This window comes from Sphingobacterium sp. 40-24 (assembly GCF_001899705.1).
GTDB lineage: Bacteria > Bacteroidota > Bacteroidia > Sphingobacteriales > Sphingobacteriaceae > Sphingobacterium > Sphingobacterium multivorum.
This window is the reverse complement of record NZ_MKWH01000058.1, coordinates 1-57,671: the sequence shown is the minus strand read 5'-3', so window position 1 is coordinate 57,671 and position 57,671 is coordinate 1. Positions and strand designations below refer to the sequence as shown.

Below are 57,671 nucleotides of genomic sequence, written 5' to 3'. Positions count from 1 at the left end.
TATTTTTTTAGCATAGGTAATAGTCGAAAAGCAGTAGAGGCATCCCAAAAGTATTTTAATTATTTATCTTCAAGCAAGGTGCTCAATGCCTATGCGTATGCGAATTTGGCAAAAAATTTTTTGAATAATCATCAAGTGGACTCGGCGATCTATTATTTCAATGCTGGATTGCAGTTTATCAAAACACATAAAGGCAAGCAAAATAAATTATTCTATTACCAGAATCTACAAGTAGCACATGCATTAAAAGGAGATTATGAACGGGCTTATTTTACCTTGGATTCAGCCTATCAGGATTATAAAAATAGCACAAAAAGTATTGAAAATGATCGTATCAATGAGATCAATACACGATATGAAACTGAAAAAAAGGACCAGGCTATTCAGCTTTTAAAAACAACAAATGCCTTCAACCATCAGATTATGGTCCAACAGCGTTGGATTTTTGTTATTTTATTTGCGCTGATCTTTAGTATTGCATTCTTCATTTATTATCGGAATAAACAAAAGCTGTTGAAAAATATTAATCAGCGTATAGTTGCCGAAAACAGACAATTAATTTTAGAGCAAAAGACACGACAAAACCAGCTTAATCCCCATTTTATTTATAATGCTATAGCTAATTTGCAAGGTTTGATCAGTAGTGAACAAAAAGCAAAAGCAAATCAATACCTCATCCTGTTGTCCCGTCAAATTCGTGATATACTCGAATTAAATAGGGAGGAGTATATTTATTTGGATCAAGAAATTAAATCATTAAAGAATTATATACTTTTACAGCAGATGCGCTATCAAGATGTATTTGATTATGAAATTGAGAGCGGTAATTTGGATGTGGACGATGTCATGATTCCCCCCATGTTGATTCAGCCGTTTGTTGAAAACGCTATTGAACATGCTTTCAAAAATTTAAATTATCGCGGACAGTTACAAATTCTTTTTAATCAGCAAGCAGATCAATTGCATATTGTTATCAGTGATAATGGTTGGGGAATGCGCACAGATAAAAAAGAGAATGCGCACAAGACATCTCTTTCACAGGTGATTACCAAAGAGCGTCTTGAACTTTTATTTACTGATCCAAAGCAAAAAGCAAGGATTGAAATAAAACCCAATTATAAAGAGGATAAAAGTGGATATCGTGTAGAAATTTATATCCCACTTGTTTTATATTTTAATTAAATACGTGAAATTATGAAAGTTTATATTCTTGAAGACGAGCATAACATCTATCTGTATATTAAGTCTCTGTTAGATGCGATACCCTATGTTCAGATAGTAGGTTATAGTCCCTCTATTGCCCAGGCAGAACGTGAATTGCTTGAATCTAATCCAGATCTTATTTTAGCCGATATTCAATTGAAAGACGGATCCAGTTTATCCTTCCTTTCAGAACTGAAATTGGATATTAATACCATCTTTATAACAGCATTTAACCAGTATGCCATAGAAGCCCTAAATATAGGTGCCATTGCGTATTTATTAAAGCCACTAGTCCCAGAACAATTTATGGAAGCTATTGAAAAATGTTATAAAAAAAATACGGAATTTAAGTTCAATAGCATGCAATTAAGCATGGCCGAAAGCTATCTGAAATCTCCAAGTAGACCTCGTAAGATAGCGCTTCGTACATTTGAATATACCCAGATCGTGAATATTGATGATATTCTTTATTGTCATGGAGATAAAGGGTATACTACATTTTATATCAAAGACAATAAACCGATGATGGTTTCAAAAGTCCTTAAACATTTTGAAACGATGCTTCCTGAATCTGAATTTATTCGTTGTCATCAATCTTATTTAATCAATGCCAATTATATTAAAAAATATTTCAAGGATGGCCAAATAGAAATGTCTGATGGTAAAATGATTCCTGTTGCGACCAGAAAAAAAGATGTCATCCAACAATTCTTGAATGATATGTAAGAATTGAAATAGTAAAGATTCCGTTTTAGCACTGTGTTTATTTGCTAAAAAATATAGCTTTCGTCTTTAATACTAAAATATTTAGTATTACATTTGTATGTACTATTAAATAGGAGGGGCTATGATGTTAGATGATAAACAAGCTTTGATTAGCAAACTTAAAAAAGACTTACTGTCGTGGCAGGGAGTAGCTCAAAGTTTGAATGATGAATGCGCTATAGATTTGGGGCCTTTGGAAAAAGCTTTTCCAAATGGAATCTTTCCCAAAGGTGTTATACATGAATTTGTTAGCTTTAACCGCATGGATAGTGCTGCTTCCTGTGGATTTATTGGTGCTTTGCTTGGAAAACTGATGCAAAATGATGGGATTTGTATTTGGATAGGCTCTATTCAAACGGTATTTCCTGCTGCTATCAAATCATTTGGAGTTGATCCGGCCTCGATTGTTTTTGTCTCCATGAAACGGGAAAGAGATGTTTTATGGGCAATGGAAGAAGCGTTGAAATGCCATGGCATAACAGCCGTATTGGCTGAAATACATCAGCTGGATTTTATTCAGTCAAGGCGCCTTCAACTTGCCGTAGAAAAAAGCCGGGTGACAGGATTTATACTTCAACATACCCCCAAGATCTTGTTGGCGACGAGTTGTGCTGCACGTTGGAAGGTTACTTCTTTACCTAGTCAATCGGATGATGGATTACCTGGTATTGGTTACCCCTGTTGGGAAGTAGAGCTGCTTAAGGTAAGAAATGGTAATCCAGCCAAAGGACAAATTATCTGGTCTCCACAAGGATTTAGAACATTCCTCAAAAAAGATGTGCAGATCACAGATTGGACCTATAATTATCAAAATTTAGGCTAGCCATGAAAAAAAGATTTGCGTCCCTTTGGTTTCGTTACTTAAAAACAGATTGGCTTACTGTCTGTAAGCCACATTTGCAGGATGTTCCTGTTGTTTTGTCTGTCGCTGTGCAAGGAAAATTAATCGTTAGTGCGTGTAACGCATTTGCAGAGCAAGCGGGGATACACGCAGGTATGGCTATAGCAGATGCACGGGCATTTATTCCATCACTTAAAATCATCAAAGAGCAAGCTGGATTGGCTGAAAAATTACTCCATTCCATAGCAGATTGGTGCATAAGGTATACACCATGGGTTTCATTGGATGAGCCCGATGGAATTATGCTCGATATAAGTGGTTGTGCACATCTTTGGGGTGGAGAGGCAACTTACTTAACAAGTATTGTTTCTCAATTTAAACAACATGGTTATACTGTGCGCATGGGCATTGCTGATACCATTGGGGCCGCATGGGCTATCACACATTTTGGTTCTGAAAATACGATTATAAATGAACAGGCGCAGTCAGAGGCACTTTTTCCCTTGCACCCTGCAGCACTACGATTGGAAGAGGTTCAATTGAAAAGGTTGCAATCGCTTGGACTACAGTCAATAGGAAGTTTTGCAAAAATGCCGCGTTCAGTCTTGCGTAGAAGATTTGGTGACAGCCTATTACTTCGACTGGATCAGGCCATGGGGCTGGAAGATGAATTTGTTCTTCCTATAAAAGCTAATTTACCGTATGAAGAGCGATTACCTTGTCTCGAACCCATCTGTACAGCACATGGTATTGAACTGGCGCTGGAAGAGTTATTAAACAAGTTGTGTAAACGTTTGTCGGGAGAGGGGAAAGGATTACGTGCAGCTGAATTGAATTGCCACCGTGTGGATGGGAAATTAGAGACAATCAGCATTGAGACTAATCGTGCTACTGCCCAGGTCAAACATATCCTTCAATTATTTGCCATAAAGATTCCACAGATTGAACCGGCATTGGGGATTGAATTATTTACTTTGGAGGTTTCTAAAGTTGAAATCGCAGATCCTATTCAGGAAAATCTTTGGAACAATAGAATTGGCCTCAAAAACCCGACAGTTACCGAACTGTTAGATCGCTTGAAAAGTAGGGACGCCAATTGTGAGATTTCACGCTATGTTCCGTCTGCACATTACTGGCCCGAACGATCCATGAAAATAGCGACTACACTAGATGAGGTTGCAACTGTTGACTGGCAAATGGCAAGACCACGTCCGACACGATTATTGAAGGTTCCGGAACGTATTATAGTTACAGCTCCCATACCCGATTATCCCCCCATCTTGTTCCGTTATAAGGGAGACACCTATACGATCAGAAAAGCAGATGGCCCCGAACGTATTGAGCGTGAATGGTGGATTGATCCAGGCGAACATCGGGATTACTATGCGGTAGAAGATCTGCAAGGCCGGCGTTTTTGGCTGTATCGTTCGGGACATTATGACGGGCATATGGATCAATGGTTTATACACGGTTTTTTTGCTTAAGCATGGGCTATTGTGAATTACAGATAACAAGTAATTTTAGTTTTCTCGAAGGTGCTTCACACCCTGAGGAACTGATCGAAAGGGCTGCTCAATTGGGGTATCATGCTGTTGCAGTAACCGACCGTAATAGCCTTGCTGGGATCGTTCGTGCGCATATCGAGGCTAAAAAAGTAGGTATACGACTTATTCCTGCCTGTCGTTTAGATTTACAGGATGGCCCAAGTTTATTGGCCTACCCAACAGATAAAGAGGCTTATGGCCGACTCTCAACATTGTTAACTGTTGGAAATTTAAGGACCGAAAAAGGAAAATCCGAGTTATATAAAAACGATGTATTTCAATACGCTGAAGGGATTATATTCATTATTTGTCCACCTGAAAAATTGGTGTTGGGTTTTGAGCTTGAACATTCATTTATTGAGTTTGTTCAGGAATGTCAACAGCATCTCCAGGGCTATCTTAATCTAGGAATAAAAAAACTCTATCGTGGGGATGATGCTAAATTATTGTTTCGGATAAATCAGCTGGGCGAACAATTGGATATCCCGAGGGTGGTACTTGGTGATGTATATTATCATGTCCCTGAAAGGCGTGAATTGCAGGATATTTTAACCTGCATTCGTGAAAAATGTACGATACATACGGCTGGATTTCATTTACATCCTAATGCGGAGCGTTATCTCAAATCAATACCTGAAGTTGAACGTTTGTTTAGGCTGTATCCTGAGGCCGTAGCACAGAGTGTAAAAATAGCCAATGCTTGTCGTTTTGCCCTAGATGATTTGAAGTACATCTATCCAGATGAATTATCATCCCATGGTCGAACGACGCAGGAGGAATTAACTTATTTAACCTGGGAAGGGGCAAAAAAACGATTTGATGGTGATATTCCAGCAACAGTTCGTGAAACGATTCAAATGGAACTTGATTTTATCGAACGCAAAAATTATGCTTCTTATTTTTTAACTGTATACGATTATGTCCGGTTTGCAAAGGAAAAAGGAATTTTATGCCAGGGACGTGGATCGGCAGCAAATTCTACGGTCTGTTACTGTTTGGGCATTACTTCTGTTGACCCATCAAAATACAGGCTTTTATTTGCACGATTTATGTCCGATGCACGCGATGAACCGCCGGACATAGACGTCGACTTTGAACATGAGCGTCGAGAAGAAGTGATCCAGTATATTTATGAGAAATATGGTCGAAATCGTGCTGCTATCGTAGCAACTGTCACACAGGTCCGCTCCAAAGGCGCAATACGTGATGTTGGCAAGGCGATGGGGCTTTCCATGGATGCGGTAGGGCGTTTAGCAGGGGTAGTGAGTAGCCATTGGGACGATGATATCAATTTGGAACGTTTGGTTGAACAGGACTTTAATCCCGAAGATCAACATTTGCGAAAAATTCTCGAATTGACGCACCAATATATTGGCTTTCCACGTCAATTGGGGCAGCATACGGGCGGCTTTGTTATTACGCAAGGTAATTTGCATGAGCTTTGTCCCTTAATAAATGCCCGCATGGATAATCGGACAAATCTCGAATGGAATAAAGATGATCTTGAGGCACTGGGTTTTCTAAAGGTTGATGTACTTGCTTTGGGGATGTTGACCTGTATACGCAAAGCTTTTGACCTCGCTAAAAAGCATTATGGAAAAGAGTTTACCCTGGCTGATATTGGGGCAAAAGACGATCCAAAGGTTTACGATATGATCTGTCATGCGGATACCTTAGGTGTATTCCAGATCGAAAGCCGGGCCCAGATGTCGATGTTGCCGCGATTAAAACCGCGCGAATTTTATGATCTGGTTATTGAGGTGGCTATCGTACGGCCTGGACCAATACAAGGCGATATGGTGCATCCTTATTTGCGTCGGCGAAATAAAGAGGAAGATGTCGATTATCCAAGCACAGAGATCCAAACCATTCTTGAAAAAACCTTGGGCGTCCCCCTTTTTCAGGAGCAGGCCATGGAAATTGCCATTGTTGCTGCGGGATTTACACCTGCAGAGGCCGACGAATTGCGCCGAAGCATGGCTACATTCAAAGCCAAAGGGCAGGTGTCGACTTTTCACAAAAAGATGGTCGATGGTATGGTAAAGAAAAACTATACGGAAGAGTTTGCAAATCGAGTTTTTAAGCAATTGGAAGGTTTTGGCAGTTACGGTTTTCCAGAGAGTCACGCAGCGTCTTTTGCATTACTGGTGTATGTGTCCTCATGGCTTAAGTATTACTATCCGGATATTTTTGCAGCATCCTTACTCAATAGTCAGCCCATGGGGTTCTATCAGCCAGCACAAATTGTTATTGATGCACAGAAACACGGTGTAAAAGTACGTCCTATTGATATCAATCATTCTTTGTGGGACAATACCTTAGAAGGAGAAATTGGAAAACCACATGACCTTCGATTAGGCTTACGTCAGATCAAAGGATTTTCAATGGAAGAGGCTGCTGTGCTGACACAAGGTCGGCAGTCCGCTTATGCATCCATTACTGGTATGATGGATGTTGGACTATCTCTTACTGCGTTGGAGAAGTTAGCTGATGCAGATGCCTTTACATCATTAGGTATTGATCGTCGGCAAGCACTTTGGGAAATTACAGCATTGGCGGATCGTCCGATTGCATTATTTGAAGGTCAACCCTCTGAAAGTATAGTAGAAGGACAGATCGAACTGCCATTGCTCACGAAAAGCCAACATGTAGTGGCCGACTATGCAAGAACCTCGCTATCCATTAAAGCACATCCCGTGAGTTTCTTGCGCGGTAAGCTTGATCTACTCCATGTCGTGCCCACAGCAAAATTAGGTCTGATCAAAAATAATATACTCGTGAAAATATGCGGATTGATTACGGTTAGACAACGACCAGGAACCTCTAAAGGTGTTTTATTTATCACCATTGAAGATGATACCGGTTTTGCAAATATTGTCGTTTGGAGTACTGTATTTGAAAAATATCGAAAAGAAATTCTTCGCGCAAAACTCCTGATGGTCGCGGGTAAAATTCAAGTTGAAGGAGAGGTTATTCATGTAATAGCAGAACGATGCTTTGATATGTCAGGTTTGTTAAAAGATCTGACAACAGATGGCGACAATGCTGCAGGTATTTTTCATAAGGGAAGAAATTTTCATTGATCTTTCATTTATTAATCTGATTTTTGATATAAAATGGTTCAGTGCTAATCGATAGCGAAGCAATCCATAGAAATTAAACGGTATGACTAAAAATATTCTCGTAAATACAATCGAAATTGATAAAGCAACTATTCGTGAATTAATTAAACAGGGCGATGTCAATGCCGCAATTGATCTGGTTGCCACAGCGGCAAATGTAAAGTATAAAGCTGCCCGGGATATAGTGCAAATGTTTCAAGAAGATCAAATTGATCTTTTTGATGGTAAAGACTTATTTTTAGGCGATTATGACCGGATTGAACATCGTGACGATGCTGACAGAGCAGATCACAAAAGATCTACATTTTTGGAAGTGGAAACAAATGAGCATGACCGGACCAGTATTTGGAAGGCACTTTTTATTTTTTCTGTCCTTGCACTATTTGCTTTTGTTATCTTAAATTACGTTGTTGGTTTTAATCAAATAGGACATCATATTTCAGAACTTACGCAGTTATTCGATAAAAATGAAAGCTCAGCTGCTGCAGATGCTGACACATCCAAACAAAATATCGCCTTAAGTGTTGGAGCCACCCAGGTGGACGATGTTGAAGACCTCCATCCCGTAGATACAAATCTCTTACCAATGGATGTGAGGCAGGCCGAAATAGCACGAATATATCAGGCTCAGTTCGACCGATTGAACCCCGCAAAACATTCGCCAACGGATGAAGATGCACAGCTTGCTTTAATTCACCTTACCAAAGGACGGTTGACGGACCTTATTATTCAACAAAAATTAAGTGTAAAAATAGGGAAGTGTTATGAAAACCTGGCCATGAAAGATAAGGGAACTTGCGTGAGTTGCATGATACTACTTTATAATAGAGCGCAGAAAAAATGGCAAGAAGCACCCGATGGGGAAAATTTCCTGCGTAATGCTTATGACTTTTACTTGTTCCCTGATTCAGATTTGTGGGAAGCTGGTCCCTTGAGTATGCGCATACCCTATGATTATGCTTTAGTGAACAAATATAAGGCAGCAAATTAGCGGCCTTAACCCTTATATAAAATAAGATAAAACAGCTAAACCCTATACAAATTACCTGCTATTTTACCTTTTGTGAAGGTAAATAAGCTATAAAACCTAGGACAAATAAGAGCAATATGACCGATAGTGCGATCGAGTAGCCATAAGCTGATGAAATATGCTGCCAAATGAAAAATTTATTTTCTTTTTGATGTAGAAATACACCGACGATAAATGTGATTCCCAGGCATATTGATAGTTGTTGTATCGTAAGATAGATGGCAGATCCGACTGAAATTAATTTTTCATTGAGGTCTTTTAAGGCAAGAGTCATTAATGCAGGTAGTACACTACCGCAACCAATGCCGTAAAAAAAGAACAGGGTATGTATCTGGTAGTTATTTAAAAGCATCCTATTAAAAATGAAAAGATGTGCAACCAATCCCAAAATCATGATGCCTAATCCATAAAGCACCACAATTTTTCCATGACGCTGTATCAACTTGCTGACCATAACGCTTGCCAATACATAACCTATACCTTGATAAACAAAGGCAATTCCGGTCATTGTTGCTGTATAATTCTTTTGATTTTGAAGGTAATTGGAATTTATGATAAAATAAGCGTCCTGTACCATATAGTAGGCTAATGCGGCCAGCAGACCCAAATTGAAAACCCGATTATTGAATAAGGTGAAATTGAGTACGCTAGGATAGCCCATCTTTTCTAATTTACGCTGTTTTTTTAGAAATAGCTGGACAAAAACAAGCGTTGTTCCCAGGACCAGCAGTGACCATATTGGCCATTTCAAGTCAGGCCCCATGATTAATGGAAAAATTATTCCCATTAAAAGCGTAAATAATGTTACCATTGGTTTAAAAGAAACAGCGGATTTAACGTAGACTTGATCGTTAGCTGTATAACGATAGACAGCAAAGCAGGCGACCACCCCAATGGGAACATTAATTAAAAAGATAAGACGCCAGCTTTCATGTATCCAGGTCTGGTCGGGAAGTATTCCGCCCAATAATTGACCGATGACAGAAGCGATGCCTGCTATACTCCCATAAATACCCAATGCCATTGATCTCTTCTCGGGATTTTCAAAACGTAAGGTGATCAATGCGATACCCTGTGGAACCATCAATCCAGAACTAATCCCTTGGATCAATCTTCCGGCCAATAAAATGTAAAGATTATCGGCTAAGCCACATAAAAGAGAGGCTACTGTAAAACCAGCCATGCCAATTAAATATAATTTCTTCTTTCCATAATGATTTCCGGCATTCCCTGCATTGATTAGAAGACTTGTGTAACCAATGATATATAGTATTATGATCCATTGCGTATCACTATTGCGTAGATGTAGCGCATGTTGAACCGTGGGAAGAGAAACATTAATGATAAAAAGATCGATGACGAAAAGAAATATACCCGTTGAAAGGAGGAAAATATGAAGTAGATCCTTAATTTGAAAGCGCATATAGAAAGTTTTTAATAATTTTACGATTAAAAATAGTTTGGATATTTTTTGCAATCAAGTAGTTATAAATGATGTACTTGGTATGTTTTTATGAACTAATGGTAAGTATGAGGAGATTATGAAGGAAAAAAAAAGTGAAAATTTTGGAGCCTGTTGTGATGTCAACGGAATTTTTAAGATAATTGGCGGAAAATGGAAAGTTTTGCTCATTAAGGCTGTTGCCAAACAATGCCCCAAAAGATTTGGAGAACTACGGCGGGAAATGGAAGATCTGGCGCAAACGACCTTGACCGTTCAACTCCGTGAGCTCGAACGTGATGGTATTTTATGTAGACAGATTTATGCTGAATCTCCACCACGTGTGGAGTATAAACTTAGCGAATTAGGTAAAACTTTACTGCCGGTCATTGAAAGACTTGATGAGTGGTGGTGTGATTACAAACGCGAAAGGGGATAGGCATTTAGTTTATATTCCCTTTCGCTACTCATTTTTGCTGATGCCTAATGAGACAATTGTACCGATGATACAACAGTTTGCATCCATTCTGTTTCTTTAAAAGGTGCATTTAGCCACAACATTGCTAATAGCGCTACCTCAAAATAAATTTGATGGGAAGTCTTGTTAAAGCATGACCTCGGCGTCAGTGATTCCTTTGGTTGATAGGTCTGAGATGCTCCTTAGTGTTCTTTGCGAAATTTCGGTTAATGCTTCTGTGGTGAAAAAAGCTTGGTGTGCCGTCACTAAGACATTCGGATAACTCATCAATAATTGTATTGTTTCATCTTCAATAATTGTTGTCGATAAGTCTTTAAAAAACAACTTTTCCTCTTGTTCATAGACATCAATACCCAGTAAACCAATTTTTCGTTCTTTGAGTGCTTTAATGACATCTTGGGTGTTGATCAGATTGCCTCTGCTTGTATTAATAATAGTAACGCCGTCTTTCATTTTCCCCAATGACTCGCTATTGATGAGGTAGTGGTTCTCGGAGGTTAGGGGACAATGAAGTGAAATGATATCTGATTCTTTAAAGAGCTCATCCAATGATTTGTAATTGACACCCTGTGTTGTAAGCTGCTGATCGGGATATAAGTCATAGGCAATTATTTCTGCCCCAAATCCCAATGCAATTTTGATAAAGGCCTTTCCAATTTTCCCCGTTCCAATAATGCCAATTTTTTTCTGGTGAAGATTAAATCCTAAAAGGCCATTCAATGCAAAATTTTGCTCCCTTACGCGGTTATAGGCTTTATGGGTTTTACGATTCAATGTCAATAACATTGCCATTGTATGCTCTGCAACTGCTTCTGGGGAATAAGCCGGGACCCGACATACCTGAATGCCAAACTCCTTTGCCGCCTCCAGGTCAACATTGTTAAAACCAGCACAGCGTAATGCAATCAGTTCGACACCTTTTTGAGCAAGTACTTCAATCACTTGTCGGTTTAGTTTATCATTGACAAATGCGCAGACCACTTTCTCATCTTCAATAGCATTGACAATATGTGGACCTAAATGCGTTTCAAAAAAATTAAACTGAAATCCGTAAGCGCTGTTTTCCTGTTCAAAGAATAATTTGTCGTATGGTTTAGTCGAAAAGAAGGCGATTTTCATAAAATTGTTTGTTACGTAATAGAATACCATAAATATACAGTATAAATAGCTTATTTGGAACTTCCGTTGTAGGATGTTTCCCAATAGTTATCACATCATTTAACAAAAAATAAGCTAAATTAGACGCATTACATCGATCGTTATACAAATTTTAAGACTATTAAATTGTCCCGATATGCAGTGGTCAAATCAACTCACAAGATCAATAGGTATTGAATATCCGATTATCCAAGCTCCAATGTTTGGTGTTACGACACCAGAAATGGTCATTGCAGCCTCGCGTGCTGGAGCGCTCGGTTCGTTATCTTTGGGTGATCTGCCGCCAGAACGTTGCAGCGAACTTATTCGTTTGACTGCCGAAAATCTAAAGCGGCCTTTCGCGGTCAATATTTTTGTCAATAATATTCCCAAGGTTTCATTCGATTTAAGGAAACAGTATAGTGAAACAAAAACTTTCGTGGAGCAATTAGCCGCGCAGCACGACTTGAAAGTAACCTTACCCGAGCTTGATAGTATCCATTTGACCGATTACAGGGAACAGATTGACGTAATCATCACCCATCGGTGTAAAGTTGTGAGTTTTACGTTTGGAAATTTGGATACAGAAAGTATAAAACGATTGAAAGACAATGATGTTACTCTTATTGGTACATGCACCTCGGTGGCAGAAGCAATCGCTTTGGAAGAATCTGGCATTGACATCATCTGTGTACAGGGACTAGAAGCAGGGGGACATCGCGGAAGTTTTGACGAGACTCCAATACCGGCGATTGGCGGACTTTCACTACTACCGCAGGTAAAAGAGCATGTCCATGTTCCCCTTATTTATGCCGGTGGTTTATACAACGCTAGTACATTGCATGCTGCAAAGCTCTTAGGTGCCAGTGGCTTCCAGGTGGGTAGTTTATTACTCAAATCTAAGGAGAGCGCGCTCCTGGACTTTGAAAAAGCGCGTCTTTCAGGCGTTAATGAATCAGACATCGTATTAACGAGGAGCTTTTCAGGGCGCTACGCCAGAGGTATAAAAAATAAATTCATTGAAGCTTTAGAAGCCGCTCAAAAGATTTTGCCCTATCCTTATCAAAATAAACTCACAGGCGAATTAAGAAGAGTAGCAAGGATAAATAGAAATGCTGATTTTATCAACATTTGGACCGGACAATCGATACATTCTTACAGTGAACTTTCTACTGCAGATATCATTCGTTCCTTGATCGAAGAAGTTGAAATTTTACATACTAGTTTAGTTGTTTAACAATAAACACGAAATAAGCTATGTCAATATATTGTCATTTTAAGAGATAACAATCCTTAAAATCTGCGTTTAAATTATTTAAATCCACCTGTAGTTGTTAATCTACAAGACATTTTCTTTTTTTTTCGAAACTTTGTCTCACCGTGAAAAACTAAAAATCTACCGCTATGGAGAACGAAAAAAAGAGAATTCTTGTTATCGAAGATAATGAAATTCTATTGAGCACAATGCAATTTGTTCTTGTAAGAGAAGGGTATGACCTCTTACTGGCAAAGTCCGGTAAAGAAGCCCTTTCGCTGGTTTCGGACGAAACCATTGATTTGGTCATAACAGACCTGGCATTACCCTTTGCTAATGGTTACGAAATAATCGATCGCATTCGGAAAAGCAGTACGAATAACCAGGTGCCCGTTATTATTATTTCAGGCTATCGAGATGACAACAGCATTGTTGAAGGTTTCGAAGTAGGAGCCAACGATTATATCAAAAAACCTATTTCGCCGTCTGAACTGATATCCCGTGTACGATTAAGAATAGGTCATGCTTAGTAAAATAGAACATACGATTCATAGCATCCGATCCTTTTTTGAGGGTGAGGGTTGGCCTATTTTGGTTACGATAGCGCTTGTGTTGAGCTTTCTATTTTGGGTAAGCTGTCTTGTCGGTATTGCTATCTTTTATTATCGCGACTATCGGTATCGCCTATATCATGCTAAAATATATCCTGTATTGCGAGATTTTATCTATGAACACATTTTGATTGATAATAGGAATAGCCATTATCCGGTGGATAAACTAGCGTTGGATCTTCATAAGCCGATCATTCAGAAAGTGGTCCGTCAAATATTGCATGAATATATTTTTACTATCGGTGGAGAGAAAGGAAAAAATATGCGGAGTTTATTTAATGAATTGGGCTTCGATAGAGAAGCGCAATACGAAATAAGACACGAGAGCCACCATGTGGCAGCCACAGTAAGATCTTTGGCCGATTTAGCATTGATGAAGGTCGAAATCCAGGATGCGGTTTTGATGCAGCTGATGAGTAGCCCACGCATTGAAATTCGGGTAGCGGCCTTTAAATATCTTTTGCAGGTGCGGGGTGAAATATCCTTCGATCAGGTTTTTTCTGGTATTGCAGGAATTACTGACCTGGATGCACTTGATATCTATCAAACAATTGTCTCAACCGATTATGTGGGATCTTACGTGTTCTCTCAATGGCTGGACGGCGCTCAATCTTTTTCAATCAATAGCCTTATGATGGACCTCATGGTCTATTACCAGCAATTGGATGAAGAAAAATTATGGCAGCTCATCGTTTCAGCTCAGGATGCTAAAACGCTACACAAAGCGATCAACTCATTGGGCAAACTCCTGGCGAGAGATAGCGAAAGTCGGTTAGTGGATTTTTACACCATCGAGCAGCCCTTAAATGTCAAGATAGAGATTGTAAAAGCATTGGGGCGTCTTGGTCAAGGAAAATCGATCGATCTTTTAGAGAACATCTTCAACGATAAAAGTACAGTATTGGCACTACGAAAACACGCTTATCGTTCCCTGCTCGCGCAAAAGCCTTACAGTGCATCAAGTTTACGTAAAATTGAAACTGCTGAAAATTTGGACGATTATAAGCTTATACGTTATGTTAGTCACCCTATGGTTCACTATATATAGATTGCTAGGTATTGGTTCCATAACACAAAAGTATTGCATATGAAACATTTTATATTTTCAATAGAATTTGTTTTCGGATTTTATTGTCTCTTGCTGTTGATTGTATACGTCATGTTGTTTCGGATGTCATCCATATCGATCCGGAAGAATCTTCGGAAGAGAAATTCCCGACGTGTGCAGACATTAATGGAGTCTGAAATTGCTCCAGGGGTAAGTATTGTCGCACCAGCATATAATGAATCGGTTACAATCGTGAACAATGTACGTTCGCTGATGACACTGTTTTACTCCAGATACGAGGTCGTTATTGTGAATGATGGCAGTAAAGATGATACATTGGAGAAGCTCATTAAAGAGTTTGATCTGGTCCAGGTAGACTTTTTGGTTGACTATTTGGTGCCATGTAAGGAGATTAAAGCAATCTACAAATCCAGGGACATCTCTCATAAACGACTAACGATCGTTGATAAAATAAATGGGGGTAGTAAGGCCGATGCGGTAAATGCTGGAATTAATGTAGCTTCCTTTCCTTATATTTTAAATACCGATGTGGATTGTGTGCTCGCCAATGACACCCTGGTTCAATTAATCGAAGCTGTACTGGATTCGAAGGAACGTGTAATCGCTGTGGGCGCAACACTACGGATGTCAAACTCCAGTTATGTGGATTCCGGTATGTTGGTGGAAGCTGCATTACCCAAACCCATATTGACCCGTTTTCAGGAAATGGAATACATTCGATCATACCTGTTGGGTAAAATGGGCTGGAATTACCTCAACTGTATTCCCAATGTTTCTGGGGGATTGGGATTGTTTGATAAAGAGATTCTCATTGCTGCGGGCGGATATGATTCTAATTCCTTGGGCGAGGATATGGAGATGGTAACCAGAATGTGTATGACCATGTGTGACAATAACCAAAAATACGAGGTCAAGTATATTCCGCAGACGCTCTGTTGGACTGAGGGGCCTGACAGCCTCAAGATGTTAACGCGTCAACGTGTACGCTGGGCGCGGGGTTTGATGCAAATTATGCGCACACATCGTAAGGCCTTTTTTAATCCAAAGTACAAAAGGTTTGGACTCATCGTTTTTCCATACAATGCCATTTTCGAATTTTTTGCCCCTATTATGGAGATTTTAGGTATTTTCTTTTATATCTACCTCATCCTAACACATGGCATTAATTGGCCAATGGCTATTCTTTTATTGATCTTCGTCTATATGTTTTCGGTCTTTCTGACAAGTTTTTCCATTTTACTGGACAATTATGTCTATAAATATTACAAACGGCGAAAAGATATTATAAGGTTATGCCTCACCGCATTTATAGAACCATTTGTTTATCATCCCATTATCGTTTATAGTTCGATTAAGGGCTATGTCCAAGAACTTTTTGGGAAAAAGCATGCCTGGGGGGAAATGACGCGAAAAGGCACCATAACTCCTTTGCCCTCTGATCACATTAAAAAGTAGAAAAATGAAAAAATTAATCCTATCTGCGCTAATTTTTTGTTTGCTATTTTTGTCGCAAGTTGTACATGCGCAGGTTAACTGGCAAAATAAAACATACGACGTTGACAGCTTGGTTCCAAAAGCCGCTGGCTACCTGCGAGCAGGAAGAGTGGGGGAATCCATTGCATTGAGCCAAACCGTATTATCAAAATATCCTAAATACACGGATTTTAGGTACATCTTGGGATTGAGCTATCAGAAGATGGGGCGAGCCGACTGGGCGATTCCCTATTTTGAAGCAGTGGTTTCGAGCGAGCCGAGCTACAGAGATGCGTATCTTTCATTAGCTGCACTATATGAGTCTTCTAATCAGCCTGAAAAAGCAACGATTACCTGGCAATCCGCACGTAAACGGTTTCCGATGGACGCTGAAATCATCAGGTTGTATAGCGAATTTGAACATAGGAAGTTAACACGTGACCGTGATGCGTGCATCGATATCTGGTATAAAAGGGGACGGAATTTCGTCGAAAAGGGAGATGTATTTCAAGCATTGGCTTATTCGGACAGTATACAACATGCTGATCCTGCAGACAATCGTTTCTTATACCTGCGATCAAGTGCTTTTATGACGAATAGAGAATACGGGAAAGCGAAGACTGATTTCGAAACTTTATGGAGCAGAGGTGACAGTTCGATTTTTGTTACCGAACAATTAGCAAACATTGCCGCACTAAACAAAGATTATTCAACGGCATTGGGTTATATGAATCAGCTGGTAGCGAAGATACCAGAAAATGTACAATATCAGCATTTGACCAAAGTTTACCGCGAGAATATGCCTTATAAGTTTTATATTGGAGCAAATCATATGCAAAGTTCGCAAGATCGGCCAAATGGACATTTCTTTATTTCAGGTCTGGAATATGGCCAAAAATTAGGGGAGAAAAATACACTTATCGGACAGTTTAATTACGGGAATAGACGTGGTGAGAAAGGTTATCAGGTCGGTTTGGATGCTTGGCTTAACTACAGTAAAAATATATATGCCTATCACCAGATAGCTTGGGCTGATGGTAGTGTTTTTCCAACATGGCGCGCATCTTATAGCCTATATCGGGAAGCGGGATTGTGGCTCTTCGATTTCGGAGGAAGGTATGTTCGTGCAAATGACAATACAAATAATTACGGACTTGTCGCTTCGGCAGGCCGATATTTTGGGCCAACTTTTGTCTATTTAAGGGGATTTTTGTTACGTGATGAACAGCGATGGAACCAAGCCTACTCCCTCGCGATCCGACATTATTATAACAGTGAAAAACCGGATTCCTATGTCACACTAATCGGTAATGTGGGGACTTCGCCAGATGATCCATCGCGTTATCAATTCCTAAACAACCGTTTCAATTTTTTATCCCGATCAATTAATGCAGGCTGGCAACATCGCATAGATGCTTGGGGTTTTACACTCATGGGCGGTTGGAGCTATTACAAAGTTGCTGAAAATAGATTTATGAACCAGTATGATCTAAATCTATCATTAAGGAGATATTTTTAATATGATGTGGAAGTTTATGTTAGGTCTATTGTCTTTGGTAACGATAGTTCAGGGTAAGGAAAGAATGGTATTGGTGGACAATGGGAAAACGGATTATGTCATCCAGGCGGATGCAAATGATCCTGTTGTACAAAAAGCTGCTGCGGTGATAAACACCTTTACAAAAGAAAGCACAGGTGTAGATTTTGCAATACAAGCCAAAGTTGATGATACACATGCCATTATTTTGGAAAGAAGCCCAATAACAAATGCGTCCCCTGAAGACAGTTATTCGATTGAAGCTGTAGGAAAAAATATTTACATCAAAGGAAGTGGTAGAGGTGTAATATTTGCGGCGTACCGTTATGTCAGGGATGTTATTGGTGGGCGAAAGTGGTATACAGGTAAAGAAAGTACCGATGTTCCAAAGTGTACTGCGTTATATGTGGATGCCGATTTAAAAATCTTTTCAAAGCCTAATTTTCAATTTAGAGAAGTTTATTTCCCTGTGGAATTGGATCAGGAGTACATGGACTGGTATGGCCTACATAATTTGGAAGATAGATGGGGGGACTGGGGCCATACCTTCAGTAAAATATTGCCACCATCGATTTACTTTAAAGATCATCCGGAATATTACGCGCTGTATGATGGGAAGCGCCAACCGATTCAGCTCTGTCTTTCCAATGAAGAAGTTTTTACTCATACAGTCGCTTACTTTAAGAAAAGGATGCTTGAAAATCCAACGGCTATCTATTGGTCCATAGCAGCCAATGACGACATTGGAAGCTGTACTTGCGATCTTTGCCAAGCCATTGATAAGCGCGAAGGAGGAGCACAGGGCTCCTTGATCCACTTTGTGAATAGGGTGGCCGGAAAATTTCCAGACAAGAAATTTACGACGCTGGCGTATCTCGAATCGGCTAATGCTCCAGCGCATCTTCGCGTCGCAGATAATGTTTCGGTTATATTAAGTAATATCGATGCTTTTCGGAAAAATGATATCAGTAGTGAATATTCTGCAGCAACTTTCCGTAGACAATTGGGCGCTTGGAAATCGAAAGCGAAGCATGTGTTTGTATGGGATTATTTGACTCAGTTTACCAATTATCTTGCCCCATTCCCCATTCAAGGAACGATGCAGAAAAGCATGCAATATTTGAAAGGACAAGGGGTAGAAGGGGTATTCTTACAAGGTGGCGGAGCGACCTATAGTGATATGGCGGAGTTAAATGCTTATATTTTGGCTAACCTTGCCTGGGATACAGATGGTCGTTCAGAAGAGCAATTGACAGATGAATTTATTGAGGGCTATTATGGTAAGGCTGCGCCATTTATTAAGAAATATCTCGATCTGCGAAGAAATCACTTGCCTGGAGCTTCCTCCGCTTTGTCGATTTATGGAAATCCAATTGATAATAGAAAGGATTTTTTGAGTCCCGAAGCTATGGATCAATACAGTACATTGTTAGAAAAAGCTGAAATTGCAAGTGAAGGAAATCCTTTATTAGAATCGCGTATTAGACGTGTCGGTTTAGGCTTGGATTACACCTACTTGCAACAAGCACGGTTCTATGGTCCGCATCAGCATGGTATCTTTGAGCAAGACGGCGACCATTGGGTTGTAAGACCTAATGTAAGCCGTAAAGTCACTCAATTTATTAAAGACGCCAAAAGGCTGGGGGTAATAGAACTTGCCGAAGGGGGGGCGTCACCTGATGCTTATGCAAAAGAATGGAGCGAAATATTCAATGCTGGAGTCAGAACGAACAAAGCTTCCCAAGCAAGTATAAAACTGAAAAATCCATTCGATCCTTCCTTCCCTGCCAATGGTCTGGAAACCCTCTCCGATAGTGTCCCAGGATACATGGATTATAGCTACAACTGGTTGCTATGGAATGGGGAGCCGATGGATATTACGTTTGATTTTGAACAGGAAAAACACATCGATACAATTGAGCTTAATTTTCTAAAGGATGTCCGACATTGGATATTTTCACCAAAGGAAGTCCGCATTTCGGTATCCAAAAATGGCGAAGATTTTCAAGATGTGCTGCTGAGGAAACTTGAATCTCAGGAGGAAGATTATACAGTGGAGAAGGTTCGCTATCGAGCTTTGATAAACGACCGTGTTAAGGTCATTCGAGTCTATGCTGAGCCCTTAGCAAAATTACCTGAATGGAGGTATCATCCGAAACGGAACGCGCTTATAGCCTGTGATGAAATATGGATAAACTGATGTTGAAGATGTATCTATAGAACTGATTTTAATAGTGTGTGGATATTGTTCTACAATAAATTTTTTAGTGCTTTAATTTAATACGGAAAATGATTAAATTAGAGTTAACTAAGTTATAAACAGATTCATATGGAAATTAAAACATCTTCAAAATTTGTTGCCGAACTAATTGGAACATTTGGTTTGGTACTTTTTGGTTGTGGAGCTGCCGCAATTGCAGGGGCCAATACCACAGCTGGACTTTCTGGCCTTGGCCTTTTGGGTATTGCAGTTGCCTTCGGCCTTTCGGTCGTGGTTTTTGCTTATGCGATCGGAGGAATCTCAGGTTGTCATATCAATCCTGCCGTTACGGTTGGTGTATTATTGGCGGGTAAAATGTCTGCTAAGGATGCAATTGTGTATATCATTGCTCAATTTATTGGCGCACTTTTGGGAGCATTTGTTCTTCAACAGATTTTGAGTGGACAGCTGGCCGGCTTTACTGCAGGTGAATGGGCCTATGGCTCCAACGGATGGGGAAAGGGTTATCAAAACGAGTATGGTACTGCTTCTGCCTTTCTGATCGAAGCAGTGTTAACGTTTCTTTTTCTATTTGTGATATTAGCGACAACCTCTAAAGTAGGTAACAGTACAATGGCTGGACTTGCAATCGGTTTTACACTGCTATTAATCCACCTCGTTGCTATCCCTGTAACGGGTACATCCGTTAACCCAGCACGTTCATTTGGTCCTGCCATTTTAGCGGGGGGGCAAGCTTTGTCTCAGCTATGGTTATTTATCGTTGCGCCGCTCGTGGGTGCTGCAGTTGCAGCGGTTGTTTGGAAAGCGTTGGAACCTAAAGACTAATTTTTTTCATTTTATCGGATGCGTCCAATGGGTACAACATACCTATTGGACGCTTTCATTTAGGAGTGATTGATAAGCCTAGAGGCAGGATCACTAAGATTTCAATATGGCCTCCATAAAACTTGCAACCTGCTCCTCGTCGGTGGCCCAGGAGGTAATCAGGCGAATAGCAGCATAATCATTATCTATTTCCTTCCAAATATAAAACTGGTATTTCTGACTCAATGTCTCTATGACAGATTTGGGTAAAATCGGGAAAATTTGATTAGTGGTTGAGTCTGTCAAAAATGAATGGCCTTTTTCTTTGATCACCTGAGCGATCCGCATAGCGTAGGAATTTGCTTTTTGCGCTAGTTCAAAATATAAATCATCTTTAAAGAGCTCGAGAAACTGAATGGATAAAACCCGGCCCTTGGCAAGCAAAGCGCCCTTCTGCTTGATTGCATAGTCAAAATCCAGTGCCAATTCGGGTTTATTAAACACTACGGCTTCACCTAAAAGCGCACCGTTTTTCGTCCCGCCAATATAGAATACGTCAGCATAATTTCCAATGTCTTTCAGTGTTAGATCGTTGTTTTCAGCCATCAAAGCATGCCCCAACCGAGCTCCATCCAGATAAAGTAAAAGATGATGTTCTTGACAACATACATAAAGTGCTTCCAATTCTGTCAGCGTATAGATCGTGCCAATTTCAGTCGAATTGGAAATATACACTATTCTTGGCTTTACGACATGTGGTGCCAGTGCATGTTCCTTTAACGTTTTTGTAATATCCTTCGGCGTTAGTTTTCCATCAAGTGTTTCGACAGTAATGACTTTGTGTCCAGTTGCTTCGATAGCGCCAGTTTCATTGGCCGATATGTGCCCCGTTTTTGCGCTAATTACGGCTTCATGGATACGTAAGAGAAAGGATAGCACAAGTAGATTGGTCTGTGTTCCGCCAGATAAAAAGTAAACAACAGCTTGCTCGTTCGCTATCTTTTTCTTCAAAATGCTTTTTGCTGCTTTAGCATATTCATCTTCGCCATAGCCGGCTTGTTGTATCAGATTTGTTTCAATAAGTTTATCTAAAATGCGGGGGTGCGCCCCTTCGGAATAATCGTTTTTAAAATTATACATAACGCTGTTTTTTACTTCAGATGCTATTTACTAAGTACGTCAAACGCATTACCAGGATGATAAATGAATCTTGACCGAGTCAAATGTATAAATACAATATCGTTTTTTAACAATCTGAGCAGGAAAAAAATGGGATAAAAGCTATGAATATAACATTCTGAGCGTATAAGAAAAGAATATGTTGTTTTGCACTGTAAATGTTTTTTCAAAACTTATGATTAAATTTGGGAGAGGAGGTAGAAATAAATATTTATCCTTATCAAATTATGAAAAGAGTCGTATTTGTTGCGAGTATTTCGCTGGCGTTTGGAATGGGGTACGCCTTTAATACCATGAGCAATTTGAACCGACCTGTCGAGTTAAAAAGAGTAACTGGTATAGGCGGAATTTTCTTCAAGTGCAAAGATCCTAAAAAATTAAGGGCCTGGTATGCCGATCATCTGGGACTGGCAACAAATTCTTACGGCGCTGTATTTGAGTGGTATCAGGGTGCTGATAGTACGAAAAAAGGATTTACGCAATGGAGCCCTTTTAAAGAGAGTACAAGCTATTTTGGTCCCTCGGACAAAGACTTTATGATCAATTATCGGGTTGCCGATATTGAACTTCTAATCGATCAATTGAAGAAGGAGGGAGTTACGGTACTTGATAAGATCGAGTCCTTTGACTATGGCAAATTTGTTCATATCATGGATATTGAAGGAAATAAAATAGAGCTTTGGCAGCCGAATGATGTTGCTTATGAAAAGATGGGCATCGATATGGGGGCCAAAACGACAAAATAGGTCTATTCAGTTCACAACGCAGGGTCTGTTTTTAGCAAATGATCTTTAAGATAATCAAGAAATGCAGCTCCAAGCGCTCCCAGGCAATAAGCCCCTAAATCTGACCAGAGAAATCCTTGTCCAAATACGAGGCGCAAAAGTGAATTGCTCCTTATCCATAAAAATAGGGGCAATTGGACAAGTTGTAAAAATTCAATGGTAAAACAGAATAGAATGGTAATGATACAGTAGGAGAACAGTGATTTTTTAATAAATATTAAGCGTGATAACCAATACACCATCATGGCATAAAGCACATCGCCACATATAGGCGGTATGACAGATATTTTACGTGAGATTAAACCCAAGAGTAGAGTTGTCACCATTAGGACCAAATACTGAATTTTTGCCGCGCTTTTCATTTCGTATATCGATGCCAAATTTATTGCCTGGAATAGGAAATTGTTTCAACAGGATTTCCAAAGATCTTTTTGTTCCCCTTTGTCTTCACAAATCTACCCTGTTGTGCTATTACACTAGCGATGGAGAAAATGACATTTGTGTCGTTTTGGGGGTGTATTGTAGCGAGTAGCTGTCTATTTTGATCGAACAGCTGAAGCTGGTTAACCAAAGCATGGTTTATTTCCATGATGTAGATCTCTTTCAGTGGAATAATGCTATCCTCTTTTTTCGGCTGCCTGATAGATAAGTTCGCACTGTCAACTTGTACTTCAATCTTGGGATTGATCAATTGCAAGATGACGACGAGTGGACCAATGATAACAACCGCAACCAATATCCCTAAGCCCTTCGCCGAACCAAAGTTATTTGCCGCATCGGCCATCCCATTTATACCACCGAAGATCATATAACATAGTATAAATACAACAACTAAATAAATTAATCCAAAGATTAAGCCCTTTTTAACCTGATGTGATTTAAACTGAAAAGTCTTCATACGATACGCTTTGATTTTTTACATATATATTAATTAAAGATATTTATATTTATGCAATCAGAGAGATATTATGTTAAACATTTTTTCATTTTGTTCGAGCAGGTAGTGGAAAACAGCATTGAAATTAAGAGAACCAACTTCCAACGGAAATCAGATTATTTTCAACTGCTGATGTATATGCTATGCTCAGTGCTGGGTGTTGTCAGTATATTTTGGGATTGGAAAGCAAGTATCCCAGCTGTAATGTGTACAATTTTTGTGTTAATAATACGACGTAAGGTTGACATTTTGTCTAATATGAGCTGGTTTATTTTTGGATTTATTGCTGTTGCATTGCTTTTGTCCTGGATTTTTCATCTGTCTTTTGGTCTGTTTGTGCTTCAGTGTGCATTATTTGCAACTGTTAAACTTGCCATATCAAAATTTAGAGAGATTGGTCAAGATCACACTGATATTATCTTCTCTTTAAATGCCATTGAGTTCTCTTGTCTATGTCCCGAAAACAGCGATTATAAGGGCTATGCAATAAATCCCATGGGCTATAAAAAGCGATTTCAAATGGCAGATATTCGCTCTGTACAACGCGATCGCAAAAATCTACTTATCGTATTAAAAGAACAGATCGTCCGCCCCCGCGAACTTAGACAGGAAGAGATAGAGCTCATTCTTACGTATTTTAGAAAAAATAAGGCCGATCTTATTCATGCGGTAACCACCGAAAGGATCCTCCAGGAAGAGGATCGTGTCTATTGGATCAAGCTGATTGTTTTTGCTTTGCCCTGCCTGTTGGCGGTATGCGCAATCTATATTTTTGCTGATAACGGGCGAAATTCATTAATCAGCGTATGTATCATTATTGGGGCAATACTTGTAGCGGTAATTTTATTAAAAATCACGAATTTGATTTATCATCATGGTGAGAAAAAGTAATTTTTTTATTTTAAGAAGTCCGCATACCAATGCCCAGAGGATTTGATGATACGTTGTTGATTTTTGAAATCAACATACACCAGTCCAAATCTTGGCCGATATCCTTCAGCCCATTCGAAGTTGTCAAGAAAAGTCCATACAAAATAGCCCTTGACATTTATACCTTCCTGTTTCGCACGATAAACTTGTTGCAATGCTTCCTGTAAATAGGAAACTCTTTTAGGATCATGTACTATACCATTCTCGGCTTTATCCGGAAACGCGGCGCCGTTTTCGGTAACAATTAAAGGCGGCATGTTTTGGTAGGTACTGAATTTTTTGAGCATATGATAGATGGACGCTGGGTAAACCTCCCAGTTCATTTCAGTTAAATCAACTTTACGCTCTTTTGCGGATACTATTTTTGCTTGGAGATAAGGAACGAACATGGCGTATCGTATAACCTCCCGCGTATAATTCTGTATCCCAATGAAATCCATATCAAATTTCAGGTCTCTTTCATCATTAAATTTAATATACTTCTCAATTCTATTCAGTATTTTAATCTCCTGAGTAGGATAGCCCATTCCTAAGAGAGGTTCTATAAACAGACGATTGAGTAATACGTCTGCTTTTTTTGCTGCTTTAATGTCCTTGTCTCTCGATGTGAATGGTTCGACATGAGAACATGAAAATGTAGTTCCAACCTGACTGTCGGGCTGGATCGATTTGATGATTCGACCTCCCTGTGCTTGTGCCAATGCCGCATGATGCGCGGCGGCCAAAAAATTACCCAGACCTTTTCGTTCCGGTGCATGCACGCCAAAGAAATAACCTGCGGCAGTGAATACGGTAGGCTCATTGAGAACCATCCAGTTTTTAACACGATCACCGTAGGTATGCACACATTTGGAAACAAATTCGCCAAACCAATCTTTTACATCACGGTTCACCCAGCCACCTTTTTTTTCTAATGCATGGGGAAGATCCCAATGGTATAAGGTAACCCAAGGGGTGATCCCTAGTTCGAGCGATAGGTCGATCAATCGATCATAAAAATCCAAACCTGATTGATTTACTTCACCGATTCCACCCGGGAAAATACGGCTCCATGATAAGGAGAATCTATAATTAGGAATATGCATTCCTTTCATTAGATGGAGATCCTGGACGTAGCGATTATAAAAATCGCAAGCCTCATTACCATGTTGATTTTGAAATATACGGTTCCTTTTTTGTACAAAGATATCCCAAATAGAAGGACCTTTGCCATGTAAATCATGCGCACCCTCGATCTGATAGGCAGCTGTAGACACTCCCCAAATAAAATCTTTGCCAAAAGCATCTTTGGTTAAAAGCATTTATAAAATAAAATTATCGGACCTCAATGCCGTTTAAAAACAATTAGGTCTTGTGGAATCTCAAGGGTGAATAGAATGAACTGAATCGACCTAGAAAGATCCTAAATATAATTCGCTGGAAAAAATAGTTTATCGTTTTCATAATAGATACATTACTCCGTTGATTACATTGAACTATTGTATGATAAAGTAACGAAACGAAAATGAACTGTATATAAACTATGTGTTAAATATACGAAAAAAACACCGCGATGAATCATGGTATTTAACTTAGCCGTATGCTAATTCTAAGCAAGTTTTATCCGTAAGTACGATCTTACCAGAATGTCTAATTGGCGTAGATTCTTAATCCCAATTTTCGAGCTATCTAATTTCAAATTCCGTATATATTGTCCTTTTAAATTCTAAAACTTCGGGGGCTACTTTAAATCCTTCGCCGCCGTAACCCTTGTTGAATGTTTCTAACGCCATCCCTGTTCTAAACTGCGTCGATTGGTTGGATGCGCTTCCGTCGTTCGACAAAAACAGCAGTTTGCCAATTTCGACATCTGCCCGAGATGCAAGTTTTTTTGCAGATTTTAATGCATCATCATAAGCAATAAGATCCGCTTCTCTTAAAATACTGTCTGCTTTGGAATGATCGAATGAGATGGAGCCTATTCCGCTTATTTTGGTCTCTAACAACTTGCCTGTTAATTCTGTAAATTTCGATAAATCATGTAAAACAAAATCGATTGTTTGTTGTGCTTGATACCCAATAAATTTATTGGTATTTCCGATGTATTGATAATCCTTATTTGCTGATACGCTGCTTGTTTTAATGTCTTCCTTTTTATTGCCGTATTTTTGGAGCAATGCAATGACCGTATCGACAGTTGCTTGAGTCTCTCTAACCGCGTCTACCATCCTTGGTTTTGTGAATGCCGTATTGATTGTCAAAGTGACTTGATCGGGCATTATCCTAATCTTTCCTTCACCACTGACACGAATTCTATTTTCACCTTCTTTTGCTGCCCGATCACAGGACAATACTACCATAATGCCACTCAAACATATAAAAAATAAAGTGATTATCTGTTTTTTCATAATTTTTGATGTTCAATCTATTAAATCAATAAGTTGTTCCCTAAATATCTAAATATAATGAATAACTAGGATATCCGCTAGGGTAAAATGCAGTTGAAGCATAGGCAGGTCTTAGTAATGGGAAATAAGATAAAAAAGCAGGTAATTACCTGCTTTTTTATCTTGAAAAGAGACCATTTTTTAATCAATACTTTTTGAATAAATCTTTAGCTGTTTTTGCAGTGCTTTCCTGGCCATATGTATACGTGTTTTGACCGTACCCTCCGGGATTTGCAGATGCTCTGCAATTTCATAATATTTAAATCCTTCCAAAAACATTGCAAAGGCGTTATAGTAATCTTTTGATAAACTATTGAGTGCGTGTTGTATATCAGAGGCTATAAAATTATTTTCACCGCGATTGGTTGTTATTTCATTATGATAACCTATACTTACATATTCATTGCGGTAATTCTCCAATCGTTTATTTCGAGTATATTGGTTAATATATGTATTTTTCATGATGATATAGAGCCAAGACATCAACTTTGGATGCTTCAGGAATTTTTCAATAGATCCCAATGACCTTACCATGGTCTCCTGAACCAGATCTTCTCGTTCATCCGGATCGTTTGTAAATTGCGCTGCCAAATATTTTAATGTAGGTCTTTTTTCCTTAAACAGTTGATCGATTGTTAAATTTTCCATATTATCAAGTTTTAAGTGTCTATCTTGGCTATATCACTACAATTAAGGTGCTAGAAAATAATTAAGAGGAAATGCGTTGACGCTGAATGGATCAAGCCGATTTATTACTTGTTTTATTTTAACAATCAGTTAGTCAATGCTTTATCTAGAATAACTATTCGGCTATCAGGCTGATGCTAAGCGTTATTCTGCATTAATAACAAGTGTTTTCCTGTCTCATTTCCCCCTTTTTTCTTTTTGTCGCACGTATTTATACGTAGTGTTTTAATAAGTACATTTTTGATGATTAAATAGATGTGAATATTTAAAACTGTTGATACGTTTAAATGGTTATTAGTTATGACATGTAATGAAAAACAATATGGGGGACGAAAACAAAAAACAATATTTTGAGCTATCAGAAGAGCCCATGGAACGATTGGAGAGCCTCAAAGAGCCTTCGGAATTAAAGCAGGTATGGGATGGTAGTCAAGAAGATTTTTATAAATCGATTATTAGGAATCAACAAGATGATATTGGAAAAATAGGACGGTATTTCCGCGATGAATTGGCTCAGGAACTTTACGGAATGCGTATATCTCTTCAGAATTTTACAAATCGCTATGGTGATTTTGAAGAATTACGCTGCTTACGTGATTCATTAAGCACGTTGGTTATGGAGATTCGTAATAAAGCTGTGTTGCTCTACAATCCGATACTGAATGATCTTGGCATTTTTCATGCAGTTGATGAGGCTGTGGCGAGTTATAGAAAACGATCGGGTTTTACAATTGACACCTTGCTAGATCCGCATTTAAGAGAATTGCATCATGGGGCACAAGTTCAGCTGTTTAAGTTACTTACGGCTATATTCCAGTATTTAAATGATGAGATTCCTTCACAGGCTATTTCAGTTTCGGTGCAGGTGATTGAATTTGAGATTTTAATTAAAGTGTCACCTTTTTTTAGCCAGGAGAAATCGCTGTCAACAATAAAACATGAACATTGTCCAATGCGTTTGATGAAGATTGCTGAACTCTATAATGCACGGATTATGAATCATACGCCGGCAACAGGTATTTTACTTAAATTAACTATTTAAAAAAAGAATAATGATAAAAATCCTATTGGTTGAAGACCACATGGTTGTACGTAACGGAATAAAATTACTATTAGAATCGCAAGATGGATTTGAAGTTGTTGGAGAGGCGTCGAATGGAAAGGAGGCTCTTCAGTTCTTAAATTCTAATCCTGTTCCTGATATTGTCTTAACAGACATCAGCATGGAGGAAATGGATGGTATTGAACTATTACATGAATTAAAAAAACATTATCCGTCCATTAAAGTAGTAATACTGTCCATGTTGAATCAGATCAATTACGTTGTTGAAGCATTTGAATCTGGTCTTGCCGGATATTTGGTTAAAAACGTTGGCTATAACGAATTGCTTTTTGGATTAAATCATATCGCAAATGGGGGACGATACATGAGCGAGGAAATCGCAATGATACTATTGGACCAAGTTCGCTCTGGACAAAGCTATGCACAGGTATCAGGAGAACTACAGACAGATTTTGATATCTCCGATAGAGAGCTTGAAGTACTCAAATTAATTGCAGAAGGATACACGAATATTGAAATTGCCGATAAGATATTTTTAAGCAAGCGTACAGTTGAAGGACACCGTCAAAACTTAATCGATAAAGCGGGCGTAAAAAATACAGCTCATTTGGTCAAATTTGCATTTGAAAGAGGTATTTTGAATTAAAAATTTCCTGATGGCCCCATCAGGAAATTTGAAATCTACACCACTATATTTTATGCAGTTAGTTTGTTGCACGCAATTGCGCAAAGTTCACATAATTTAGCACAGTGCTGGCAATGTTCATGGGGATGCATAAAGCACTCCTCTGCACAGAGTGTACATAATTCAGCGCAAGTCTTGATAAGTCGTCGGCTATAGTAACTTTCCATAGCAAGAAGTTCGGCCACTGCTTTACAAACGACTGCGCATTCCATATCCAATGCAATACATTTTGCCATGGCTTGAAGGTCACTTTCTTTTGTGCAAGCATTCGCACAGGTATGGCAAGCAGTAACACATTGCCAACAGGCTTCTATACACGATTGTTCGATTGAATTTATCATAAGTTTGTCGTTTTGTCTCGCTGATTGCGCCTTACATAACTGACTTGGCGGCTTTGATGCTATCTTCTAAATAGCCCATTATACCGTCATGATCAGCTTGGGTAATTTTGCCATTCCTTAAATTTTCCAAAACATCTTTTTTAATTCGAGCGATGGCTTGTTCTTTCTCCATCGCTTCTACTGCTGTCTTTGCATTGATTCGATCGACAATGATTTTGCCGAGTTTGTTGTATATCCTTTCAGCTTCCTTATTGGACAACGCTGGAGCTAGAATCCCAGCAACAGCCTCGTTAGCAGCAGCTATATTTGCATAAATGACTGCTTCGGTATTCTTTGCTGCCGCAGCTTCAGCTCTCACTATAGCCTGTTCACTGGCTGCCGCTGCTTTATGTTCGGCCTCCTCCATATGATGGGAAGCTTTTTCCTGAGGAGTTTGATGATTACACGATATCAACAGCAGACTGGTTATTAAGGAAAAGAAAAAGATGTTATTACATATCATGACCTACGCTCTTAATTAAGTATTTGATTATTTTAAATAGAACGGGTCTCACAAGTAAATGGTTTGTCAATTAAATGAAACAGTTGCATTTAACTAAACTTGGTTAGAGAAATGGTTTTATGATACAAAATGATGTTCAATTGATACAATATTACAGGCAATTGAGCGATTAATTATTGAATTTTAGATATCTGTATACCAAATAGCTATTCAATTCAATGAACAAAATATACCTCTTAATTAGTGCCCTTTTTCTGTCTTTTGTACAGACGACAATCGCACAGCATACCACAGCAGTATCGAGAGGAAAGGCGAATATTCCAATAGACGGGATTTTTCAGGCTGATCCAACCGTATTCTTTTACGGGGGATATTATTATCTGTACGGTACGAATGGAGATTCTGAAGAACAGCAGGGGTTTAAAGTGTATCAATCTACAGATTTGAAACATTGGAAGGTCCCGGCAGGCACAACTTCAGGTTTTGCTCTTTTAAAAGGAGATGCTTTTGGATCGACGGGATTTTGGGCGCCACAGGTATGGTTTGAAAAGGGTAAATTTTATATGGCTTATACAGCAGATGAGCATATAGCAATTGCAGTTAGTGATAGCCCTGTAGGTCCTTTTAAGCAAACTTCCAAAGCACCACTTGAAGTCGGGCAAAAGCAGATAGATCCTTTTGTATTCAGCGATCGCAATGGGAGGAAATACCTGTTTCATGTCAGATTAACGCAAGGAAATAGAATTTTTGTCGCCGAATTAAAGTCCGATTATTCGGGAATAAAAGGAGAGACGCTAAAAGAATGTGTCCATGCGGAATTACCCTGGGAAAACACAGCAAATGCAGAGTGGACGGTTACCGAAGGTCCTACTGTTATCCAGCAAGGCCAGTATTATTATATGTTTTATTCGGCAAATGATTTTCGAAATAAAGACTATGCTGTCGGCGTGGCAATCGCGGATAATGTCTATGGGCCTTGGAAAAAACTGGAAGGTCAGCCGGCATTAAGCCGAAAAAATAGCGGTTTTGCCGGAACTGGACATGGCGACGTTTTCAAAAAAGGAAAGCAATGGTATTATGTCTGTCACACACACTTTTCAGATGAAAAAGTGGCACCTCGGAGAACCGCTATCATACCGTTTAATTTTGCATCAACTGGTGATGGTATTACGGTTCCTCGGTTTGATACCGCAAAGTTTCGCTTCCTGGCTACAGATCAGGGATTGACCCAGAATGGAAAATCCTATCAAACGGATGTAGCCTTTGGCGATCCCTTTATTGTATTTGATCCGCCTACCGATCGATATTATTTATATGGCACAGGTGGAACTGAAAACGGCTTTATTGCTTATAGTTCCAAAGATCTGAAAACATGGACGAAGGAAAGGAAAGTATATGATGCCAACCAGCCTAATGGCTGGGGAGAAAAAGATTTTTGGGCGCCTGAAGTTTACCGGGTCAATAACAAATACTATATGTATTATAGCGCCCATTGGAAAGATAATCCAAAACAACATATTGAAAACTATCGCATCGGGGTAGCTGTGGCGGATAGTCCCTTAGGGCCATTCAAAGACCTTACTGGAAAACCTATTTTTGATCCGGGATATCCAATTATTGATGCGAACGTTTTTAGAGATACCGACAATAGGAATTATCTGTTTTATTCGCGTTGTTGCTACGAGCATCCGGTGGAGTCGGAGGTTGCGGATTGGGCGAAGCAGAAGTATGGCTATAGCAGGATCGAAGAGAGCTGGGTGTATGGTGTTGAATTGGACAGCAGTATGACTACAACGATCGGGGACCCAGTCCTTTTAATGCGACCTCCAGTTTCGATGAATGACGTACAGGCTGAATGGGAGAGTAGGTCAGTCACTTCGGGTGAGATAAATAGACGATGGACAGAAGGTTCTTTTCTAATGAAAAAAAACGGACAATATTATATGATGTATTCCGCCAACTATTTTGCTGGAGCCAATTATGCGGTAGGCTATGGAACGGCAACTGCCCCATTGGGAAGCTATGAAAAGTCACCTGCTAACCCAATCATTGAAAAAAATACCCATAGCGGGGGAGTAATTTCGGGTACCGGACACAATAGCCTATTTAGCGATAGAGAAGGAAAGCTCCGCTGTGTGTATCACGGACGTACTATAAAAACGGGTGATAAACGCATCGTTTTTATCAGCGACGTTTTTTTTAATGAAAATGGCCAATTGCATATCGTTACAGATTGACCCACTGGTCAATCTGTCTTTTTGGGGATTGCCGGATTTTCGACATTTTCATCCCAAGCAGCGGACGAGGCCGCTCTAGCACTTGTTCCGTCGCTTGTTTGTGTCTTTTTATGGGCATAATTGACATTTTCTTCCTCTTCAGGATCGGTTTCATCCACGTCCGGTTCAGGACGCTCAATTGGATCAGTATCATTGGGATCCGGAATAGTATGTTGCCCGAATAATCCTTTGCGATACCATATGTTACTAAAGTAATAGGCAATAATCAAACCTCGTTTTACTACTGCATGTTGCAATATCTCTTCCATGTTTTCGATTTCGTTTAAGTGGTACAACCCTCTTTATTCGCGTTGTATTCTCTCGAATAATGAACAATATCAGCAAGGAAATAGTTTGCGAGATTTCAGGATGCTCATCAGGTTAATTGAGCAACATTTGTTCGGGAAATGGCTTAACAATTGGAAAGTAAAGATGAACTGTTGTGCCCAAACCGACTTCCGATTCAATTTTTATATTTCCTCCCAACCGCTCCATAATGCGCTTTACGAGTGAAAGACCAATGCCCGTACCGGGTATGGAGCCCACGTTATCCGCCCTTGTAAACATTTCGTATATGTGCGGTAGGTGTTCACTGGGTATGCCAATTCCATTATCCTTGATTTGATAATGGGTATAATCATCTTCATGCGAACTATCTATGGATACCACAGGGCTGTCCGACTGGGCTGAATATTTTATAGCGTTGATAATTAAATTGGAAAAAATTTGATAAGCGGCACTTTTCTCGCCCCAAATAGGCAATAATGTACCAAAAGTAGGCCGACAATTATTGACGTTATATAGAATACTGTTTTCTTGGAATATACGCTGAATGGTGTAGGCCATTGGAAGTGGCTCTTTGTCTAAAATGCTGGACCGGTGTTGACTTAATTGTACCATATTGTTGATAATATCCTCAATGTTGGTGACACTTCGGCTGAAATTCTGATACCATTTATTGATTTTTTTAAAATCGATATTGTCGGGGTGTTGCTGAAGAAATTGTATGCCCATTTTTAAGATGGACAGCGGGTTTTTCAAATCGTGGGAAAGCGTATGGGTAAACATTTCCAATTCATTGTTTAAGCTGAGAAGTTCGTCATTGAGGAGCTGGCGTTCTTTCAATTTAGCAAAGATGGATTCTTTGATGATTTGATTTAAGCGAAGCACAAAGTTAATTTCAGCATCATTCCATGGCTTGGCAACATCATAACGCGTTTCTTCCCAGATTTTGAGCTGCTTTTTACCATCCTGTTCTTCTTTTAACTCCATTTGCATGACCTGACTGCTATTTTCTCTTCTAAACCAAACGATGTAATAATCGTTCTCCAAGCCTACCTTTAAATACATTAGCCCAGCAAAACCGAGCTTTTCTTTAAAGTTTTCTTGATGATTTAGACGAAAGTTGTAGTCTTTAAAGAGGGCTTTGTCGGTATGTTTCTGCAGGAATTGAATGAGTTCATAAAACTGTGCTTTAGGAGGAGACTGCCCATAGTTAAAAACGTCGCCCTGATTGAAAATTGCCAAACCATCTGCATCCACAAGCTGAGTTAGGATGTCCATATGTTGTATCAAGGCACAATTTACCATCTTATTTTCAGAGAGACTTTTCTTTAATTCTTCTTCTGCGAGCTTTAGAAGCTCTGTTCTTTCCAAGAGATTCTGTTTGACATGACTTTCATATTTGCTGGTTGCCGCCTGGATGGCAAACGTGCATAGTTTTCGTTGTTGTAGGTCGACCACACGCTTTTCGTCATGCTGCGCAACCACAAGTCCCCAAAAATCATCATCAATACAGATTCGAAAAAAAAGGGCACTTTGAACATTTATTTCTTTCAAAAAAAGTTGATGGAGTTCAGGCAGAGGAGATAATAGGCTCGAAAGGGGATCGATGGACTCATCTTTATAATAGAATTCTTGTCCCTGATCGTCCATGTTGGGAGCGTATCGATACGAATAACCGCGATAATAAGACAAGACTTCCTCGGGCATAAAATCTTTGGAGAATTCCTTGCCTTTGAAAGAAGACCGTCCATTGGCCGTATGCTCTGCAATCACCGAACTGTACCCTGTTTCTTGAATCTGCAAAACGAAAACCCGATCATAATTCAATATCTTGTTAATAGCCGAACAAACGCGATTCCAATTATTTGGCTGAATGGTATCCAACAAAAAATTGAGTTCGTTTATTTTTTTTGCGGCAATATATTTTTTATGCTGTTGTTCCCATTCAATGTAAAGATATTCATCATGTCTACGTAGTTTAACATAAACCCGGTCGTTTTTAATTTTAATGGGTAAAATATGGCGCGACTGTCCGTTTTCAAGAAGTTCCATCACAGCATTCCTCACTTTCAACAGGGCTTCGCCGAAGGTATGGCCAAAGCTATGAAAAAAATGGGTTCCTAATAGGGCTTCACTGGTATAATGTTCATTTACGACAGACTCCGTCACTCCGACGATCGTAAAGTGCCGATCTAAAATGACCAGGCTGCCAAAAGATTGAAGCTTAATAACGGTTTGATTACTCGATTGGATTGTATGATTCATAGTACCCCAAAACTCCTATTGTATACATAAATATACGAAAAAAAATTACGACAACATAGATCGAATCTTTAATATTAGAACGTTGGAAAGTAGATAAAATTGCCTTATTGGCTTCTTTTTACTTTGGAATTAAAAATGATACCTATTTCTCACATGCAACATACTATAAACGGGCATTAAATTCTTTGGCAACAGCATTCGCCATTCCTTTGATTAATGATTTCCACTGCGGATAGGAGGCTCCTATTTTCGCCGCCAAACCGACGAGATAGTTCCGAACATTATCGCTAAAATTTTCATTGTCAACGTTTATGATCTCGTTTCTGCCAGCATATTGAAACAATATACTGTTTCTACGCTGTTCGATCAGGAAAGTTGACGATGAAATTCCTTCGAAAAAATGAGCTGTATTTTTATCGCCGGGATGGCTTGGATCGGGACAAGGCTTTAAGGTTAGGGCAAAAACTTTATAATCATAGGTTTTGTCTAGCGTGAGGTTAACGACATGTACCCAGTCATAACCACCGCTACTTGGAAGTCCCGGTCCGGGGATATCCAGTCTGATATAATCATGTAATTCGAGTAAGCGATCTATCGGTGTACCATAACCGCCTGTCAATTGGAATGTGGTAGCGGGTAATTGGGCTAAAGTGTACCAATGGTTGACCTTTCTCAGGTTCTCTACGCCCAATTCAAATGCTAAGTTAGCGATATCTTCACTTGCAAATTCAAGTGATTCAAAACAATCAAGTCTTTTCCCTTCTTTCTGTTCCGGTATGATATTTTTCATCGTTTTTCTATTTATGCTTAAAATACTGGATTTCTTATTCCTGCTTTTAGCTTCCTTGAAGGTAGCTAAGCCACCTAGGTTTTTATGTCGGTGCGTCTTAACCCAAGCTCGCTTTTAGTTTGGCAAGGAGATCGTCTGCTTTTGTATGCTCAACTTTCATTTTTCGGATGGTTGGGCGTTTTCCCTTGTCTTTTTGCTTGATAATTTTTAGGAGCTCGTCCATGTATTCATTTTTATATTTACTAATATCAAAGGACTTACTGTGCTGCTCAATCAGCTGTGTCGCCATGTCCATTTCCACCTTTTGAATTTTTATTGTAGTGGGCAATTTAAGGTCGTCCAAGCCCCTAATCTCCTGCTGATAGCGAATTTTATTCAATACCAATGCATTACGATAGGGTTTTATAAGGGCTAGATGTTCGACATTTCGCATCACAAATGCTCCTAAACCCGCCATTTTTGTTTTTTCTAAAGCTTTGACAAGCAGCTGATAAGCTTTCTCACCGCCCTTCTGTGGTTCGAGGTAATAAGGTGTTTCAAAATAAATACTGTCAACATCCATCAGTTTTACAAATGCATGCAGATTGATAAGTTTTGATTTCTCCGGACTTGCATCTTCAAAATCGGCGTCTTCCAAAACTACATAGTGGTCTTTCATAAAGTATCCTTTAACAATATTGTCCCACTTTACTTCTTTACCAGTCTGTTCATTTACCCGTTTGAATTTAATATTGGATAAATCTTTACGATCAAGCATGTCCAAATCGAGACTTGCATTTTCAGTTGCACTATATAATTTTATGGGAATATTAACTAAGCCAAAACCAATAGCCCCTGTCCAAATTGCACGCATATGTTGTCCATTTATTGCTAATACGATAACCTTCGCTATGGAGGAATGGTTTGAAATTTAATAAAATAGCTGGCAAACTATTCCTAAAGGAATCGGTTATATACTGTAAAGCTGCTATTATTATCATGGATTTAAAGTCTAATGAGCCATTTTGGTTGGTGAAGAATGGTCTCTTAAATACCTATCCTTCCTTACAAAAAGATATAAGCTGTGATGTACTTATTGTAGGAGGGGGGATCACCGGAGCCTTGATTGCGCATCAATGTATGGCTGATGGAAAGAAATGTGTTCTTATAGATAAGCGGGAAATTGCGAATGGGAGTTCGGCGGCAACAACTTCCATGTTACAATATGAGATTGATATTCCCTTATATAGATTAAAGGAATTAATCGGCATTCAGGGGGCAATTGCGAGCTACCGAGCCTGTGGAGAAGCTATTGATAAATTAGGTAGACTTGCCAAGAAAATCCGATCGAAAGCTGGTTTTAGAAGCAAACAGTCACTCTACTATGCGGCAAAGAAAAAGGATATAGCTTGGCTAAAGGTGGAGTTCGAAGCAAGGCAAGAAGCTGGCTTCGACGTCAAGTGGCTGACGGAGCGGGATATCAGGGAACGTTATGCAATGTGCGGTGCTTATGGGGGTATACTTTCGGATCTAGGGGCAAGCATTGACGCCTTTTGTTTCACACACGAACTATTGGCATATAATGTTAACCGAGGGTTGTCGATTTTTGACAAAACAGCGTTGGAAAAAGTGTTTTATAAGTCTGGTTATAATTCAGCGATTACTTCAACAGGGGCTAAAATCAAAGCGGAAAAGATTATCTATTGTACAGGATACGAAACAACAAATCTCATTTCCGAAAAATTTGTTGACCTGCTAAGCACATTTGCTATTGTATCGGAAGCTGATAAAGAACATAATCAGCTATATCGCGACCTTCTCATCTGGAATACGGCCACGCCCTATTTGTATATGCGAACAACAGACGACGATAGGTTTCTGATTGGAGGAGAAGATGAGACCTTTAGAGATCCCATCAAGCGAGATGAGCTCATTGCAAAGAAGTCTCATAAGTTAGCGCAGTCATTTAATAAAATTTTTGTCGATAAAACCTTCCGCACTGATTTTACTTGGGCAGGTACATTTGGGACGACCAAAGATGGATTACCTTATATCGGAGAACATAGAAAGTTCAAAAATTCATATTTTGTATGTGGCTTCGGCGGAAATGGTATAACCTTTTCTGTTGCAGCAATGGAGATGGTTGCGAGCTGGCTTCATAAGCTAAACCATCCATTGGAAGAATGGTTTAGATTTGGCCGGTAATTTCCTGCTTAGCCATGCTTACGTAAAAATCGGAATACTCTCTCTTCAAGCTTCGCTAGCGGTAATTTATCTTTTATAAAGGGGAACTTTGCTTCCATAAATACCTGTTGTATGGCCGGATGGATATAATAAGTCTGCGAAACAGACTTCGTATTACCAAGTTGCTCTGCAACCTTCTTGATGACGCTATTTAATTGTCTTTTCCGTGCACTGAGTGATTCCGCCTGTTTTGTTTGCGCAAGCTGATAAAAGGCTTCACGACTGGCGCCCCAAATACGAATACTCTTGCAGCTGATCTCACCCGTACAATTCTTCCGCAGATACTGATTAAAAGCGGAACCACAGAAAGTGCTTTCGCAACTTGCACTATCCATTTGGAATATCCTTTTGCCTTTCATTTTTAGTAATTCTTCCAAAAGTTTAGCTTGTTGTTTGTTGGTCCAGGATTTCTGCTGGAAAACCCCCTTTTTACCTTTATAGGCTAGCGATATCCGATTGCCTTCAATGCTGACGTGTCTTTTTTCCAAAGTACTCAGCCCATACGATTTATTTGTCAGTGTATAACGCTTATTGCCAATACGAATCAATGTACTGTCCATTATTTTAAAAGCAACTGCACAAAGTTTATCCATGTCCCAAAATTCGTGTTTGAGGTGTTTGGAACTGATGTTTCTCAACTCTTGTAAGTATTTACCCATATAGAGGATATTGCTAAACTTTGCAGCTTGCCGTTGGCCGACAAATTTGGAATGATAGATATATTGTTTGCGTCCTTTTTGGTCGAAGCCAAAAGCCTGTAAATCGCTTTTTGAGCTTTTAGCAATCCAAACATCTGTCCAATTTGGTGGAATAACGAGTTTTGCGATCCGCTCTAAAACCTTTTTTTCGGACACTTCCTTTTCCGAAGCGTCGAAATATTTAAAAGACTTACCTACTTTTCTTCTTGTATACCCCGTTCTTGCTTTCATAGTGCATTTTCCCTTGTAAAATATGTTGATAATAGGTTAAGACGTTGTGGCCTTGTCTCGTAACGTTTTAATATATTCGTGAGCTTCGAGCTGTATACCAAGTTGTTTTTCGATGAGCAGGAGCAGATCATGGCTGATTTCCCAGCCTTCATGGTCAACAACATCCTTATAGGTATGTGTAAAGGCATCTTCACCTTGCTCACAGCTGCATAGTAAACTCCTTTCATCATTTCCTGAAATGGCGGATTTTATCTCCATCCAAATTCTGAATAGCTTGCCACTGATCATCGTTCCTCCGATTGAGTCGTCTTCCCGCGGAGCTAGGTAGGGTTTTAATTCTTCAATAAATACCTCGGATTGGTTCATAAACTCAACAAAGGTGTTATTTAAATGTTCAAGATGGAGGCGCGTGGCTATTTCTACAGCTTTTTGATAACCTGCAATCCGATCGTTGTTGATCTGTATAAGGTCGCTGATTAATGTACGATCATTTACCGTATTGTTTTCCATTTAATGTCGGCTTTGTGAATTTCTATTTTTCACTTAAGAACGCCTCAAGTAGCCCTGCAGTTTTGTGAAAGAACAGGATAGGTATAATTTCATCCATGAAGGCGATTTTATACAGCGTACCATCAGTAGATTGTTGCACGATAGCTGGAGCGAAACGCAAAAAAAACGACCGCTTTAGATTGCTAAAGCAGCCGTTTGACGGTAATTGCTATCTTTATTTTTTATTCAAATAAGAAGTTTTTTTAGCTTTTTCCGTATCGACCTTAATCTGTTTCTTGTCTACTGATTCCGAAACTTCTGGTTGAACAATGGTTTTGCTATTTCCTTTTCCTATCGGACCGCCGCAGATAATTAGCGCAATGACCATAGCTTGCTGATTCTTTATTTTAACTCCTGATTTCATATGTTTACCATTTAACGAATTGTTGTGATGTCGGTTAGCTGCTTCTAGATAGATAACCCTAGAACCACCTTTTTGTTTTTTATTTGAGCCTGTAAATTTTAAGTTGCTTTTGAAGTTTCTTTCTTGTCATGTGGATCCTGGTTTTTATAGTGCCTTCGGGCATATCAAAATAAGAGGCTATCTCATGATATTTATATCCTTCGAGAAATAATTGAAACACTTGATAATTTTCTTCCGACAAACTGCACATCGCTTTTTCAATATCATCCGCGATGAATTTGTTGTCACTTTTATTTGTTTCTATTGTATTGGTACTTTCCAGACCGATGTAGGTTTCGTGGATATCATTCGTACGCTTCGCTTTGCGGTATTGATTGATGTATACATTTTTCATAATAACGTAAAGCCAAGACATTAACTTGGGGTGACGGATAAAATCATCGATCGATTTTAATGCGCGGATAAGTGTTTCTTGAATCAAATCCTCTTTTTCATCAGGATCATTGGTGAATTTTCCCGCGAAATGTTTCAAAAGACTTCTTTTTTCTTCGACTAACAAATTTAAATTGGAATTGTTCATAGTACCTTTTGTTAAATTGATTGATGTGTATTCGATAAACAGAGGTACAATTAAAGTGCTAGTTTTGCGATTTAGAGGTCATCCAAACCTTGTTTAAACAGGTATATGGGAAAAATACGTAAAGCTGCGTATCGTTGATTTTGTAGTAGAAACACTACAAAAAAGCAGGATTAAACGTGTCGCAATAAAATTTACTGCCATGAATAGCTTTTTTTAATTGGGTATTTGTTCCTAAAAAAAATGTCTTTATTACGGGTATTACCTGTTTTAATGCCATATACTAGTGTCCATTTTTTTAAGCAAGTTTTTGAATTTTTTGTTTTTATCAGCTTTTATTGAACTAATAAGCTTTGCATGTGGTTCTTATCGAAAAGATTAACACAAAATAAATAGACTATGAAAAAGAGCAAAAGATTCACATTAACTTTAGGAGCGATATTATGCGCTACACTATTCTTTTCGTGCCAAAACTCGACCAAAAATCAAACTGAGGGAAGCGGTCAGTCAGACAACATTGCACCTACTGATGCCGACGAAACCCGGTATAATTTAAGCGAACAGCAAAAAATGACCATGCAGAAAGATACGAGTTTAGCAGACACACTTAGGAAAGACAGTATCAATAATAGTAAATCAAAACCGTAACCATCTCGTCGACCTATCAATATATCTGATAAAAAAGCTCCCTTAATTAAGGGAGTTTTTTTGCTCTTTCTTTTGATCCGGATCAGCACCATAAATATCTTCTTCTGAATGGTCCGGTTGCTCTTTCTTTTGATCCTCTTCTGTATTAGTTTTTTCTTTATTACTACGATCGCGTTGTTCTTCTTCGCTTGGATCAGGCCCCTCTGCATTTTCAGGATAGTATAGGTCAGGAGTTACGTCTTCTTGGGAAGGGACTTGAGGCTGCTTCCGTACAGAAGTACCATCGTCGGTACTTGGATCGTTGTCTAGAGGGTCTATTTCGTTCATGTACATGGAGTTTCTCCAATATGACTGTGAAATAGAATCACCAAATTGAATTGCTGTATTCATCATCTTTTTAATAAAGAACAGCAATTAAAACTGAATGGTTGTTTTTTTTATTAAAAGGTGGTATCCATATTTTAATGATAAATTTAAAACTTTTCATTTATTGACCTTGTTATTAAATTAAAGTAATTTAGAACATACATATATATGAAAAAATCGACACTTCTTTTATTAATAACAGCAGGTATTGGGTATCAGGCCCATGCGCAGAAAATTGAGACCACGCCACAGATGTCATCGGAGGTAGGCATCGAACCTATAAAGCAAGGAAACTGGATGGTCGGTGGATCGATCGGTAATCTAGGCTACAGCTTTGAAGCAAAATCGTTTAACATTGCACTTCAACCGAGAGCGGGCTATTTTGTTTCGGATGGTTTGGCCATCGGAGCGCAAGCCAACTTAGGTTTGGCCACGGTAAAGGATGCTGATAATGAATGGACATATGGGGTTGCACCTTTTGTACGCTATTACTTCCCCAATGCAGGTTCCACTACAGGGAGATTCTTTGGGCAGGGAGACATCGGGATTTCGGGTAGCTCGAAAGGGAAAGATGTTGCACTGGCCGTAGGAGCGAATGTGGGTTATGCACATTTTATTACCAGGACAGTGGCTTTGGAAGCCACCTTCGGTTATAACTACAGTAAAGCCAATATCAATACGGGTAGTGGAGCGAGTGGATTGGGGGTAGGTTTGGGTTTTCAGATCTATCTGCCTGGCAAAAGATAGATTAATCTCGTACAGACTTAATAAAAGCATGTTTTCAAACCATAATGGTGAAAACATGCTTTTTTTATATAACGTGTTTATACTTGATACTGTGTATAAAAGACGCATTTTTGCTGGAATCAGCAAATGATGCAAACATTTAGACAATTACTGATGTTCCCTTTTTAAGAAAGGAGCAAATTACGATGACTGGAACAAAAAATATTGGGTTGGTACTAAAAGATAAAATGGGGAAATGGTCTTCTTATGATATACCATTGCTTAAGGAATGTCATCTAAATAATAAACTGGTCAAAAGTAACGAGCAGGAAGGTATTTTTGTGGTGGGAAGCTTGGCAACAGGATTATATATTTTCTCATTGTATAAGAACCGTTTTATAGATTTAATGGGTAAACAAATTGGGGTGGAAGAAATCTGTGAGCATTTTGATCGCTACAAACAGACCTTAATATAAGCGCCTGTAAATATAAGCACCGATAGCGCTTTCGAATGCTCAAACCGAAGGTGTTAACCTGACTTTTTAACACCTTCATGTTTGTTTTATGTTAATGAAAAATTGGTTTATCCAATTTTATCGCCAGGCGGTAAACAGCATTCATCAATCCAACATGACTATAGGCTTGAGGGAAATTACCCCATTGGCTACCGTTATCTTCCGTAACATCTTCGCTGAACAGACCTAAGTGATTGCTGTAGGTCAGCAAACGTTCGAGAATCTCTTTCGCTTCTTCCACACGCCCTACGCAGGCCAAGGCTTCTACATACCAAAATGCACAGACCAAGAACGTGGATTTGGGGCGGCCAAAATCATCCTGATGCTTATACCGATAAAAAAGTCCATTTTCGCCTTTTAATTCTTTTTCCAGCATCTCGAGGTGATGACGTGCACGGTCCGATTTTGGGTCAAGATAATCCATAACAATAAGCTGTAAGGTGCTTGCATCTAAATTTCGGCTGTCTAATGCGTTTTGATAGACTTTTCGCTCCTCGTCATAACAAGCTTCAATGTAAGCTTCTGCCTTTTTTAGGAGAACATTCGCGCGATCCTCCATATCCTGATAACCATTTTGGCGTGCAATTAATAGGGCAGCTTTGCATCCAACCCATTGGAAAAGATTCGAATAGCAGTGATGGTTGGCAAAGTTCCGGAACTCCCAAATGCCGGCATCTTTTTCCTCGATTGTGGCTTCTATTTTTTCCAGAATAAAATTCACCCAGCCTAAGACATTTTTGTTTTCATGGATTTTAAAACGCTGATCAGTGAAAAGAGGCAACAATGCAATCATAGCCTGACCATAGACGTCATTTTGGATATGTTCAAACGCCTGGTTCCCGATTCGCACTGGACCGCTTTCCTGATATCCTTTTAGATAGGGTAAAATATGTTCCGTAAGCTCGGAATTGCCGAGAATACCGTACAATGGTTGAAGCCTTCCCGGATTACGATGTGTGATGCCGGCAATATAGTTTGCAAAGCTTTCCATTTCTTCAAATTGACCGATATGCGTCAGTGCCGTTAGCACATAGTAGCTATCCCGTACCCAGCAATAGCGGTAGTCCCAGTTTCTGCCAGAACCAGGGTACTCGGGCAAGCTTGTTGTTGAAGCTGCGATAATTGCTCCTGTGTCCTCATATTGATGGAGCTTTAGCACCAAAGCGGATCGAATAACTTCTGTTTGATAGATGTTGGGAATACTACATCTTTTAATCCATCGCTGCCAATAGCTAATTGTCTTATGGAGGAAATCTTCGCAGGTACCTGCGATAGCTGATTCGAAAGCAGCATCATAGGTCAATACAAGGTATTTATTCTCACTGATGATGGTCCAGCTCTCCTCTTGAAAGAAATGAGAAATGGGCAGATCCGTAGTAAGGCGAATTCGTTCCCCGATCTGGTCGTTACTATACAGGATATGATTGCTTCCACGGGTTGGTTTAAGTGCCAATCGGCCATAGTCGCCAGTAGGATGACACCTAACGTTTACACTGGGGACCCCATATAAAGGTTCGATCTTCCGGACCAACATCAAAGGTTTAAAATATCGTCCGAATTGTTCAAATCGAGGGGCAAAATCCGTAACGCGATAGGCATAGGACGCTGTATGGATTTCCGTGCAGAGCACGTTGGAGTTTTTGATGTAGTATTGCTTGGTTTCGACAATAGGTTCCTCTGAGCTGATCTCAAAGCGCCCGCCTTGCTGTTTGTCGAGCATACTGCCAAATACAAAGCTATCTTCGAAAGAGGGCCAGCACAGCCAAGATATATTGGTATCCATACCGACATGCGCAATATAGGAGCAATTGCCAATGATTCCAGATTGATAGGTATGTCTTTTTTCCATTGTATTTTCGTTCATTATTTTATGATAAGTTGATTCAAAAATTGAAGAACATCTTCTTGTTCATCCAGATAATATTTTGCCGCAGACTTATTGCTACCAACTTTAATACTTATCGTCGATTGAGGAAGATAACGGAATAGGTCTTCATCGGTAATGTCGTCGCCAATGGCCAACATAAAATCTGCTTTTATATGACCTGCAATTTCCAATGCTGCTTTACCTTTGTTAACTTCCGTATTTTTAACCTCAATGACCGCATTTCCGTCAAGTAACTGTAAGCCATAATCATTCAGCATCGGGTTTAAAATCTCTTTTAATTCAGTGGCTTTAAGTTCGCCCAAGCCTAATTCTACTTTTCTATAATGCCAGGCCAATGAATAAGGCTTGACTTCAATAAATGCGCCTGGAGTTTGGTCGGCCAATTTTTCCATCAATTTTTTTACTTCGGGCATCCAATGAAGTGCCAGTCCTTTTTTATATGACCAGTTGAAATTTGGGAAATTTGACCAAATGCCATGTTCGGCAACCAAATAGTAAGACCGACCGTCAAACCAAGACGATAAGCTTTCTTGCGAGCGCCCGCTTATGATGACCAAGGTATTAAGTGGGTCTGAAATAATATTATCCAAGAGGTTGTACAATAAGGTCGTCGGAGTTGCTTTTTGGGCGTGGTTCTGGAATTTGACCAAAGTGCCGTCATAATCCAGGAAAAAGAGCCTATTGCTGCTTTTACTGTATCGTTCCGAAATACTACTGAACACTTTATCTGAAATCCGCCTTGCCCATTCATCACGCTGGATGGCTTTGGTTTCAGCCAGGCGATTGGTAAATAGTTGCACCCAATGCTGTACATTAAACTTCTGTATAATCTGAATATTGGCATCGGTACGTTCCTGAACTTCTTCGGGCGGCATTTTAAGCGCTTGGTAAATACTGTCAGCAGTTTCCGTTCGATTATAGGGGTTGATAATCAAGGCGTCAACAAGTTCTTTGGAAGCGCCCGCAAACTCACTTAAAATCAACACACCTTTTGATAACGTTTTACTGGCGATATATTCTTTACTGACAAGATTCATCCCATCACGCGTCGATGTAATCATGCAGATATCAGATGCAACATATAATCCAACCAGCTCCTCGAATGGAAGTGATTTGTAAAAATATAATACTGGCGTCCAGCTTAAATTTCCATAAATGGAATTGATTTCACTCACCTTTCGGTTAATCTCGTCTTTCAGCTTCTTATATTGCGACACTTTATCCCTTGATGGCACGATAAGCATATATAAGACAACTTTTGTATGCCATTCGGGGTATTTTTCAAGGAAGGTGAGAAAAGCACGTAATCGCTCTAATATCCCTTTGCTATAATCGAGCCTGTCGACCGATATAATAATCTTCTGGTCGGGAAAGTGGCTTCGAAATTGGCTTGCAATGGATTGAATTTTTGGTTGATGGCTGACTTGGACGAATTTATCAAAATCAATGCCCATCGGAAAGGATTCCACAAAGATATGGCGATCTTTATATTTCAGCTGATTATAACCAGATGATACATGCAGTATTTTTTTGCAGGCGTTTAGAAAGTTCTGGCTATCAGCGAACGTATGAAATCCGATGAGATCCGCACCCAATAAACCTTCGACCAATTCTTTACGTTGTGGAATGTTCATAAAGAGCTCTTCAGAAGGAAAAGGGATATGGTGAAAATAACCGATGTTGAGTGTTTGGTTTTCTGAACGCAGCAGTTGCGGGAGCAGCATAAGCTGATAATCCTGCACCCAGATAAAATCCGAAAGTTGATCGATGGAAAGAGCGGCTTCACAAAATTTTTTATTCACTGTGACATACGTAGACCAATATTCGCGATCAAAATGAATGTAGCTCGGCTGATAGTGACAGATAGGCCAGAGAACCTCATTGGAATAACCTTCGTAGAAATTGCGGATTTCATCTTTTGATAAGAAAACAGGAAGTAAGCTCATCGGTTTGAGAAGCTCAACAATCTTTTGTTTTTCCTCTTCATCTTTCGGAACGATTCCCGGCCAGCCAACCCAGAGTATTTCGTCGCTATCAAAAGCGGAGTTTAACCCAGTTGCAAGTCCACCCGCACTCGGCTTGATGATTAATTTTTCTTTTTTTCGTTCTATTTGTATCGGCAGTCTATTTGAAATTATTATTTTCTTCTTTTTCTTCATAAGAATATTAGATCGATTTATTTGCAGTGTGGAAGAGTTATATTGACTATAACGATGGGCTTGTCATCCACTATCTGAACAACCTCGGCGAAGAATAGTTTCGATAAATTCAAATTAGAAGGACGGTAGGGGCAGCTGTTGAAGAAAGAACAAGGTAGTTTATTGGAATAATGCTGGGGAATTTGGGCAGCGGTACGGCCCAAATAGCAACAAAAAAGACCTCTATTTCTACAGGTCTTTTTGTTATCTCATTAACTTACGATATAGGGACAACAGCAGCTTTTTCGTGATTCAATTTTTTCATAAATTGATCGAGGATGTCTCCTAATCTCCCCGAAATTTCCCCTAAAATGCTTTCCCAATCTTTAACGGTACCATCACAATTGTCTGAAACAATTTTAATGCTATGAAAGGTGAGATTTTTTTGAAAACAGAAATTCGCTAGGGCATAAGATTCCATATCAAATGCCAGAGGATTAAAATGTTTGATATCCTGATAAAAAGCCGTATTTACATTGATAAAACGATCCGATGTCAAGAGTGCATCTTCGTAACGAAATTCATCGCGTGAAATGGATTCCAAAATCCCTTGCCCTTTAAAAAACAAGGTGTTTTCCAGAAAAAAACCATCTGTATACGCGTCTCCTTGCGCATAGTATGCCGGATAAAGAACATGTCCTATCGGATGTCTTGTACAGCCCACAGTGCCCACATTGAGAAGAATAGGATTGATCCCTAAAGCTTTGATGTCTTCATAAAGCGTAGCAACGGCTAGGAGAGCATTTACTTTACCTACACCAATTTCGTAGACAAAAGTCGATTCACTGGTCGGATTAAAAGATAGCTCATTTTTATTTGCTACCAAGATAATCGTTTCAATATCTTTATTCAGGATCATTTAGTTTTCTTCAATATATGGATACTCAAAAGCCAATTCTCCGGCAGTTATCAGATTTAAGAAGTTAACACAAGCCTGCTTTGAGGTGGGAAAATCCATAAATGTGTAGTTTCCGCAGCTAATCGGGTTTTGGAAAGGTACTTCGTATCCTTCTGTAAGAATAGTCTCTAATACTTCTTTCATCAATTCCGCCACATTCTGAGGAGTTTTCGCTGTTCCAGCCAATACAACATAAAATCCCGTGCAACAGCCCATTGGTCCAACATAAATAACCTCATCACCTAAGATGGTTCTAATTTCTGTTGCAAAACAATGCTCTAAGGTATGCATGACTTCAGGCGATAGCATACGCTCAGGAGAATTCGGTCTAATCATGCGAATGTCGTAAGTTGTATAACTTTCAACATTGCTGTTATTGGTGGTAGAAGCTTTAGCGTAGATCCCTTGTTTTAATTTGGTATGATCTACCGTAAAACTATTTACTTTTGCTTTTTCTTTTGTGTACATCTTGTTCTGTTCAAAGCTGTAACGCTTGCGACGCTACAGGGGTTAAAAGTTGAATATCAAAAATTTCTACAAAGATACTAGATTATTATAGAAAAAGGACGATAAAACTACTATTTTAACACTTCATAATGTTCGACTGTTGGAAACGGATCGTAGTAATGATGTAAAAGTTTTTCCCATTCCTTAAATAATGCAGATTCTCTGAAACCGATGGTATGATCTTCCAACGTTTCCCATTCGACCAATAGAATGTACTGGTTGTCTTTCTCAATACATTTACGTAGTGAATGCGTTATATAGCCTTTACTCGCACTAATATACTGGCAAGCTGTTTTATAGTCTCTTTCAAAATTGGATTGTTGTCCTTCAATAATTTGCAATACAGCTACTTCTAAAATCATAATTTGTTTTTTTATCAAGTTTAGTAAATAACTCAAACTTAGAAAATTTGTTTCTGATATGCAATACACGAACAAGCTTACCGAACAATTTATTCTTTATTGTTTTAATATGGACTTAGACCTTAATTATCCCGCTTTGACGTATTATATCCGTATTTTAGTTGTGAAGTGATGATCTGGGTGACCAATGGAATACCCGGGTTGCGATTTTGTGCATTCCAAACTAGAGAGAGCGTTGTTCGTTGTGGTAAACCGTTCAATTCAAGGAAGGTGACATCAACATGGTATCCGTTCTTTAAAGACGAAGGAACAATGGCAACACCCAATCCCTGAGCAACCATATTGAAAATGGTCAAAGCATTCACAGTGCGCAAAGTAACTTTGGGGATAAACTTATGATCACTAAAGATACTCATGACGAGATCATAATAGGAGTGGCTATAGTTTTTGGAAAATAAGATAAATGATTCATCTTTTAAGGCGTCAAGACTTGCTTTTGGCGAATTCAATAGGGGATGATCGTTGGGTAAAACGAGACTAAAATGCTCGGTATGTATAGGCAGGCTACATAGGCCAGGTGGCGTTTCCGAAAGACGAACAAAGCCTAAGTCCAATTCTTTTTTCTCCAGCAGATCTAGCTGGGTTTCATTCGCTAGTTCGTGAAGTGATAACTCGATATCAGGTTGCTGCTGTTTTAAATTGAGTAGTAGTTCCGGCAGGATGGTCTGAACAGCCGACCCAATAAACCCCAGCTTTAAGGTACTTATTTTACCATTGGCAAAGCTTTGAAGTTGAGTTTCAATCTGATCCAAGTGCCTAAAGAGTTCTTTCACCTCCGCAAAGAGATAGATCCCAGCTTCCGTCATTTGAACATTTCGTTTATTACGCTCAAAAAGTGCTACGCCATAGGATTCCTCCAGCTGCTTAATTTGTCTGCTCAAGCCCGGCTGCGCAATAAACAATTTTTCGGCAGCCCTTCTAAAATGCAGCTCTTCTGCCAATACTTTAAAATACAGTAAGTGTCTTAGTTCTATTTGATAATTCATGGTTATCAATTGATGATAAAAATGGTATTTCTAATTATCAAATATAGCAAGTACATTTGAGTAAAGCAGATAGGAAGATGGAAAAATTTTTATACGGCAGTGGGCAGCTAACATGCTCCATAGCCTTAGCCATAGTAAAAGGAACGGTTACGGGGGAAATATCACCCGGAGTCAAGAATAAGATCGAGCAGAGCGCCAGTTATGTCCGTAAAATAGTCGAGCGTGGTGAGGTTGTCTATGGGATTAATACCGGTTTTGGTCCCTTGTGTACCACACTTATTGACGCAAGTCAAACGCAGTTGCTACAAGAAAACATTCTAAAAAGCCATGCTGTCGGTATGGGCGAACCTATCGCCAATGATTTGGCCAAATTGATGCTTATTCTTAAAGTTCACGCGCTTTCTCAAGGATTTTCGGGTGTTCAGTATGCGACAATTGAACGGATTATTTGGCATATCGAAAACCATATCATTCCTGTGGTACCTAAGCAAGGCTCTGTCGGCGCATCGGGTGATTTGGCGCCATTGTCACATTTATTTTTACCCTTGATTGGCTTAGGAAAAGTCAACGTAGAAGGGGAAATTATGGAAACAGCTACCGTTTTGGAAAAATATGGTATGGCTCCGGTGCACTTGGGCGCAAAAGAAGGTCTGGCTTTGATCAATGGAACTCAATTTATGGCAGCCCATGCTGTGATGGCTGTTGCTGAGTTAAATCGTGTACTTCAGAATGCTGATATTATTGCGACCTTAATGATTGAAGGTTTAAACGGCTCAATAAAACCATTTTTTACTGAATTACATCAATTACGCCCGCATGCCGGAAACCGTTATGTCGCTGCAAGCATTTTTAACATGCTTCATGGCTCCGCCATTTTAGAAAGCCACAAAGACTGTTCCCGCGTACAAGATCCCTATTCTTTGCGCTGTATCCCTCAAGTCCACGGAGCATCACGCAATGCTTGGCTTCATTTGAAGGAGACCATAGAAATCGAAATAAATGCAGTGACCGATAATCCTGTGATCATTAATGATGAACTAACCATTAGTGGCGGTAGCTTTCACGGACAGTCAATCGCTTTGCCTTTGGATTATGCCACACTTGCTGCATCGGAAATCGGCAATATTTCGGATCGAAGGGTTTACTTGTCTTTAGAAGGTCAAACCAACGGTGTCCCAAAATTGTTAATGAAATCAACCGGTCTCAATTCAGGATTTATGATCTTACAATATAGCACAGCCGCGATTGCAAGTGAGAATAAAGGGCTTTGTTTTCCTGCAAGTGCAGATAGTATTCCTACCTCTTTAGGCCAAGAGGACCATGTCAGTATGGGATCTATTTCCGGCCGAAAATTACTACAGGTCATTGACAATGTTGATAAAATATTAAGCATTGAACTGTTATGTGCGGCACAGGCAAAGGATTATCATCAGCCATTAAAATCGACTGCAGCATTGGAAGCTATTCATGCGAGAATTCGTCAGTCCATTCCGCATATCGAATCCGATCAACCGATGGAAGAGCTGTTGACTGAAGCATTAAGGCTCGTAAAATCGGGCGAACTGATCACATTGCATCGTCAATATGCGACGGGCGAAATTGCTGCGGATTTGAAACAAAGATTTGAAGAGTTTTAGACGAAGAAGGATGGAAAAAGAGCTAAAATTAGTTGGACCTTTTAGGCAGATATTAACCATGTCAAATATGCCCGTTAATGGGGCGCTCCATGATAAACAAATAGTTATTATTAAAGATGGAGGTATTTTAATAGCAGGTAACGATATCATGGAAGTGGCGGACTTTGAGGGATTACAACTGCAATGGGGAAAGCAAGTGGCACTTGTACATGTAGAAGGAGATCAAGTCGCCTTGCCAGGCTTTATTGATTGCCATACGCATATTGCTTTTGCCGGTAATCGAGCGAATGATTTCGCCCTCCGAAATGCAGGCTCAAGCTACCTGGAGATTGCGGCAGCTGGGGGAGGGATTTGGAGCACGGTATCACACACAAGGGATTGTGATGCAGCAGAATTGATTGATCTCACGATCCAGCGTGCAAATTTTCTGTTAAGGCAAGGAATCACAACAATTGAAGTTAAAAGCGGTTACGGTCTTAATGTTGAAGAGGAGCTGAAAATATTACGTGTCATTCAGGAGTCGGATCGTCGTACGGCATCAGACCTTGTTCCAACTTGTTTGGCGGCACATATGCTCCCGCGAGACTTCAGCGGATCGGCAAAGGATTATCTTCATCGAATCACAACAGATCTTTTTCCGCTATTAAAATCAGAAGGGCTGTCAAACCGGATTGACGCATTTATAGAAAAAACAGCGTTTCAAGGGGAAGACATTGTGGCATATTTACAAAAAGCAAAAGCGATGGGTTTTGACCTGACTATTCATGCCGATCAGTTCACAACTTCGGGAAGTCAGATTGCAGTTGAACTCGGTGCCCAATCTGCGGATCATCTTGAGGCATCAACAGCAATTGAAATTGACCTTATTGCCCATTCAGATACAGTTGCGGTGGCGCTACCTGCGGCTTCCATCGGACTTGGATGTGGTTTTACGCCAGCTAGAAAGCTGTTGGATGCAGGTGCATGTTTGGCCATAGGAAGTGATTGGAATCCGGGTTCTGCACCCATGGGACAATTATTGACGAGTGCGAGTATTTTGGCAACAGCAGAGAAGTTGACGAACGCTGAGTTGCTTGCTGCATTAACCTACCGTGCCGCCAAAGCTTTAAACCTGTCGGATCGCGGCGTATTAGCCAAGGGCATGAAAGCAGATTTCAGTATATTTAAAACAGCTAATTATCAGGATATTACTTACTACCAAGGAAGTTTGCAACCTACAGCAGTATGGAAAAATGGTCGGGAAGTATTCTCATTATAACAACATGGAAGATACATTTAAGAACGAGGTGGCGGAAGGTATTCCGACCGTATTGCCCCCAAAAGTAGAGCGAGATCATACCATAAGTCATGCCCCCCGACGAAAGGATATTCTCACCCGGTCGGAAGAGAAGCTGGCTTTACGGAACGCATTACGCTATTTCCCCAAACAATGGCATACCGTTTTAGCACCTGAATTTTTAGAGGAGCTCCGTAGTTACGGCCGAATCTACATGTACCGCTTTAGGCCCCAATATGCGATGCACGCTCGACCGATAGCTGACTATCCAGCAGGGAGTAAGCAGGCGGCAGCGATTATGTTGATGATTCAGAATAACCTTGATCCGGCTGTAGCCCAACATCCCCATGAACTGATTACGTATGGTGGGAATGGAGCTGTTTTCCAAAATTGGGCTCAATATCGGCTCACCATGCAGTATCTTTCTCAGATGACAGATGAGCAAACTTTACATCTCTACAGTGGTCATCCGATGGGTCTTTTCCCGTCGTCACAACATGCACCACGTGTTGTTGTAACGAATGGCATGATGATTCCAAACTATTCGAAACCGGATGACTGGGAACGTTTTAATGCCTTAGGTGTTACACAATACGGACAGATGACAGCAGGTTCTTATATGTATATTGGTCCCCAGGGTATTGTGCATGGTACCACAATTACGGTCATGAATGCTTTCCGAAAACATTTGACAGCAAATGATACAATTCAAGGTAAAGTATTTTTAACTTCGGGCTTGGGGGGAATGAGTGGCGCACAACCTAAAGCAGGTAATATTGCCGGATGTATCACCGTATGCGCTGAAATAAATCCCGCTGCTGCAAAAAAACGGCATGAACAAGGTTGGGTAGACCGATTGATCGAAAACATCGATGAGCTCGTTGAACAGGTACAGTCGGCGATGGATCAAAAGGAGACCGTATCTTTTGCCTATATCGGTAATATTGTCGAAGTGTGGGAGGCTTTTGATCGCGAAAATATCCACGTCACTGTAGGATCTGATCAGACATCTTTACATAATCCTTGGTCTGGAGGCTATTATCCGATGGGGCTGACCTTTGCAGAATCGAATGCTTTATTGGCGAGTAATCCTGATCGATTTAAGCAATGCGTACAAGAAAGCTTGATACGGCATGTCGATGCCATCAATAAGCATGTATCCAAGGGAACCTATTTCTTTGATTACGGTAATGCATTTCTATTGGAAAGCAGTCGCGCTGGTGCAGCGGTATGGAATGACGATAAGGATCAATTCCGCTACCCATCTTACGTACAAGATATTCTTGGCCCAATGTGTTTCGACTATGGTTTTGGACCCTTTCGCTGGGTTTGTACGTCTGGAAAGGCTTCGGATCTTCAAAAATCAGACGAAATAGCCATGACAGTTTTGGAAAATCTCCGAACAGAAGCCCCAACGCAGATTCAGCAGCAGATGCAAGATAATATACAATGGATTAAAGAAGCTGGAAAAAATAGACTTGTGGTAGGCTCTCAGGCACGTATCCTTTATGCAGATTCCAATGGACGCATTGCGATAGCAAAGGCTTTTAATGACGCTGTAAAAAGTGGCTTGTTTGAAGCACCTATTGTATTGGGAAGAGATCATCATGATGTGAGCGGTACCGATTCACCTTATCGGGAAACAAGCAATATCTACGACGGCAGTCAATTTACAGCAGATATGGCAATTCATAATGTCATCGGAGACAGTTTCCGGGGGGCTACCTGGGTCTCTATCCACAATGGCGGTGGAGTCGGTTGGGGTGAGGTTATCAACGGAGGCTTTGGTCTACTACTAGATGGCTCTGAAGAAGCAGCTGTTAAATTGGAAAAGATGTTGTATTTTGATGTCAATAATGGGATTGCTAGGCGCGCTTGGGCTAGAAATAAGGAAGCTAATCAGGCGCTAGATCGAGCAATGGAGAGAAACACAACATTGCAAGTTACCCGCGCGCAACTTGTAGATGACGATATTATTGAACAATTATTTGATCAGAGCGAATGAACTTTTTGTTGAATAATCCAGAAATATATAGTAAAGGTGACCAAGCGGTATGGAAGGGGCGTACCGATGGCCAGGATCGTGAATGGATGCGTTGGCATCAATTAATGGATTGTGTTGATCTTCTCGAGCAGCCTGATTTAAGACAGTCCTTCGCTTTTCTGGGATTCTGTAGCGATGAGGGGGTCGGACGCAATCAAGGTCGTGTAGGAGCCAAGGACGGACCCACAGCACTTCGGAATGTCTTAACAAACCTTCCTGTACATTTTTCAGATAAATTACAACTTAAAGATTGTGGTGATATATTGATAAAAGACAGTGATTTAGAGCTGTCGCAGCAGGGTTTAGGTTCTGCCTTAAATTGTATTCTTGAACAAGAAGGATTTCCAGTCATCTTGGGTGGCGGCCATGAAGTAACCTATGGCCATTATTTGGGTGTTAAAGAATTTCTTAAGAGCCGTGATCAAAGTCTAGGCATTATTAATTTGGATGCCCATTTAGACATCCGTCCATTGCAGGACGGCAAAGGGAATTCGGGAACGGGCTTCTATCAAATCGAGCAGGACCAGTCTAATGCAGGTTTGCCATTTCATTACCTGGCAATTGGTATTCAAGAAATTAGTAATACCAAAGGATTGCTCGACTATGCCAAAGCGAAGAAAGTACAGATTATAGGGCGAGAGAGTCTGGTCGTTGAGAAACTTGATTTCATTCGCGACAAAATTGTACGTTTTGCCAAATCAGTAGATTATGTATATTTGACGGTTGATCTTGATGCTTTCGCTGCAGCTTATGCGCCGGGAGTAAGTGCATTGGCATTTAACGGTATAGTGCCCGATCATTTGTTCTTTACGATCTACGATATTCTACTGGATCTGCCCAACTTAAAATCTGTCGATTTTGCTGAATTTAATCCCCATTTTGATATCGATTCTAGAACGGCGAAATTAACAGCTGATCTGATCTTCAAGTTGATAAACAAACTTGCCATTAAATTTGATCAGCAACTAGCCAGTAGATAAACAGAAAAAAAGATGGGTAAATTGCGACAGCAATCTAACCATCTTTCTGCATATTGGTCGAGGCCTTAAAAAAGCACATCGGCCAATGTCGGATCCTTATCAAAAACTGATTTTGCAAAAGGACATAAAGGCATAATTTTTAAATTTTCTTGACGTGCATAAGTCACTGCCGCCATCAATAGCTGTTTACCTAGCCCTTTTCCTGCATATTCAGAACTTACTTCCGTATGGTCTATAATGAATTTTGTGGGGCCAGCCCAGGTATAAGTCATTTGCGCAACTGATTTTCCTTGATCGATAACCTCAAAGCTACCATGTTTATCGTCATTTTTTTGTATTACTTCCATGAGCATGATTTAATGAATGAAAAGTACAAATTAAACAAAATCCAGCAATATATAACATGACATTAGTTGAGAAAAACAGCTGTTTTACCAGTTAGATGGCATAATTCGCTTTTGTGTTTTGTAAAATTGCAGTGATTCTTTTAAATAGCTAATATTTTTAGTATGTTTGCTTTGCGTTATGAGTGTAAATCAAAGCAAAAGACAAGAATTTGCCATTGTGGACATAGAGACTACAGGTGGCCATGCAAAATCGAGCCGGATCACCGAAGTTGCCATTGTTATTCATGATGGTAACCAGGTTTTGGAACGTTGGGAGACCTTGGTTAATCCAGGGAAAGAAATTCCAAATTCAATTTTTGCGCTTACGGGAATAGACAATGATATGGTGAAAGATGCTCCATTATTTGATCAAGTTGCCGAACACATTTATGGAATGCTCAAAGACCGTATTTTTGTTGCGCATAATGTAAACTTTGATTATTCATTCATTCGGTTTCAGCTTCAGGAATCGGGCTTCGAGTGGTCAGCAATAAAATTATGTACAGTACGCTATGCCCGAAAAATCAAGCCCGGATTATTGTCCTATAGTTTGGGACGTCTATGTGATTATTTAGATATCCCAATTGAAAATAGACACCGTGCGGGTGGCGACGTCGATGCAACAGCCATTCTCTTTGCTTATTTGAAAGTGCTAGATACCGAACAGGTATTTCAGGATATGATTAAACATAAAGCGCTAGACCAACGTTTTCCACCGCATTTAAATCCCTTGGAATATGAACAATTGCCCAATGAGCCCGGGGTCTATTATTTTCATGACAAAGCTGGAAAAGTAATTTATGTTGGCAAGGCTGTAAATATAAAAAAAAGAGTATTGTCCCATTTTACAGGGAATAATATTCAAGCGCAAAGGCAACATTTCTTAAAAGAAATTCATCATATAAGTTATGAGTGCTGCGGAACTGAGCTGATGTCATTGTTATTGGAATGTGCGGAAATTAAAAAGTTCTGGCCAAAATATAATAGGGCACTTAAACGGTATGAGCCTAAATTCGGTTTATTTTCTTATGAGGACCAAAATGGCTATCTCCATCTGGCTATAGGGAAGACGACAAGGGGACAAGCATGTATTCAGCTGTTTCAGCGTGAATATGACGCTATTCAGTTGCTGCAAAGCTTTATTCAGCATGACGCTATTAATCCGCAATTTTGTCAGTTTGGGCACGCCAGTTTGTCTACGAAATCCATCAAGAAGACCGAATTGCCCGATCGAGACCTACACAATACCCGGGTGGAACGTTGTATTGAGGATTGGCTCAAACAGCAACCATCCTTTGTATTGATCGATAAAGGACGTAATTCCGATGAAAAAAGTTGCATTGTTATTGAAAATGGCGTTTTTTATGGAATGGGATATATAGATCAATACGGCCAGTACAACGAGTTTGAAGATATAAAAGGACAAGTTAAAAAATATCAGAGCAATCACTACATGATGGAATTGGTCAAAATGGCAGCGGAAAGACATCCCACTAAAGTACATTTCTTAACAAAATCAAAGATTTTACCTGACGTTGCGGCAGAGCCCACTTTCTCTTACGAGAAATTGACTCCGAATAGTCTATTTAATTTCTATTAACAGCATATTTCAAGTCATATTTTGGGGATTTTTTCCGTTTAGTCATTTCAATCTCAGTAATCTGTTAAAGAAATGTGAAATCGCAAATCGTGCGCGATTTTGGTCCAATAGTTGAAATATTCTTTGTGTAGAATATTAAAAAAAGACTTTTCATAATTTAGGTTAATAATTGTGTCTCGTCCTGAAATATCGATACACAAAAAGAATCGTTATGGAAGAAGGAACAAATTATGTAAAGCGGACTCAGCGTGATTACACTTTAACATTGAA

General features: G+C 39.6%; 54 protein-coding genes (1 of these 54 running past the window's edge). 28 read left to right on the top strand and 26 right to left on the bottom strand.

From position 1 onward, the window contains the following. The 6 genes from BGP15_RS21455 to BGP15_RS21430 all read left to right on the top strand — a co-directional run. Nucleotides 1-1,182: the 3' portion of a sensor histidine kinase gene (locus tag BGP15_RS21455; RefSeq protein ID WP_286770719.1), read on the top strand. It extends 696 nt beyond the left edge of the window; 1,182 of the gene's 1,878 nt are visible here — the last part of the coding sequence; its start codon lies beyond the left edge, outside the window; the stop codon is at nt 1,180-1,182. Nucleotides 1,183-1,194: 12 nt separating this feature from the next. Beyond that, the gene (locus BGP15_RS21450; protein WP_286770718.1) at nt 1,195-1,929 is read left to right on the top strand and encodes a LytR/AlgR family response regulator transcription factor; all 735 of its coding nucleotides are present in this window, start codon (nt 1,195-1,197) and stop codon (nt 1,927-1,929) included. A gap of 121 nt (nt 1,930-2,050) precedes the next feature. Further along, a complete protein-coding gene (locus BGP15_RS21445; protein ID WP_286770717.1) occupies nt 2,051-2,791 on the top strand; it encodes an ImuA family protein in 741 nt (246 codons plus the stop codon). 2 nt (nt 2,792-2,793) lie between these two features. Continuing rightward, on the top strand, nt 2,794-4,293 hold the full coding sequence (locus tag BGP15_RS21440) for a Y-family DNA polymerase (RefSeq protein WP_286770716.1): 1,500 nt from the start codon (nt 2,794-2,796) through the stop codon (nt 4,291-4,293). A 2-nt stretch (nt 4,294-4,295) separates the two neighbouring features. Continuing rightward, nucleotides 4,296-7,436, top strand: coding sequence for an error-prone DNA polymerase (locus BGP15_RS21435; RefSeq protein WP_286770715.1), 3,141 nt, complete (start codon nt 4,296-4,298; stop codon nt 7,434-7,436). 82 nt (nt 7,437-7,518) lie between these two features. Beyond that, nucleotides 7,519-8,466 (top strand): hypothetical protein, encoded by a 948-nt coding sequence (locus BGP15_RS21430; RefSeq protein WP_286770714.1) that lies wholly within the window; start codon nt 7,519-7,521, stop codon nt 8,464-8,466. A gap of 58 nt (nt 8,467-8,524) precedes the next feature. On the opposite strand, the gene BGP15_RS21425 is transcribed toward BGP15_RS21430, so the two are convergent. Continuing rightward, complete coding sequence (locus tag BGP15_RS21425) at nt 8,525-9,928, bottom strand: MFS transporter (RefSeq protein WP_286751971.1); 1,404 nt, start codon at nt 9,926-9,928, stop codon at nt 8,525-8,527. Nucleotides 9,929-10,046: 118 nt separating this feature from the next. Between BGP15_RS21425 and BGP15_RS21420 the strand changes: the two genes are divergently transcribed. After that, nucleotides 10,047-10,385 carry a winged helix-turn-helix transcriptional regulator gene (locus tag BGP15_RS21420; protein WP_112375470.1) on the top strand — a complete coding sequence of 113 codons (339 nt, stop codon included), beginning with the start codon at nt 10,047-10,049 and terminating at the stop codon, nt 10,383-10,385. A gap of 165 nt (nt 10,386-10,550) precedes the next feature. Here the strand turns inward: BGP15_RS21420 and BGP15_RS21415 are convergent, their stop codons facing one another. After that, entirely contained in the window at nt 10,551-11,543 is a 993-nt protein-coding gene (locus BGP15_RS21415) for a 2-hydroxyacid dehydrogenase (protein ID WP_286770713.1), read from the bottom strand. 175 nt (nt 11,544-11,718) lie between these two features. On the opposite strand from BGP15_RS21415, the gene BGP15_RS21410 reads away from it, so the two are divergent. The 7 genes from BGP15_RS21410 to BGP15_RS21380 all read left to right on the top strand — a co-directional run bounded on the left by BGP15_RS21410 (nt 11,719) and on the right by BGP15_RS21380 (nt 20,552). Next, nucleotides 11,719-12,798 carry an NAD(P)H-dependent flavin oxidoreductase gene (locus tag BGP15_RS21410; RefSeq protein ID WP_286751970.1) on the top strand — a complete coding sequence of 360 codons (1,080 nt, stop codon included), beginning with the start codon at nt 11,719-11,721 and terminating at the stop codon, nt 12,796-12,798. Nucleotides 12,799-12,965: 167 nt separating this feature from the next. Then, nucleotides 12,966-13,346, top strand: a complete 381-nt coding sequence (locus BGP15_RS21405) for a response regulator (protein WP_046673523.1) — start codon at nt 12,966-12,968, stop codon at nt 13,344-13,346. Beyond that, nucleotides 13,339-14,475, top strand: a complete 1,137-nt coding sequence (locus tag BGP15_RS21400; protein ID WP_286751969.1) for a HEAT repeat domain-containing protein — start codon at nt 13,339-13,341, stop codon at nt 14,473-14,475. Before BGP15_RS21405 ends, BGP15_RS21400 begins: the two co-directional genes overlap by 8 nt. A gap of 39 nt (nt 14,476-14,514) precedes the next feature. Continuing rightward, the gene (locus tag BGP15_RS21395) at nt 14,515-15,951 is read left to right on the top strand and encodes a glycosyltransferase family 2 protein (RefSeq protein WP_286770712.1); all 1,437 of its coding nucleotides are present in this window, start codon (nt 14,515-14,517) and stop codon (nt 15,949-15,951) included. Nucleotides 15,952-15,955: 4 nt separating this feature from the next. After that, the gene (locus BGP15_RS21390) at nt 15,956-17,488 is read left to right on the top strand and encodes a YaiO family outer membrane beta-barrel protein (RefSeq protein ID WP_286770711.1); all 1,533 of its coding nucleotides are present in this window, start codon (nt 15,956-15,958) and stop codon (nt 17,486-17,488) included. A gap of 1 nt (nt 17,489) precedes the next feature. Beyond that, nucleotides 17,490-19,706, top strand: a complete 2,217-nt coding sequence (locus BGP15_RS21385; protein WP_286751966.1) for a DUF4838 domain-containing protein — start codon at nt 17,490-17,492, stop codon at nt 19,704-19,706. Nucleotides 19,707-19,835: 129 nt separating this feature from the next. Next, nucleotides 19,836-20,552 (top strand): MIP family channel protein, encoded by a 717-nt coding sequence (locus tag BGP15_RS21380; protein WP_046673518.1) that lies wholly within the window; start codon nt 19,836-19,838, stop codon nt 20,550-20,552. A gap of 93 nt (nt 20,553-20,645) precedes the next feature. On the opposite strand, the gene BGP15_RS21375 is transcribed toward BGP15_RS21380, so the two are convergent. Further along, nucleotides 20,646-21,671, bottom strand: coding sequence for a threonine aldolase family protein (locus tag BGP15_RS21375; RefSeq protein ID WP_070563890.1), 1,026 nt, complete (start codon nt 21,669-21,671; stop codon nt 20,646-20,648). Between the two features lie 266 nt (nt 21,672-21,937). Between BGP15_RS21375 and BGP15_RS21370 the strand changes: the two genes are divergently transcribed. Next, nucleotides 21,938-22,456 (top strand): VOC family protein, encoded by a 519-nt coding sequence (locus BGP15_RS21370; protein WP_286770710.1) that lies wholly within the window; start codon nt 21,938-21,940, stop codon nt 22,454-22,456. Nucleotides 22,457-22,467: 11 nt separating this feature from the next. On the opposite strand, the gene BGP15_RS27010 is transcribed toward BGP15_RS21370, so the two are convergent. After that, on the bottom strand, nt 22,468-22,821 hold the full coding sequence (locus BGP15_RS27010; protein ID WP_353681995.1) for a ribosomal maturation YjgA family protein: 354 nt from the start codon (nt 22,819-22,821) through the stop codon (nt 22,468-22,470). Between the two features lie 56 nt (nt 22,822-22,877). Next, complete coding sequence (locus BGP15_RS21365; RefSeq protein ID WP_286770709.1) at nt 22,878-23,393, bottom strand: hypothetical protein; 516 nt, start codon at nt 23,391-23,393, stop codon at nt 22,878-22,880. Between the two features lie 51 nt (nt 23,394-23,444). Between BGP15_RS21365 and BGP15_RS21360 the strand changes: the two genes are divergently transcribed. Then, on the top strand, nt 23,445-24,323 hold the full coding sequence (locus tag BGP15_RS21360; RefSeq protein WP_286751963.1) for a hypothetical protein: 879 nt from the start codon (nt 23,445-23,447) through the stop codon (nt 24,321-24,323). 5 nt (nt 24,324-24,328) lie between these two features. On the opposite strand, the gene BGP15_RS21355 is transcribed toward BGP15_RS21360, so the two are convergent. From BGP15_RS21355 to BGP15_RS21345, 3 genes are all read right to left on the bottom strand, one after another. Continuing rightward, nucleotides 24,329-25,663: a GH1 family beta-glucosidase gene (locus tag BGP15_RS21355; protein ID WP_286751962.1), complete on the bottom strand. Its 1,335-nt coding sequence runs from the start codon at nt 25,661-25,663 to the stop codon at nt 24,329-24,331. Nucleotides 25,664-26,026: 363 nt separating this feature from the next. Beyond that, nucleotides 26,027-26,749 (bottom strand): SIMPL domain-containing protein, encoded by a 723-nt coding sequence (locus BGP15_RS21350; RefSeq protein ID WP_286751961.1) that lies wholly within the window; start codon nt 26,747-26,749, stop codon nt 26,027-26,029. A 180-nt stretch (nt 26,750-26,929) separates the two neighbouring features. Beyond that, entirely contained in the window at nt 26,930-27,436 is a 507-nt protein-coding gene (locus tag BGP15_RS21345; protein ID WP_046673512.1) for an RNA polymerase sigma factor, read from the bottom strand. A gap of 349 nt (nt 27,437-27,785) precedes the next feature. On the opposite strand from BGP15_RS21345, the gene BGP15_RS21340 reads away from it, so the two are divergent. After that, entirely contained in the window at nt 27,786-28,517 is a 732-nt protein-coding gene (locus tag BGP15_RS21340) for a hypothetical protein (protein WP_286770708.1), read from the top strand. 10 nt (nt 28,518-28,527) lie between these two features. Further along, the gene (locus tag BGP15_RS21335) at nt 28,528-29,184 is read left to right on the top strand and encodes a response regulator transcription factor (protein ID WP_286751959.1); all 657 of its coding nucleotides are present in this window, start codon (nt 28,528-28,530) and stop codon (nt 29,182-29,184) included. Nucleotides 29,185-29,234: 50 nt separating this feature from the next. On the opposite strand, the gene BGP15_RS21330 is transcribed toward BGP15_RS21335, so the two are convergent. Both BGP15_RS21330 and BGP15_RS21325 read right to left on the bottom strand, forming a co-directional pair. Continuing rightward, the gene (locus tag BGP15_RS21330; RefSeq protein WP_084823133.1) at nt 29,235-29,564 is read right to left on the bottom strand and encodes a four-helix bundle copper-binding protein; all 330 of its coding nucleotides are present in this window, start codon (nt 29,562-29,564) and stop codon (nt 29,235-29,237) included. Nucleotides 29,565-29,595: 31 nt separating this feature from the next. Next, complete coding sequence (locus tag BGP15_RS21325; RefSeq protein ID WP_286770707.1) at nt 29,596-29,970, bottom strand: hypothetical protein; 375 nt, start codon at nt 29,968-29,970, stop codon at nt 29,596-29,598. Between the two features lie 314 nt (nt 29,971-30,284). Here BGP15_RS21325 and BGP15_RS21320 point away from each other — a divergent pair, with 314 nt between their 5' ends. Further along, complete coding sequence (locus BGP15_RS21320) at nt 30,285-32,303, top strand: glycoside hydrolase family 43 protein (protein ID WP_286770706.1); 2,019 nt, start codon at nt 30,285-30,287, stop codon at nt 32,301-32,303. Nucleotides 32,304-32,311: 8 nt separating this feature from the next. On the opposite strand, the gene BGP15_RS21315 is transcribed toward BGP15_RS21320, so the two are convergent. The 4 genes from BGP15_RS21315 to ku all read right to left on the bottom strand — a co-directional run bounded on the left by BGP15_RS21315 (nt 32,312) and on the right by ku (nt 36,535). Next, nucleotides 32,312-32,611, bottom strand: coding sequence for a hypothetical protein (locus BGP15_RS21315; protein WP_046673508.1), 300 nt, complete (start codon nt 32,609-32,611; stop codon nt 32,312-32,314). A gap of 112 nt (nt 32,612-32,723) precedes the next feature. Further along, complete coding sequence (locus BGP15_RS21310; protein ID WP_286770705.1) at nt 32,724-34,892, bottom strand: ATP-binding protein; 2,169 nt, start codon at nt 34,890-34,892, stop codon at nt 32,724-32,726. 163 nt (nt 34,893-35,055) lie between these two features. Continuing rightward, nucleotides 35,056-35,682, bottom strand: coding sequence for a hypothetical protein (locus BGP15_RS21305; protein ID WP_286751954.1), 627 nt, complete (start codon nt 35,680-35,682; stop codon nt 35,056-35,058). A gap of 97 nt (nt 35,683-35,779) precedes the next feature. After that, complete coding sequence (ku, locus tag BGP15_RS21300; protein ID WP_070563924.1) at nt 35,780-36,535, bottom strand: non-homologous end joining protein Ku; 756 nt, start codon at nt 36,533-36,535, stop codon at nt 35,780-35,782. Nucleotides 36,536-36,660: 125 nt separating this feature from the next. On the opposite strand from ku, the gene BGP15_RS21295 reads away from it, so the two are divergent. After that, nucleotides 36,661-37,866, top strand: coding sequence for an NAD(P)/FAD-dependent oxidoreductase (locus BGP15_RS21295; protein WP_286770704.1), 1,206 nt, complete (start codon nt 36,661-36,663; stop codon nt 37,864-37,866). Between the two features lie 8 nt (nt 37,867-37,874). Here BGP15_RS21295 and BGP15_RS21290 read toward each other — a convergent pair whose 3' ends face one another. From BGP15_RS21290 to BGP15_RS21275, 4 genes are all read right to left on the bottom strand, one after another. Continuing rightward, on the bottom strand, nt 37,875-38,834 hold the full coding sequence (locus BGP15_RS21290; RefSeq protein WP_286770703.1) for a DNA topoisomerase IB: 960 nt from the start codon (nt 38,832-38,834) through the stop codon (nt 37,875-37,877). A 36-nt stretch (nt 38,835-38,870) separates the two neighbouring features. Then, the gene (locus BGP15_RS21285) at nt 38,871-39,344 is read right to left on the bottom strand and encodes a PA2169 family four-helix-bundle protein (RefSeq protein WP_286770702.1); all 474 of its coding nucleotides are present in this window, start codon (nt 39,342-39,344) and stop codon (nt 38,871-38,873) included. Nucleotides 39,345-39,558: 214 nt separating this feature from the next. Next, nucleotides 39,559-39,747 (bottom strand): hypothetical protein, encoded by a 189-nt coding sequence (locus BGP15_RS21280; RefSeq protein WP_286770701.1) that lies wholly within the window; start codon nt 39,745-39,747, stop codon nt 39,559-39,561. A 79-nt stretch (nt 39,748-39,826) separates the two neighbouring features. After that, entirely contained in the window at nt 39,827-40,327 is a 501-nt protein-coding gene (locus tag BGP15_RS21275; protein WP_070563934.1) for an RNA polymerase sigma factor, read from the bottom strand. 396 nt (nt 40,328-40,723) lie between these two features. Between BGP15_RS21275 and BGP15_RS21270 the strand changes: the two genes are divergently transcribed. Next, the gene (locus BGP15_RS21270) at nt 40,724-40,972 is read left to right on the top strand and encodes a hypothetical protein (protein ID WP_070563936.1); all 249 of its coding nucleotides are present in this window, start codon (nt 40,724-40,726) and stop codon (nt 40,970-40,972) included. Between the two features lie 42 nt (nt 40,973-41,014). Here the strand turns inward: BGP15_RS21270 and BGP15_RS21265 are convergent, their stop codons facing one another. Further along, the gene (locus BGP15_RS21265; RefSeq protein ID WP_286770700.1) at nt 41,015-41,365 is read right to left on the bottom strand and encodes a hypothetical protein; all 351 of its coding nucleotides are present in this window, start codon (nt 41,363-41,365) and stop codon (nt 41,015-41,017) included. A 141-nt stretch (nt 41,366-41,506) separates the two neighbouring features. Here BGP15_RS21265 and BGP15_RS21260 point away from each other — a divergent pair, with 141 nt between their 5' ends. Both BGP15_RS21260 and BGP15_RS21255 read left to right on the top strand, forming a co-directional pair. Then, nucleotides 41,507-42,085 carry a hypothetical protein gene (locus BGP15_RS21260; protein ID WP_046673497.1) on the top strand — a complete coding sequence of 193 codons (579 nt, stop codon included), beginning with the start codon at nt 41,507-41,509 and terminating at the stop codon, nt 42,083-42,085. A gap of 185 nt (nt 42,086-42,270) precedes the next feature. Next, on the top strand, nt 42,271-42,540 hold the full coding sequence (locus BGP15_RS21255) for a hypothetical protein (protein ID WP_046673496.1): 270 nt from the start codon (nt 42,271-42,273) through the stop codon (nt 42,538-42,540). Nucleotides 42,541-42,631: 91 nt separating this feature from the next. Here the strand turns inward: BGP15_RS21255 and BGP15_RS21250 are convergent, their stop codons facing one another. From BGP15_RS21250 to BGP15_RS21225, 6 genes are all read right to left on the bottom strand, one after another. Further along, on the bottom strand, nt 42,632-44,443 hold the full coding sequence (locus tag BGP15_RS21250; protein ID WP_070563945.1) for a glycoside hydrolase family 15 protein: 1,812 nt from the start codon (nt 44,441-44,443) through the stop codon (nt 42,632-42,634). After that, the gene (locus BGP15_RS21245; RefSeq protein WP_286770699.1) at nt 44,443-46,626 is read right to left on the bottom strand and encodes a bifunctional alpha,alpha-trehalose-phosphate synthase (UDP-forming)/trehalose-phosphatase; all 2,184 of its coding nucleotides are present in this window, start codon (nt 46,624-46,626) and stop codon (nt 44,443-44,445) included. The genes BGP15_RS21250 and BGP15_RS21245 overlap by 1 nt, the downstream gene beginning before the upstream one ends. Nucleotides 46,627-46,882: 256 nt before the next feature. Continuing rightward, on the bottom strand, nt 46,883-47,524 hold the full coding sequence (locus BGP15_RS21240) for a 5'-methylthioadenosine/S-adenosylhomocysteine nucleosidase family protein (protein WP_286770698.1): 642 nt from the start codon (nt 47,522-47,524) through the stop codon (nt 46,883-46,885). Beyond that, on the bottom strand, nt 47,525-48,031 hold the full coding sequence (locus BGP15_RS21235; RefSeq protein WP_046673492.1) for an S-ribosylhomocysteine lyase: 507 nt from the start codon (nt 48,029-48,031) through the stop codon (nt 47,525-47,527). A gap of 110 nt (nt 48,032-48,141) precedes the next feature. Beyond that, the gene (locus tag BGP15_RS21230; protein ID WP_046673491.1) at nt 48,142-48,432 is read right to left on the bottom strand and encodes an antibiotic biosynthesis monooxygenase family protein; all 291 of its coding nucleotides are present in this window, start codon (nt 48,430-48,432) and stop codon (nt 48,142-48,144) included. Between the two features lie 122 nt (nt 48,433-48,554). Next, a complete protein-coding gene (locus tag BGP15_RS21225) occupies nt 48,555-49,478 on the bottom strand; it encodes a LysR family transcriptional regulator (RefSeq protein WP_070563954.1) in 924 nt (307 codons plus the stop codon). 77 nt (nt 49,479-49,555) lie between these two features. Here BGP15_RS21225 and hutH point away from each other — a divergent pair, with 77 nt between their 5' ends. From hutH to hutG, 4 genes are read left to right on the top strand one after another with little or no spacing between them, the layout of a single operon-like run. Beyond that, the gene (hutH, locus tag BGP15_RS21220; RefSeq protein WP_286770697.1) at nt 49,556-51,115 is read left to right on the top strand and encodes a histidine ammonia-lyase; all 1,560 of its coding nucleotides are present in this window, start codon (nt 49,556-49,558) and stop codon (nt 51,113-51,115) included. Between the two features lie 10 nt (nt 51,116-51,125). Then, nucleotides 51,126-52,373, top strand: coding sequence for an imidazolonepropionase (gene hutI / locus BGP15_RS21215; RefSeq protein WP_112374087.1), 1,248 nt, complete (start codon nt 51,126-51,128; stop codon nt 52,371-52,373). 4 nt (nt 52,374-52,377) lie between these two features. Next, nucleotides 52,378-54,396 (top strand): urocanate hydratase, encoded by a 2,019-nt coding sequence (gene hutU, locus BGP15_RS21210; RefSeq protein WP_286770696.1) that lies wholly within the window; start codon nt 52,378-52,380, stop codon nt 54,394-54,396. After that, entirely contained in the window at nt 54,393-55,415 is a 1,023-nt protein-coding gene (hutG, locus tag BGP15_RS21205; protein WP_112374088.1) for a formimidoylglutamase, read from the top strand. The genes hutU and hutG overlap by 4 nt, the downstream gene beginning before the upstream one ends. A gap of 65 nt (nt 55,416-55,480) precedes the next feature. On the opposite strand, the gene BGP15_RS21200 is transcribed toward hutG, so the two are convergent. Further along, the gene (locus tag BGP15_RS21200) at nt 55,481-55,762 is read right to left on the bottom strand and encodes a GNAT family N-acetyltransferase (RefSeq protein WP_112374089.1); all 282 of its coding nucleotides are present in this window, start codon (nt 55,760-55,762) and stop codon (nt 55,481-55,483) included. 178 nt (nt 55,763-55,940) lie between these two features. On the opposite strand from BGP15_RS21200, the gene BGP15_RS21195 reads away from it, so the two are divergent. Further along, nucleotides 55,941-57,401, top strand: coding sequence for an exonuclease domain-containing protein (locus BGP15_RS21195; protein ID WP_286770695.1), 1,461 nt, complete (start codon nt 55,941-55,943; stop codon nt 57,399-57,401). Nucleotides 57,402-57,671 lie beyond the last annotated feature (270 nt).

Excerpts from the sequence above, each read along its gene's own strand:
- BGP15_RS21450 (WP_286770718.1), top strand. The coding sequence starts at position 1,195 with ATGAAAGTTTATATTCTTGAAGACGAGCATAACATCTATCTGTATATT.
- BGP15_RS21445 (WP_286770717.1), top strand. The coding sequence starts at position 2,051 with ATGATGTTAGATGATAAACAAGCTTTGATTAGCAAACTTAAAAAAGAC.
- BGP15_RS21440 (WP_286770716.1), top strand. The coding sequence starts at position 2,794 with ATGAAAAAAAGATTTGCGTCCCTTTGGTTTCGTTACTTAAAAACAGAT.
- BGP15_RS21435 (WP_286770715.1), top strand. The coding sequence starts at position 4,296 with ATGGGCTATTGTGAATTACAGATAACAAGTAATTTTAGTTTTCTCGAA.
- BGP15_RS21430 (WP_286770714.1), top strand. The coding sequence starts at position 7,519 with ATGACTAAAAATATTCTCGTAAATACAATCGAAATTGATAAAGCAACT.
- BGP15_RS21425 (WP_286751971.1), bottom strand. The coding sequence starts at position 9,928 with ATGCGCTTTCAAATTAAGGATCTACTTCATATTTTCCTCCTTTCAACG.
- BGP15_RS21420 (WP_112375470.1), top strand. The coding sequence starts at position 10,047 with ATGAAGGAAAAAAAAAGTGAAAATTTTGGAGCCTGTTGTGATGTCAAC.
- BGP15_RS21415 (WP_286770713.1), bottom strand. The coding sequence starts at position 11,543 with ATGAAAATCGCCTTCTTTTCGACTAAACCATACGACAAATTATTCTTT.
- BGP15_RS21410 (WP_286751970.1), top strand. The coding sequence starts at position 11,719 with ATGCAGTGGTCAAATCAACTCACAAGATCAATAGGTATTGAATATCCG.
- BGP15_RS21405 (WP_046673523.1), top strand. The coding sequence starts at position 12,966 with ATGGAGAACGAAAAAAAGAGAATTCTTGTTATCGAAGATAATGAAATT.
- BGP15_RS21400 (WP_286751969.1), top strand. The coding sequence starts at position 13,339 with ATGCTTAGTAAAATAGAACATACGATTCATAGCATCCGATCCTTTTTT.
- BGP15_RS21395 (WP_286770712.1), top strand. The coding sequence starts at position 14,515 with ATGAAACATTTTATATTTTCAATAGAATTTGTTTTCGGATTTTATTGT.
- BGP15_RS21390 (WP_286770711.1), top strand. The coding sequence starts at position 15,956 with ATGAAAAAATTAATCCTATCTGCGCTAATTTTTTGTTTGCTATTTTTG.
- BGP15_RS21385 (WP_286751966.1), top strand. The coding sequence starts at position 17,490 with ATGATGTGGAAGTTTATGTTAGGTCTATTGTCTTTGGTAACGATAGTT.
- BGP15_RS21380 (WP_046673518.1), top strand. The coding sequence starts at position 19,836 with ATGGAAATTAAAACATCTTCAAAATTTGTTGCCGAACTAATTGGAACA.
- BGP15_RS21375 (WP_070563890.1), bottom strand. The coding sequence starts at position 21,671 with ATGTATAATTTTAAAAACGATTATTCCGAAGGGGCGCACCCCCGCATT.
- BGP15_RS21370 (WP_286770710.1), top strand. The coding sequence starts at position 21,938 with ATGAAAAGAGTCGTATTTGTTGCGAGTATTTCGCTGGCGTTTGGAATG.
- BGP15_RS27010 (WP_353681995.1), bottom strand. The coding sequence starts at position 22,821 with ATGGTGACAACTCTACTCTTGGGTTTAATCTCACGTAAAATATCTGTC.
- BGP15_RS21365 (WP_286770709.1), bottom strand. The coding sequence starts at position 23,393 with ATGAAGACTTTTCAGTTTAAATCACATCAGGTTAAAAAGGGCTTAATC.
- BGP15_RS21360 (WP_286751963.1), top strand. The coding sequence starts at position 23,445 with ATGCAATCAGAGAGATATTATGTTAAACATTTTTTCATTTTGTTCGAG.
- BGP15_RS21355 (WP_286751962.1), bottom strand. The coding sequence starts at position 25,663 with ATGCTTTTAACCAAAGATGCTTTTGGCAAAGATTTTATTTGGGGAGTG.
- BGP15_RS21350 (WP_286751961.1), bottom strand. The coding sequence starts at position 26,749 with ATGAAAAAACAGATAATCACTTTATTTTTTATATGTTTGAGTGGCATT.
- BGP15_RS21345 (WP_046673512.1), bottom strand. The coding sequence starts at position 27,436 with ATGGAAAATTTAACAATCGATCAACTGTTTAAGGAAAAAAGACCTACA.
- BGP15_RS21340 (WP_286770708.1), top strand. The coding sequence starts at position 27,786 with ATGAAAAACAATATGGGGGACGAAAACAAAAAACAATATTTTGAGCTA.
- BGP15_RS21335 (WP_286751959.1), top strand. The coding sequence starts at position 28,528 with ATGATAAAAATCCTATTGGTTGAAGACCACATGGTTGTACGTAACGGA.
- BGP15_RS21330 (WP_084823133.1), bottom strand. The coding sequence starts at position 29,564 with ATGATAAATTCAATCGAACAATCGTGTATAGAAGCCTGTTGGCAATGT.
- BGP15_RS21325 (WP_286770707.1), bottom strand. The coding sequence starts at position 29,970 with ATGGAGGAGGCCGAACATAAAGCAGCGGCAGCCAGTGAACAGGCTATA.
- BGP15_RS21320 (WP_286770706.1), top strand. The coding sequence starts at position 30,285 with ATGAACAAAATATACCTCTTAATTAGTGCCCTTTTTCTGTCTTTTGTA.
- BGP15_RS21315 (WP_046673508.1), bottom strand. The coding sequence starts at position 32,611 with ATGGAAGAGATATTGCAACATGCAGTAGTAAAACGAGGTTTGATTATT.
- BGP15_RS21310 (WP_286770705.1), bottom strand. The coding sequence starts at position 34,892 with ATGAATCATACAATCCAATCGAGTAATCAAACCGTTATTAAGCTTCAA.
- BGP15_RS21305 (WP_286751954.1), bottom strand. The coding sequence starts at position 35,682 with ATGAAAAATATCATACCGGAACAGAAAGAAGGGAAAAGACTTGATTGT.
- ku (WP_070563924.1), bottom strand. The coding sequence starts at position 36,535 with ATGCGTGCAATTTGGACAGGGGCTATTGGTTTTGGCTTAGTTAATATT.
- BGP15_RS21295 (WP_286770704.1), top strand. The coding sequence starts at position 36,661 with ATGGATTTAAAGTCTAATGAGCCATTTTGGTTGGTGAAGAATGGTCTC.
- BGP15_RS21290 (WP_286770703.1), bottom strand. The coding sequence starts at position 38,834 with ATGAAAGCAAGAACGGGGTATACAAGAAGAAAAGTAGGTAAGTCTTTT.
- BGP15_RS21285 (WP_286770702.1), bottom strand. The coding sequence starts at position 39,344 with ATGGAAAACAATACGGTAAATGATCGTACATTAATCAGCGACCTTATA.
- BGP15_RS21280 (WP_286770701.1), bottom strand. The coding sequence starts at position 39,747 with ATGAAATCAGGAGTTAAAATAAAGAATCAGCAAGCTATGGTCATTGCG.
- BGP15_RS21275 (WP_070563934.1), bottom strand. The coding sequence starts at position 40,327 with ATGAACAATTCCAATTTAAATTTGTTAGTCGAAGAAAAAAGAAGTCTT.
- BGP15_RS21270 (WP_070563936.1), top strand. The coding sequence starts at position 40,724 with ATGAAAAAGAGCAAAAGATTCACATTAACTTTAGGAGCGATATTATGC.
- BGP15_RS21265 (WP_286770700.1), bottom strand. The coding sequence starts at position 41,365 with ATGATGAATACAGCAATTCAATTTGGTGATTCTATTTCACAGTCATAT.
- BGP15_RS21260 (WP_046673497.1), top strand. The coding sequence starts at position 41,507 with ATGAAAAAATCGACACTTCTTTTATTAATAACAGCAGGTATTGGGTAT.
- BGP15_RS21255 (WP_046673496.1), top strand. The coding sequence starts at position 42,271 with ATGACTGGAACAAAAAATATTGGGTTGGTACTAAAAGATAAAATGGGG.
- BGP15_RS21250 (WP_070563945.1), bottom strand. The coding sequence starts at position 44,443 with ATGAACGAAAATACAATGGAAAAAAGACATACCTATCAATCTGGAATC.
- BGP15_RS21245 (WP_286770699.1), bottom strand. The coding sequence starts at position 46,626 with ATGAAGAAAAAGAAGAAAATAATAATTTCAAATAGACTGCCGATACAA.
- BGP15_RS21240 (WP_286770698.1), bottom strand. The coding sequence starts at position 47,524 with ATGATCCTGAATAAAGATATTGAAACGATTATCTTGGTAGCAAATAAA.
- BGP15_RS21235 (WP_046673492.1), bottom strand. The coding sequence starts at position 48,031 with ATGTACACAAAAGAAAAAGCAAAAGTAAATAGTTTTACGGTAGATCAT.
- BGP15_RS21230 (WP_046673491.1), bottom strand. The coding sequence starts at position 48,432 with ATGATTTTAGAAGTAGCTGTATTGCAAATTATTGAAGGACAACAATCC.
- BGP15_RS21225 (WP_070563954.1), bottom strand. The coding sequence starts at position 49,478 with ATGAATTATCAAATAGAACTAAGACACTTACTGTATTTTAAAGTATTG.
- hutH (WP_286770697.1), top strand. The coding sequence starts at position 49,556 with ATGGAAAAATTTTTATACGGCAGTGGGCAGCTAACATGCTCCATAGCC.
- hutI (WP_112374087.1), top strand. The coding sequence starts at position 51,126 with ATGGAAAAAGAGCTAAAATTAGTTGGACCTTTTAGGCAGATATTAACC.
- hutU (WP_286770696.1), top strand. The coding sequence starts at position 52,378 with ATGGAAGATACATTTAAGAACGAGGTGGCGGAAGGTATTCCGACCGTA.
- hutG (WP_112374088.1), top strand. The coding sequence starts at position 54,393 with ATGAACTTTTTGTTGAATAATCCAGAAATATATAGTAAAGGTGACCAA.
- BGP15_RS21200 (WP_112374089.1), bottom strand. The coding sequence starts at position 55,762 with ATGGAAGTAATACAAAAAAATGACGATAAACATGGTAGCTTTGAGGTT.
- BGP15_RS21195 (WP_286770695.1), top strand. The coding sequence starts at position 55,941 with ATGAGTGTAAATCAAAGCAAAAGACAAGAATTTGCCATTGTGGACATA.